Genomic DNA, 56,516 nt, shown 5'->3' with positions numbered 1-56,516 from the left:
CCGCGACCGGCCGCGCCGAGCGGATCGCCCGCGTCCTGCGCGTCCAGGCCGACCGGGCCACGCAGGTGGAGGAGGCGCGCGCCGGTGACATCGTCGCCGTCGTCGGGCCGAAGTCCGCCCGCGCCGGGGCCACCTTGTGCGACCCGGCCGCGCCGATCGTCCTGGAACCGCCGACGACCGCCGCCCCGGTGGTCTCGGTCGCCGTGGAGGCCCGCCGGAGCACGGACACCGGCCGGCTGGCGACGGCCCTCGCCCGGCTCACGGAGGAGGACCCGTCCCTGGTGGTGCGGACCGACCCGGAGACCGGCCAGACCGTCCTGTCGGGCATGGGCGAACTGCACCTGGAGGTCGCGGTGGAGAAGGTCCGCCGGGACCGGGGCGTCGAGGTGGCGGTCGGCCGCCCCCAGGTGGCGTACCGGGAGACGGTGGCGAAGGGCGTCAGCGGGCTGCTGTACCGGCACGTGAAGCAGGACGGCGGGGCGGGCCAGTTCGCCCATGTCGTCATCGGCGTCGAGCCGGCCGGGTCCGACGAGGAGTTCGCCTTCGCGTCGGCGGTCACGGGCGGCCGCGTCCCGCAGGAGTACGTGCGCGCGGTCGAGGCCGGCTGCCGGGACGCCCTCGCCGAGGGCCCGCTCGGCGGCCACCCGGTGACGGGCGTCCGGGTCACGCTCACGGACGGCGCCACGCACCCGAAGGACTCCTCGGAGATGGCGTTCCGCACGGCGGGCCGCTTCGCGCTGCGCGAGGCGCTCCGCGCGAGCGAGATGACGCTCCTGGAGCCGGTGGCCGACGTCACGGTCACCGTCCCGGCGGAGTTCGTCGGCGCGGTCCTCGGTGACCTCGCCGCCCGGCGCGGCCGGGTGACGGACCAGGCGAACCGCGCCGGTACGGCGGTGGTGTCGGCAACCGTCCCGCTCGCCGAACTGTTCGGCTACGCGTCCCGCCTGCGCGGCCGGACCCAGGGCCGGGGCACCTTCACGACCCGCCCGGCGGGATACGCCCCGGCTCCCCGCCCGACGGGCTGAGGTCGAGCTCGGCCCGTACGGTCTTGCCGACCGGTACCCGGTCGAGCACCGACCAGCGTGAGGCCAGCGCCCCGACGAGGAGCAGCCCGCGCCCGCCCTCGTCGAGGGGGCCACGGCCCCCGGGGGCCGGGCGCCGCTCGCCCCGGGTGTCGGAGACGTCGACCCGGAGCAGCAGCCCGGGCGTGTACGCGAGCACCAGCTCGCAGTCGCGCCCGGGCACCCGCCCGTGGGTGACGGCGTTGGCGGCGAGCTCGGCGACGAGCAGCCCGACGGTGTCGGAGGTCTCGGAGCCGTAGGGGATGTCCCAGCGCTGGAGTTGGTGCAGCGCGAGCCGGCGGACGAGTCGGGCTCCGCGCGGGGTGGAGCTGAAGCGCTGCGCGAACACACGTACGGTGACGGGCTGTTCGCGGGTCACGGGGGAGGTCATGGGGCCAATGTGGCGCCGACCGGGGCGAGTTGCCAGCTCAGGAACCCGTACGCTGCACAGCGTACGGGTTCACTCTCTGGACCGTACCGGTGACTATCGGTGAACATGGACGCGTTCGGCGTGATCACACGGGTACGGGAGGTGGCGGGGTGACGGACGAGGTCCCGAAGGGAAGCGAACCGGAGACGTCGGAGAGCCTGAAGGCATTCGGGGAGGTGGTCAAGGCCTTCCGCAGACGGGCGGGCCTGACGCAGGAACAGTTCGCTCCGCGAGTCGGCTACTCGGTCCCGATGACCGCCTCCATCGAGCAGGGCCGACGGCTTCCGTCGAAGGAGTTCGTGATCCGCGCGGAGGAGGTGCTGGACGCGTTCGGGGTGATCAAGGCGGCGGCGAAGCACCTGACGCGGAAGGCGGGACTTGCGAAGTGGTTCGAGGAGTGGGCGGGGCTGGAGCCACTGGCGGTGACGCTGTACACCTTCGAGAACCGGCTCGTGCCGGGCCTGTTCCAGACGCCCGCCTATGCCCGGACGCTCTTCGAGGAGCAGATCCCCGCGATGAGCGACGACAAGATCGAATCAAACCTGATCACGCGTATGGAGCGGGCGCGCATCCTCACGGAGCGCCCGGAGACGATCTTCAGCTTCATCATCGAGGAACACGTCCTGCGCCGCCAGATCGGTGGCCCGGAGGTCATGCGCGAGCAGCTCGACCACATTCTCGACCTCTCCCAGCGGCGCAACATCGACATCCAGGTCATGCCGCAGTCACGCAGGTACCACGCGGGGCTCGGCGGCCCCTTGTGCCTCCTGGAGACCGAGGAGAACGCCTGGTACGCGTACTGCGAGGGCCAGGAGACCGGCCAGCTCATCTCCGACCCCAAAGTGGTCAGCATCCTCCAGCAGCGGTATGCCAGGATGCGGGCACAGGCTCTGTCCCCTGAGGAGTCCGTGAGCCTGCTGCGGGAGATCCGAGGAGCACTATGAGCACCACTGACCTGACCTGGTTCAAGAGCAGCTACAGCAGTGGAAGCGGCGACAACTGCGTCGAAGTCGCCCTCTCCTGGCACAAGTCCAGCTACAGCAGCGGTGACGGCGACAACTGCGTCGAGGTCGCCTCCTGCCCCTCCACCGTCCACGTCCGTGACTCCAAGGTCCCGGAGGGGCCCCACTTCACCGTGGCGCCCGCCGCCTGGACGGAGTTCCTCGCCCGCCTGGCCTGAGTCGCGTCTGCGAGGATGCGTGTACCGGCCCTCCATCCGCACGCGGAGGGGCCGGTGCCGTACGACGCGAGGAGCGCAGACCAGATGAGCAGCAGCACGCCCGCCGGATACCTCTCCGGCCTCTTCTCCCTCGAAGGCCGCACCGCCCTGGTCACCGGCGGGAGTTCCGGCATCGGCAGGGCCATCGCCGGGGCGCTCGCCCGCGCCGGGGCGAGCGTGGTGGTCCTGGCCCGCAAGGAGGCCGAGCTCGTCGCGACCGTCGAGGAGCTGACGGCCGAGGGCTGCCGCGCCGGCTGGGTCAGCGCCGACCTGAGCACCCGCGAGGGCATCAAGGCCGGTGCCGAGGCGGCCGCCGCCGTGTTCGGGGAGCCCGACATCCTCGTCAACTCGGCCGGGATCAACCTCCGTCCGCCCATGGGCGAGCTGGGCGACGAGGTCTGGGACACGACGATGACCGTGAACCTGGAGGCGCCGTTCCTGCTCGGGCAGCGCTTCGGGCCCGGCATGGCCGAGCGGGGCTTCGGCCGGATCATCCACGTCACCTCGCAGCAGGCGCACCGCGCCTTCGTGCAGAGCGGTGCCTACGGCGTGTCCAAGGGCGCCCTGGAGTCCCTGGCGCGTTCCCAGGCCGAGGCCTGGTCCCCGTACGGCGTCACGGCCAACACCCTGGTGCCGGGATTCGTGATGACCGCGCTCAACCGGCGTCTCTCCTCCGACCCGGAGAAGGTGGCGGCCCTCGCGGCGCGCACGATGGTCGGCCGCAACGGGCTGGCGGAGGACTTCGCGGGCGCGGCCGTCTTCCTGGCGAGCGCCTCCTCGGCGTACGTCACGGGCCAGTCGCTCTTCGTCGACGGCGGTTTCTCCGTCCACTGAAAAACCCGCTTGAGCGGCGCGGTTCCCCCCGATACGGTGCGCGGATGGCAACGATCAAGGAATTCCAGGTCACCTTCGACTGCGCGGAGCCCGCGCGCGTCGCTCGCTTCTGGTGCGAGCTGCTGGGGTACGTCATTCCGGCGTCGGCGGAGGGCGAGGAGTCGTGGTCGGCGGCCGTCGACCCCTCGGGCAAGGGCCCGCGGATCTACTTCCAGCGGGTTCCCGAGGGCAAGGTCGTGAAGAACAGGGTGCACCTCGACGTGCGGGCCGGCACCGGCCTCGTGGGCGCCGAGCGCCTCGCGACCCTGGAGGCCGAGTGCGCCCGCCTGACCGAGCTGGGAGCGGTCCACGTGCGCACCCTGTACGCCGACGAGGAGAACGAGTCCTGCATCGTCATGCAGGACGTCGAGGGCAACGAGTTCTGTATCGACTGAGCGACGAGCCGTGTCGGGGAAGTCGGGGCTGTGGCACGTGACGGTGCTTGCGATCAATTGCATCGACACCCGTTCCGAACTGCGGGAGACTCCCCGCGACGACTCAACGAACCGACACGCCTCCCACGTGGGACGAGCGTACCCAGCTGGCCACCTTCCTGGACTACGTCCGTGACACGGCGCGAGCCAAGTGCGAGGGCGTGTCCGCCGAAGACGCCCGCAAGGCCCCACTCCCGGGTTCACCGCTGATCGGCCGCCACGTCGATCTCCGCTGGGTGATCCTCCACCTCATCGAAGAGACGTCCCGCCACAACGGCCACCTAGACGTCGTGCGCGAGCTCGTCGACGGGCGGACCGGCGCCTGAGATCTGTCGTGCGGTCACGAGCGGGCGAGCAGGACGTGACGTGCGGCGGAAAGAGGCCGTCGACGTGTCCCGATCTCCTGCCGCCCGGCTCAGCCGCCCGGTCAGGAACCGCACGGTGATCTACATCTGAACGGCGGGATCAATCGCTCGCACCACGTGACCGCCCGGGGTCCCGCCCGTGCATGTCCAGACCGGGGTCTCATGGACGTGATCGACATGCAGACCGCGATTGTGCTCGCCGCACACGGGCCAGGTCACGCGATGGTGGCTCATGATGAATTCCTGCACTCCTTCTGCCATGGCGCACAGAACGTCTGCCGAGTCGGGTGTGGAGACCTGCGCCGACTTGATGTGGACCTCGCCGACCGGTCCCATTTCCGGGTCGCGCACGTAGGTGAGGTAGGTGAAGCCGTCGCCGGTGGTGGCCTTTCCGATGTCCTGCTCCACCGACTTGCTGACCGTCTCGAAGGCCGATCTCGCCATGGAGAAGGTTCGCGCGGTCCAGGAATCACAGAACTCCGCTTCCGGAATTGCTCCGCGCTCGCCGTACAGCTCGGCCATCCACGTCAGCACCTCCTCGGGGAGTTGCTCCCCGTGCCGCCAAACCGCTCGCAGCATCCGGTCCTGCCAGTCCGAGTAATTCGACATCATGGTTGCCTTCCGACAGCAAGGAAAGCCGGGAGAGAAGCGGCCGCCCACTTCTCTCCCGGCGGTGATCAACCTGAAGGGTCTCAGGTGAAGAGACCGCAGACGTTCGGAACGCTTCCTAGAGCGGTCGGCCGGGCTGTACGAGGCGTGCGACCACCGGCGGCAGACGAAGGCCCTGATCGGCGGGGCCGGTCCCCTCGCCGCCACCTGGTCGGTCGACCCGAACGACCAGGTCGCCGTCGCGGCCGTCACCGCGCACGAGGCGTTCCTGACTGCCGAGAGCGCTGCCGCGGAGTACCGGCACGAGGCCCTGCTGATGCTCGGCCGCAGCGAGGACGCTCAGGCCGAGGCCCGCAAGGCGTACGCGACCGAGCTCGCCTTTTGCTGTTCCCGGAGGTCGCCGGCGGTCCTGGAGGGTGAGCCGCCCCTGGTACCACTGGATCCGGTAGCCGACGCGGGTCTCGCGGCCGGCGCTCCCGGACCCGGGTGCTTCGGTGGGGTCGGTGACGACCTGCGTGTTCACGCCTTGGCGGCGGAGTTTGCGGGAGTAGTCGGCCCGGCCGTCGCCGACCCGGTCGCGATCGGCGAGGGTGCCGTCGAGCAGGACGAAGTCGGGTTCGTGCTCGCGCAGCGTCTTGAGCAGGCCCCGTGCATGTGCGAGCAACGTGTTGAGACGTCAGACATCTCGATCAACAGCCCGGGGTCCTCGCTCGTTGCGCTACACGGACCGTCACCCGACCGGTGGCCACACCGAAGAAGCTCAAGGAACCCGAGCAGCCGAAACGGCCCCGCAAGCGCAACTGGCAGGTCGTCACGAATGGTGATGGTTCGACACCGCAGGTGCGATGATGATCCGTCACCCGAACCGATCGAGAAGACAGGGTTTATGCGCGCAACGCTGAGAGTGCTATTTGCGGCACTTTTCTCAATTGGAATGATCGTCACCTCAGGGGCGAACCCCTCTCAGGCTGACATACCCGACGCAAATAATTGGCCCAAGCCGAGGTTCATCACCTACAACATCTGCGGGCAGGCAGGACACTGCGGCATCTATGGTGATTCGGTAGACGCATGGAAAAACAAGATGATCGGCGCCATAGACGGCTGGGACGCTGATGTCGTGATGCTCCAGGAGGTGTGCTACGAGCAGTGGCGGGTCCTCCGCGACGCGCTGCAGAACCGTTCTAATGGCCCCAAGTACGACTCGATCTGGGGTGCTTCCCTTCCCTCGGGACACCCGAATACGGTGGGGTGCAAGAAGTGGGGTGGAACCGACACTCGTTTCGGACTTGCCACGTTCTCCAAGGGCAGCCCCGGCACCATCAACAATTCCGATCGCTTCTTCAAGCTACTCACCAGCACTGCCGAGCAGCGAATCCTCTTGTGTGGTCGCACCACCGTCACTGGACGTGCTGTGCGCGCCTGCAACACCCACATCGACCCTGGGTCCGACGCGAAAAGGCAGATCGGCGAGGTCGCCGCGAAGGTCGAGGAATACGCCGGCGCGGGAGACCCGGTCGTCCTCGCAGGTGACTTCAACAGGCTTCCGCATCACGAGGACATGACCCCCCTGTACAACCACAGCGGTGGAACCGGAGTCTTCCAGGAGGTCGACGAGAACGACAAGGAGAACTTCCCCGACCCCGAGACATTCCCGTACGGCTGCGCGCAAAGTCTGGACCGCTGCCGTAGTGGGGAATGGACGGCCGAACCCACTTGCTCGCCTAAGGTCGGCGAACCGGGAAAGATTGACTACATCTTCCTGAGTTACTACTGGTTCACTACTCTTCGTGGTGACGCGGCTGCTTGCACAGAGGGCATGTCTGACCATCACCTTCTGCGAGGGGCAGCTGCCTGGGAACACTGACACGCGGCGGACAGTAGTGATCCACCGCATTGTCCGACCACTGGCCTTGTTCATGACTCATTCGCGTGAACAAGGCCAGCGGTTCATTTTCGATGGCAATCGGTCCGACCTCAATTCCCCCAGGACTGCGATCCCGCGCCACTGCTTCAGGCGGTTGAAGCACCGTTCCACGGCGTTGCGGCGCTTGTAGATCTCCTGATCGAAGGCCGGCGGGTGGCCTCCGTGGCTGCCGCGCCGGCCCGGTGCGGGCCTGGTCGGCCCGCTCGGGAATCGTGTGCGCGACGCCCTTGCGGCGGAGCCAGGGGCGGATCGCCTTCGAGCTGTAGTCCTTGTCGCCCAGGACGTGGTCGGGCCGGACCCGGGACCGGCCGAGGGCCAGATCGCGGAGCCCTTTTCTCGAGCCCCCGCCGCATGCTGATGAGCCCGGACGATCGTGGAGTCGACCGACACCAGCCAGTCGATGTCCCCTGCCGCGTCGCCTTCGCCTGGGCGGCCCGCAGCATCCGGGCGAACGTCTCGCCCGCCGCCCACCTGCGCAAACGCGTGCGCAGCGTCGCCCACGGACCATAGCGCCCGGGCACGTCCCGCCGAGCCGACGCGGTCCGGAACTTCCACACGAACCCGTTCAGCACCCGGCGGTCGTCCAGCCGCTTCCGCCCCCGCAACGACTCGGGCAACAGCGGCCGGACGAACTCCCGCTCGGCATCAGACAGTTCATGACGGCGTATCACGCCACCATGATCCACCAACCGTGATCATTTGAAGTCACCGCCTGGGGCTTCCCGGGCCGCCGCCCAGGCGGAGAGGTCCCGCGCGCAGGCGGCCAGGGCCGCCGCCGTGGGCCCGGAGGCCGCCGAGAGGGCGGCCGTCAGGGTGAGGTGGGGGGCGTCGGGTTCGGCGCCCGTCGTCAGCGCGCAGGTGACCGTCGCCGCCGGGCCCTCCGTACCGGGCGGGACGGGGACGGTGAGCGTCAGCGCGCAGGCGCCCGGGCGGGCGCCCGCCGCTTCGACGCGGCGGGTCATCGCCTCGGCGAGCGGCTCCGCGTTGTCCTCCAGGGCGCCCCGGCGCAGCGGGAACTCCTCGTCCACCGCCACGACGCCGATGCCCCGCAGCGTGGTGGCCCGCAGGCGCAGCGCGCGGGCGCTGAAGACGCCCGTGCTGTGCAGGACGTAGACGGCGACGAGCGCGGCGCGCACGGCCGCGCCGAGTTCGGCGGGGAGGCCGGGCAGCGGGACGCTCCACCGGGGCGGGCTGAGCCGTACCGGCGCGCGCCCTTCCGCGAGGGCCGTGAGCCCGTCGCGGACCGTCTCGCCGAGCAGCCAGGGCCCCCCGGGGCCGAGCATCAGGAGCCGGCCGTGCTCGTCGACGGCGAGCGGCGCGTCCGTGTCCGTACGGCCGAGGGGGAAGAGGCGTACGCCGAGGGAGTCGGCGAGCCGGAGCAGCGACGGGACGTCGAAGCGGGCCTCGCGCGGGTCGACGACGGCGCCGATGGCGGCGACCTCCCGGCCGCCGGCCGGGGCGGGGCGCACGGTCAGGCCGTGGAACTCGCGCACGGCCAGTTCGGCGGCGGGGAAGACCTCGCCCGCGCCGTGGGTCGCCGCGACGAGGATCGCGAGCAGGGCGGCGTCCCCCGCGTCCCTGCCGGGCGTCCAGCCCGCCTCCTCCAGCACCGTCCGCCTCATGCCCGGTCGTGGAGGATCGTGATGCCGAGCCGGTCGAGGAGCGCCGTGCAGGAACGGCAGACCTCGGCCTCCGTGCCGTGCTCGGGGTCCCCGTGCGGCCGGATCTTGCGCGCGACGATCGCCGCGCCCGCGAAGTGCGGGGCGGCGTCGTCGAGGTCGGCGGTGCGGCCGTCGCCGCGCATCCGGTCGAAGGCGAACAATTCGTCGGAGACGAGGGCGGACTCGGCGCAGTAGCCGATGAACGGCTCGCGCAGACCTGCCGGGAGCTGGTCGAAGAACTCCCGCACGGCCGGGTGGAGTCGCGGCTCGCCGTCGCCGGTGAGGTTGGTGTGGCTGGTGATCGTGCCGTGGAGGAGCAGCGAGGCCGCCGTACCGGGTACCAGGTCAGACATAGAAATCCTCCGCGTCCTGCATGGGCGTCCGGTACAGGCCGATCATCGCCTCGTGCTTGCCGGTGCCCATGTAGTAGTCGCCCGTGTGGTGCATGCAGAAGAACCGGCCCTGCTCGTCGATGACGTACAGCTCCGCGTCCGTGGAGTCCCAGCCGACCGGGAAGAGCCGCACGCCGAGGTTGCGGCTCAACTCCGCCATGTCCTCGAAGGTGTGCCCCCAGTAGGGCACGGGCGTGAATTCCATGTAGGCGTCCCGCCGGGCGTCGTGCACCACGCGCAGCCCGGCGTGCTCGTCGAGGAAGTCGGTCGCGGCGGCGAACGGCTCCACCGGGAACCCGCGCTTGCGGCTCTCCTCGACGACGGCCGTCACGAACGCCGCGGCCGACTCGCCGGCCTGCCGGCCGGGGAACCAGCCGTTCTCGGCGAACCAGGCGTCGACGTCCGCGGGGACGTGGAGATGGGGCATGGGGGCTCCTAACCTGCGTAGGCGTTGATGCCGGTGATGTCGAGTGCGATCGCGCACGAGGGGCACGGCTCTTTGTAGTCGTTGTGCTGGAGGAGGCCGCGCCGGTCCCGCCCGATCTGCACGCTGTACATCTGGGCGCCCGCCATCGCCTCCCGTACCTTGTCGATCGTGGTGAGGGACGTGCCGGACGGGTCGAGCTGGCGGAGCCGGTCCGACAGGAGCATCGCCTCCGCGCACTTGCCGTGGCCCGCGCCGGGCCTGGTGCCCTGGGAGTCGTGGATGGCCTTCACCTCGTCGTAGACCTGCTGGGCGCCGGGATGCAGGTCGGGCTTGTCCTTGCCCTCGTACTGGGTCGCGCTGGTGTGGCTCGTCACGACGCCGTCGTGGAGCAGCCCGCCGGAACAGCTGTTGTCCTTGAGGAGGTGCTCACCGACCGGGAACCGCGTCTTGGCCAGGTCGATCTGGTGCTTGGGGTCGTCCGGGTTGTCGGGGTCGGCCCTGCGTGCCCGGTCCGCCAGGTCGCGGGCCTCCTGGACCAGCGCCTCGCGCTGCTGCTCGGGGGTCAGGTGGCTGACGTCGAGCGGGTCCGTGCGGTGGTGGCGCATCGTGCCGGCGGAGCTGCCGTGCCAGGGCGGGGCGGGGGTGATGCGCTTGCCGCCGGGGTTGTCGCCGGAGCCGCTGCCGTTGCCGCCTCCGCCGGGAGGGTTGCCGTTCCCGCCGCCGCCTCCGCCGCCCTTGCCGCCGTCGTTGTCGTGGTCGCCCTTGCGCTGCCGAGCGAACCGGTCGCGCAGCGCGTCGTCGGTGTTCTTGTGGTCGACCGAGATCTGCTTGACGGCCTTGGGGAGGGTCTGGCCGAGGTGGTCGCCCATGGTCTTCGCGGCCTTGGTCAGCGCTTCGAGCGCCTTGTCGGCGACCGGGTCGATCGCGTCCGCGATCGAGTCGCGCCCGCGCGTCCGCCCGTGCGCCGTCTTCGCCTTCGTCAGCTTGCCGGCCGTCTTGCCGTGGATGTTCACGCTGACGCCGTTGAGCTGCGTGGAGGCGTGGGTGTGCTCGGCGTGCTCGATGTGCAGGTCCTTCAGGCCGCTGCCCTTGCCACCGCCGCCACCGCCACCGCCGCCTCCGGCGGAGGCGAGGTTCATCGCCTCCTTGCCCGACTGGACGCCCTCCTTGAAGCCGTCCTTGCCGGCGTCCTTCGTCCGGTCCAGGTCCACGCCGTCCTGCAGGCCGATCGCCACCGCGCCGAGCTGGACGACGAGGTCGGCGGCCATGCCCTCCAGGGCGGCCACCGCCGGCTCGGTCATGGCCGCCACGATGTAGCCGACGGCCTCCTCCACGCACTCCTTGATCAGCCGCTTGATGACCTCCTGCGTGGCGCGCATCGCCCCGGCGCCGATCAGCGCGGACAGGCCGCCGGTGACCGGGATGAGCGAGAGCGCGATCCCGGCCTCGGCGGCGAGGTAGCCGAGCTGGACGAGCGCGGCGAGCTTCATGCCCTCGATGGCCCCGGCCGCCGTGTCGAGCGCTCCCGCGATGGTGCGCGCGGCACCGGAGATGTCCTTGATGTGCTTGCTCTTGACCTTGGACCAGTGCTCGTTGAGCGCGTCCAGCGACTCGCCCTGGCCCGAGGAGAGCAGCCGCTCGAAGTGGTTGTTCGCGAGCTGGCCGTCGTCCTCCAGGTCCTCCGCGAACTCCCGGAGGGCGACCGCCATCTCGCGGTAGGCGTCCTCATCCACATTCGGCCAGGCGACACCGATCAGATCGAGAAGGGTGTCCGCCCAGTCCGGAACCGTGACCGCCACGTTCCATTCCCCCGTTACGACTGACTGTTTGCAAAGCTGAACAGTCCTACCACACCCGTGCGCAGGTCGGACCGCCCGGGACACCCCGCGAAGGCCCATCGAGCGGAATCGGCCATCGCCTTCCTCGCCGGGCGGTTTTCGGTCATTGTTCGCCGACCGTCTGGCGCGGTACCCGAGGACCACTTGAATGGCCTCACGTGTGTGCAAGGAACAACCGGGGGAGCACATGGATCCGATCACCGCAGTCGCCGCCGCAGGCGTGGCCCTTGTCGTCAAGGGCGCTCTGGAAGCCACCGGCCAGGAGGCCGGCCGCAGCGGCTGGAGCGGCACAGCGCGGCTCGTCGAACGGATCAGGGCCCGGTTCCGCGGGGACTCCGAGGCGGAAGCGGCTCTGGAGCACGTGGCGGACGCCCCGGACGACGAGTCCGGCCGGCAGGAGCTCGAGCGGATGCTCGCGGCGCACATGCTGAGGGACCGCCAGTTCGAGGACGACCTGCGGCGCATGGTCGACGAGGCGGTCGCCGCGGCCGGCGGGCCCGGTGGGCCGCAGGTCAGCGCCGCCCTGATCAAGAACGCCCAGGTGTTCAACGAGAAGGTCGAGATCAAGGGCGACTGGAACGTCTCGTAAGTCCCCGCGGGACCGTTCCCCGAGCAAGTGAGGGGGCCGCCGTCGGCGCGCCCCCTCTTCGTCCGTCCCTCCCGGAAACCCGTGTGCCATGAGCGAGGAAGACACCGCCGCCCCGTCCGGCGCCGCGAGCGCCGAACCCGCTCCGCCGCCCGCCCCCGCCGACCCGCCCGAGGCCGCGCCGGAGAGCGAGCGGCGGGGCACCGGAGCGGACCAGGACGGCCCCGTCAGCTCGACCGACGCGCTGCGTTCGCTCGCCGGGGGCGGCGCGACCGACGACCCGGAACGGTCGGAGGCCCAGCGGGCCGGGGCCATCGCCGACCTCGTCGCGCAGCGGCTCAGCGCCGACGCCTCCGGCACCCGGATCGGCACGCTGGCCCTCTTCAACGACACCGTCAGCTTCGGCGGCGGCTTCCACACGGACGGCGGCGGGCGGCCCCGCGGGCGGGCCGCCACCGGCGAGGGTTCCGTCCTGCCGCTCGACGCCGCCGAACTGGACGACCACACCGCCCGGTTCGTCCGGCCGCCCGGGTACCGCTCCGCGCTCGGCCTCCTCGGCGAGCGGCGGCTGCTCGTCCTGACCGGGCCCTCCGGCAGTGGGCGCGAGGCCACCGCGGTCAACCTGCTCGCCGAGGCGCTCGCGCTGGCCGGTGCCGACGGCGGCGGGATCTGCCACCGGCTCCTCGACCCGGCCGACCTGCTCGCCCCCGGCTGGGAACCGCCCGTGTCCTCCAGCGGATACGTGGCCCACGTCGGGGACGGACCCGACGGGGCGCGCCACTTCCGCGCGCTCCCCCGGCTGCTGCCCGCCGTCGTGGCGGCCCTGCGCGCCCGGGGCTGCCACCTGGTGCTCACCGGCGGCCAGGACCTCGCGGTCGCCGTGCGCGGGGACGGCGGCGCGGCGGTCGCCGTGCACGACCTCGCCCCCGTCGACCCGATGGCCGTCCTCGAACGGCGGGTCCTCGGGCTCGGCGCCGCCCCGGAGGCGTACGCCGAACTGCGGGCCCGCTGCGCCTCCGGCGGGGTCACCGACACCCTGCGGGAGCTGCCCGCCGCCCGGCACGCGGCCCGGCTCGCCGCCGAGATCGCCGCCGGGCGGGACGTGGCCGCCGCTGCCGCCGCGCTGCGCGACCCCAGTGATCAGGTGCGGGCCTGGTTCGACCGCCACCGGCACCCGGAGGCCGTGGCGTTCGCGCTCGCCGCGGCCGTCCTTCAGGAGTGCGGCTACCTGACGGTCGCCGAGGCGGCGGTGAAGCTGCGGGCCGCGCTCACGGAACCCTCACCGGCCCCGCCGGACGTCCGGTTCAGGGACCGGCTGGGCGACGAGCAGCAGTGGATCAGGCTCGACGGCAGCGCGGGCGGGCCGCCGCGCGTCCGCTTCCGCAACGCCCTCGTCGGCCAGGTCGTCCTCCTCTACGCCTGGACGGGGCTCGACGGCTGGCGCGAGGCCCTGCTCTCCTGGCTGCGGCAGCTCCTCGGCCACCACGACCTGGAGGTACGGGCCCGGGCCGCCGTCGCCGCCGGGGTGCTCGCCCGCGCGGACCACCACTACGCCGTGCACCGCTACCTGACCGCCTGGGCCGCCGGGGAGTCCTGGCCGCTCCGCCAGGCCGCCGCCACGGCACTCGGGGTGGCCGGCGGCGACGCCGACTCGACCGACGCCGTGTGGGCGCTGCTGCACGACTGGGCGCGCGGCGGCAGCTCGGCCCGTGAGCGGCGGCTCGCGGGGACGGCGGCCAACACGGCGGGCGGGCTCCTGGGCCGCACCGCGCCCGACCGGGCGGTGGCCGTCCTGCGGGACGCGCTCGACCGGGGCGACGACTGGGGCACGCTGCCGTCCGTGGCGTGGAGCGGGGTGCACCTCGTCCACCAGGGGCAGGCGGGGCCGCTGCTCGCCGCCTACCTGGACTGGTCCGCGCCGCAGGACCTCTCCCCCATGGTGATGAAGTCGCTGTCCGCCTTCGTCTTCGCGACGACCCGGCCGTACGAGGCGTCCGCGGACGGTCCCGTGGACGGGGTGCCGGGCGTGCCGCTGCTGCTGAGCGAACTGCCCGCGCACCGCGCGGCCCTCGCGGAACTGTGGGCCCGGGCCCTGGCACGCCGCCCGGTGCAGGAGAGCGCCCTGCTCGCCCTGCGCGAGTGGATCGACACGTACGCGGACCGGTGGCGCCCGGGGACGCTCGACGCGCTGGCCGGCCTCCTCACCGACGTGGCCCGCAGGCCGGGCTCGCACCGGGAGCGGCTGCTCTGGTGGCTGAACAAGTGGGCGCACGACCGCGAACGGCCCTCGCGCAACGCGGCCGTGCTGCACGCGCGCCTGAGCCGTACGACCTGATCCGCACCGGCACACCGGCCGGCCGTACGACGGGGCCGTACGACTTTGGCCCGACGACCCGCACCACCCGGACCGCGCCGTCCGGTCCCGCACCGCCGACGAGAGGGAGGAACCCGTGGGAGAGCAGACCTACGACCCGGTGCTGTCCTTCGAGGAGCTGCCGAAGTGGCGGCTGACGAAGCCGGTCCGACCGCCGAGGCCCGGGAGCGCGCTCGTCCTGGTCAGGGAGAGCGGCCCGTCGCTGACGATCCGCAGCGGCGAGGAGATCCCGTCCTCCCGCTTCGGCGCGTACCAGGGCGTGTTCACCGTCGACATGACCGAGCACCGGCTGGTCCTCGACATCGCGCTGCTCAGCCGGGACCCCACGTTCTCCTTCCGCAGCCGGGTCGACCTGGTGTGCCGGGTCGCCGATCCGGCCCAGGTCGTGGCGCGCGGCATCCGGGACATGAGCGGGGCGCTCCACGGTTACTTCCGGAAGATGCTCAGGGAGGTGGCGCGGGACTACGACATCGCCGAATTCCACCAGGCCGAGCGGGCCCTGAACGCGACGCTGGCCGGCTTCACCGGGGACGACGCGGTCCGTCTGCGGAACGTCCAGGTCGAACTGCTCGTCGACGAGGACGAGATCGCCACCAGCGGGCGTGAGTTCCGGGACGTGGTGAGGGAGACGCGGCTGTCGGGGATGCGGCGCGGCCGGCACCTGGACATGATCCGCGAGGAGGGCCTCGACGGCCTGATCGCCGAGATCATGGAGAAGGAGGGCCCCCGGGCGGCGCTCGCCTGGATCGAGAAGAACGAGGCCGAGAAGCGCGAGGTGCGGCGCGAGATCATGCGCCTGGTCCTGGACCGCGGGGACGCGGACCGGGAGCCCTTCGAGCAGGCGGAACTGGAACGCACCGTCCTGGAGGAGGTGCTCCGCGACGGCGAGGGCCTGTTCGACGGGGCCGCCCGGCGCGGCCGGCTGCGCGGCTCCCTCGCCCGCGCGGCGGACCCGGCCCCCGCGCTCGGACCGGGGCACGAGGAGGACGAACCGGCCCGCCGGCCGCTGCGCGGCGAGGTCGTGCGGGACGGGGCGCGCGGCGACGACGGCCGGCCGCGCACCGCGGGCCGCGTCTCGGGCACGTACGGCTCCGGCCGCCCGGACGGGCACGGGCCGGCCCGCCGCACCGCCCGCGACGGCGACCGGGACGAGGAGCGGGCCACGGGGCGGGGCGGGCGCCGGGAGGCCGGGCGTTCCGGGCCGCCCGAGGACGAGCCGCTGCCGCCCGCCGGAACCGGGGGGACGGACCGGCCCGCGCCCCGCGCCGCCGCCCCGGAGCCGCGCCCCGCCGGGGAAGCGGCCGCCGACCGTCCCGCGCCCCGGGTGAGCCGGGTGCGGGGCACCACCAGACGGGACGCCCCGAAGCGGGACACGCCCCGGCCCGGATCCGACAGGGAGCGCTGATGGCAGAGCACGAGCACGGGGCGCGGCACGCCGCGCCCGCGCACCGCCAGGACCGGTGGCCACCGCCCCCGCCCGCGCCCCCGGGGCCCGCCGTTCCCCCGGTACCGTCCGCGCCGCCGCCGTCCCCGCAGGCCGTCGCGCCCGGATCCGTACCGGCCCCCGCGCAGGCCCTCGTCACGGGCGCGGGCGGCCCGCCGGTACCCACGGGCGCGCCGCCCGCCGCACCCGCCACCGCGCCCGAAGGAGCCCCCGGAGGCCGGGCCGGAAGCCCTCCGGCGGACCTGCCGGACCCGCCGGCACGGGCGCTGCCCTCCCAGGCGGTCTGGTCGACGCCGGGGGACGTCGAGGGTCTTCAGGCGCTCACCGTGTGGACCGAGCAGGTGCCCGGCCACGGGGAGGACGCCGAGCCGTTCGTCGCCCACCACTGGGGCACCCATCAGGGCATGGTCGCGGTCTTCGACGGTTCGGGCGGCGCGGGCGCGGGCCCCGTGTGGCAGGCCCCGGACGGGACGTGGCACACCGGTGCCTGGGTCGGCTCACGGGTCGCGCGGCTCGCCACGGACTGCTGGTTCCACGAGGTGGCCCGGGAGACCGAGGAGGCGGGACCGGCCTCCCTGCACCAGTACCTGACCTGGTTCCTGGCGAAGGCTCCGCAGCGGCGCAGCAAGATCGGCGGCACCATGCGCCGGCAGCTGCCCACCACGCTCGCCGGCGTGCACTACCGCGTCCTCGACCACGGGGCCGCCGTCGAGCTGCGCCCGCTGTGGGCGGGCGACTCCCGGGCGTACGTGCTCTCGCCCGACTCGGGCCTGCACGTCCTCACCCGGGACCACACCCGGGAGAGCGACGCCCTGGAGCTGCTGCGCACCGACCCGCCGATGACCAACGTGGTCTGCGCGGACCGCGAGTTCGGCGTCGACACGCAGGTCATCGCCTCCTTCCCGATGCCCTGCGTACTGATCGCCGCCACCGACGGCTGGTTCGGCTACGTGCACACCCCGGCCGACTTCGAGTACCTGCTCCTGAGCACCCTGCGACGGGCCCGCACCGAGTACGAGTGGGCCGACCTGCTGCGCCGCGAGGTGCAGGCGTACACCGGGGACGACGCCTCCCTCGCGCTGCTCGCCCTGGGCTACCGGAACCTGGCGCACGTGCGCGAGGGCAGCGAGCGCCGGTACGCGGAGCTGAGGGAGCGCCACCTCAGGGGGCGGCCCAGGGCGCTCGACCGGTCACCGCGCGCCGGGGCCGAGCAGACACCGGCCGGCCCCGAGGACGAGCGGACGGCGGACGCCCGCATCCGCGCCTGGCAGGAACAGAGCTGGCAGACCTACCGCGCGGGATACGAGACCTATCTGCCGCCCGCGCTCGAGGAGTACCGATGAAGAAGGGCGACACGATCGCGGGCTACCGCATCGTCACCGATCCCACCAACGCCAACGGGGGCAAGTGCATCTGGGCGTTCGCCGAGAAGGACGGGGGCCAGTTCTTCGTCAAACGGTTCCTGGAGCCCAAGCGCCCGCGCGACGACGCGGCCGACTCCCCGAGCGTCCGCATCCGGCGCGAGGTGGCCCAGGAGTTCGAGCAACGGCACCGCAAGGTCATGAAGAAGCTGCGCCCCGACTCCGTGGGCGGCGGCAACATCGTGCTGGCCACCGACTTCTTCCACGAGGGCAGCACCTACTACAAGGTGACCGAGCGGATCGACACCACCAGTCTGGACCGGCCGCAGACGCTGGAGCCGAACCAGAAGGCGGTGCTGCTCAAGACGCTCGGATCGAGCCTGCGCATGCTGCACGACCTGGGCATCGTGCACGGTGACCTCAAGCCGCTGAACGTCCTGATCCAGAAGCGGGAGGGAGCCGCCTTCCACGTCGCCAAGCTGATCGACTTCGACGACTCCTACGAGTCCGGCGACCCGCCGAAGCCGGAGGACATCTCGGGCGACTCCGTGTACGGCGCGCCCGAGTGGCGCCGCTACCTCCGGGACGACGGCTCCACCGGGCCCGCCGACCTCACCTGCGCCGTCGACATCTTCGCGCTGGGCCTGATGACCCATCTGTACGTGACGGGCGACCTGCCCTCGTACGACGCGGCGTTCGGCTCCCCGGCCGACGCGGTGAACGCCGGGGAGGAACTGCGCCTGGACCCGCGACTCTCCGACGAACTCCTGTCGCTGCTGCGCCGGATGACGGCCGCCGACCCGCGGGCCCGCCCCGGGATCGAGACGTTCCTGGAGGCGCTCGCCGACCCCGAGGTCTGCGCGCTGCGGCACCGCAGGCCCGGGACCTCGGCGCCGGAGAAGGCGGACGCGGCGCGGCCCGGAGCCCCGGTGGCCGAGCCGGCCCCCGCTCCCTCGCGGATCAGCCGCGTCCGGTCGAGCTTCGGTCCCCGCAAGGAGCGCCCCGCACCGCCCTCTCCCCCGGCCGCCCCGGCGGCTCCGGCGGCTCCGGCCGTCCCCTCGCCCGCGCCGGCCCCCGAGGAGCCGGCGCCCGCGCCCTCCCCGGCTCCGGGCCGGTCCCGTGTCCGCATCAACCTCGGTGGTCGCGGGGGCGGCCGCCGCACCCCCTGACAAGGAGCAGCACACCATGAACGACGCCCGCGGGCAGTACCAGGGCAACCTCCAGTACGCCGTCGACATCGCGCTCTGCATCGACGCGACCGGCAGCATGTCACCCGTCCTCGACACCGTGAAGTCGAGCGCCCTGCAGTTCCACCAGCGGCTCGACGACGTGATGGCCAAGAAGGGCAAGTCCATCAGCCAGCTGCGGCTCAAGGTCATCGCCTTCCGCGACTTCGGCGACGACCCGTCGGACGCCGTCGAGGAGACCGACTTCCTCCACCTGCCCGCGCAGGCCGGGGAGTTCGAGGAATTCGTCGGCGGGATCGACGCGGGGGGCGGCGGTGACATCCCCGAGTCCGGTCTGGAGGCGCTGGCGCTGGCGATCAACTCGCCGTGGGAGACCGGGCTCGACCGCCGCCGGCACGTCATCGTGATGTTCACGGACGCGCCCGCGCACCCCCTCGGCACGGTCGGCGCCGGCGCGGCCACCTACCCCCGCCACATCCCCCGCACCATGGACGAACTCTTCGAGCAGTGGGGGTACGCCCGCAGCCAGACCTCCGTCATGGAGCAGTCCGCCAAGCGGCTGGTCCTGTTCGCCCCGGAGGAGGCGCCGTGGTCGGAGATCGCCGAGGAGTGGGACCTCACCCTCCACTTCGCCTCCAAGGCGGGCGAGGGCCTGGAGGAGTTCGAGATGGACGAGATCATCGAGACGATCGCGAACAGCCTGTGACCCTGGAGTGGAGCGGCTTCCGCCTCTCCCTCGGCCGGGACGGGCTCATGGAGTTCGCCTGGATCGGCGAGGGCGTCTTCGAGACCCGGGTGAGCCGCTGCGTCTCCGCCGTGCTCCACCCGCCCCGGGACGCGCGGGAGGACCACCGGCTGGTCCTCCGGTTCCGCTTCCCGGACGCGGGCGCGCTCGCCCCGCCGGTGGCCGGGGTGGGCGCCGACGGCGCCGAGTCGCTCGTGGTCCGGGTCGACGTGCCGCGCGGCGCGGTGGAGCGGACGCGGAGTTTCCTGCGCCTGCTGTGGGACGACTTCTCGGTGCCGTACGGGGAGGGGGCCGGCCCCGCGGCGGCCGGTGCCGCCCCGCGGGCGGACCCGGTCCCGGTGCCGGGTGCCGCCCCGGCGGGCGGGGCCGCCGGGGCCGTACGCGAGGACGTACGGGCACGGGCGGTGGACCCGGTCGGGAAGGAGCGGCTCCGCGCCCCGGCCTCCCCGGGAGGGGCGCCGGCGAAGGAGGGCGTCCCGCCGGCCGAACCGGAGCTGGAGCGGGTGCCCGAGGATCCCGCGTGGATCGTCAGCCCGGCGGGACCGGGATCGGAGGAACTGTTCCGGGACGTGATGGCGCGCCCGGCGCCGGGCGACCGGTAGGAGGGGACGACACGGGTGGCGGGCTCGGCCAACTGGAAGTGCGCGGACTGCGACAACAACAACGGACCGAAGGACGCGGCCTGCTCGATCTGCGGGTCGACCCGGCGGGCCCCGATGCCGCGGCCCGCCGCCCCGTCACGCCCGGCGGTGAAACGGCCGTCCCCGGCGCGCCCGGCGGGCGACTGGCAGTGCGGGGTCTGCCGGGCCACCAACAGCGCCCGCAGCCTCAGCTGCGTGGGCTGCGGCAAGAGCTGGAAGGCGGGCGCCGGGCCCGGCCGGAAGCCGGCCTCACCCGGACCCGCCACGCCCCGCAGGACGGCCGCCACGCCGAGGACGACGACGTCCAAGGGCGCCTCGGGCGGTGGGTCCGGCGGCGGTTCCGCCGGGGCGAGGAAGGCCGCGCCGCGCAAGGCGGCCCCGCCCCGGGCGGGTGGGACGGGGCGGTCCGGCGGGTCCGTGGGCCGTCCGACGGGTGTCTTCTACCCGCCGCCGAGCGGTACGGGCTACACGCCGACCCCGCCGCGCCGGACGGCGCCCGCCCCGGCCGCCCCGTCCCGTCCGGTGTACACCCCGCCGTACCGGCCGCCGGCGAAGAAGAAGTCCGGCGGATGCCTGGCCGGCTGCCTCACCGTGGTGGGAGCGCTGGTGGTGCTCGGCATCGCGTCGAGCGTCTTCCGCTCGTTCGAGGGGACGGACCCCGACGACTCCGGGCCGACGTCGAGCCGGAGCGCCACCGCCGCCCCGTGCCCCTCCCGGGTCGCGGAGGCGCTCCCGAAGGGCGAGGGCGCGGAGCTGGTCGAGGCCTTCCACACCGAGGACCACCGGATCACGCTCTGCGCGACGGCGTCGGGTCAGCTCTACTACTTCGGCGAGTTCCGCGACGGGCGCGAGCCGGGCATCGCGATGAAGGCGCGGAGGACGAGCGGGGGGTACGAGGCGACGAACAGCCCGTACCGGTACGTGATCCGTGACGGGACGGTCTCGATCTACAAGTCGGGCAGCCGCATCGGGCGCGAGGAGGTCACCCCGGTGCCCTCGCCGGGCTGAGGCGTGGGACGGGTCCGGCCCGGGACCGTACGGCAGGCGTACGGTCCCGGGCCGGGCGCGGTCGCGGGAAGGGGCCGGCGGCGGTCAGCCCTCCTCGGGCTCCAGGCGCAGCGAGATCGAGTTGATGCAGTAGCGCTGGTCCGTCGGGGTGGGGTAGCCCTCGCCCTCGAAGACGTGGCCCAGGTGCGAGCCGCAGCGGGCGCAGCGGACCTCGGTGCGGACCATGCCGTGGGAGCGGTCCTCCAGGAGCTCGACCGCCGCGCTGTCCTTCGGGTCGTAGAAGGACGGCCAGCCGCAGTGGGACTCGAACTTCTCGTTGGAGGTGAACAGTTCCGCGCCGCAGGCCCGGCAGGAGTAGACGCCCTTCGTCCTCGTGTCGGTGTACTCACCGCGGAAGGCGGGCTCGGTACCGGCCTGCCGGAGCACCTGGTACTCGGCGGGCGTCAGCTCGGCGCGCCATTCCTCGTCCGTCTTCTCGACCTCGTACGCCATCGCTCGCTCCTCGGTTCCCTTCGGTTTCCCCTGCCCCCTGCCGGTCAGTTCTCGGCCAGCCGGTCCAGGATCCTCGGGCCCAGGTCCGTCACGTCGCCCGCGCCCATGGTCAGAACGAGGTCGCCGGGCTTCGCCATTCCCGCGATCACGTCCGGGACCGTGTCCTTGTCGTGGACGGGGGTGACGTCGGCGCCGGCGGCGCGGCCGGCGTCGACGATCAGCTCGCTGGTGACGCCGGGGATCGGGTCCTCGCGGGCCGGGTAGATGTCGAGCACCACGGAGCCGTCGGCGAGGGCCAGGGCCGCGCCCATCTCGGTGCCCAGCTCCTGGGTGCGGGAGAAGAGGTGCGGCTGGAAGACGACGAGGAGGCGGGCGTCGCCGGCGGCGGCGCGCATGGCCTCCAGGTCGGCGGTCATCTCGGTGGGGTGGTGGGCGTACGAGTCGATGACCTGGACGCCCCGGGCCTCGCCCTTGAGCTGGAGGCGGCGGCCGACGCCCGTGTAGGCGGTGAGGGCCTGCGCGAGGCCGGCGGGCTCGACGCCCGCGGCGGCGCCGGCGGCGAGGGCGGCGGCGGCGTTGTGCGCGTAGTGGCGGCCGGGGACGGAGACGGTGAAGGTGTGCGGGGTGCCGTCGAGGACGACGGTCACCTCGCTCGTCATGCCGTTCGGGACGATCGCGGTGATCCGGGCGTCGGAGTCCTCGGACTCGCCGACGGTGATCACGCGCAGGTCCTCGCGTCCGGCGACGCGGCGGGCCAGCTCGCGGGCGCCCGCGTGCTCGCCGACGACGAGGGCGCCACCGGGGCGGATCTTGGCGGCGAAGGCCTCGAAGGACTCGTAGATCTCGTCCATCGACGCGTAGTTGGCGTGGTGGTCGAGCTCGACGTTGAGGACGATCGCGACCTCGGGGTCGTACTTCTGGAAGCTGCGGTCGCTCTCGTCGGCCTCGGCGACGAAGACGCGGCCCTCGCCGTGCCGGGCGTTGGTGCCCGGGCCCGCGAGGTCGCCGCCGATGGCGTACGAGGGGTCCTGGCCGAGCGAGGTGAGGGCGACGGCCAGCATGGAGGTGGTGGTGGTCTTGCCGTGCGTGCCGGCGACGGCGATCGCGCTCAGACCGTCCATGAGGGAGGCGAGGGCGTCGGAGCGGTGCACGACGGGGATGCCGAGCTCGGCCGCGCGGGCCAGCTCGGGGTTGTCGGCGCGGATGGCGCTGGAGACGACCACGGCGGAGGCGTCGTCGGCGAGGTGCTCGGCGGCGTGCCCGATGTGCACGGTGACGCCGTGCGCGCGCAGCGCCTCGGCGGTGGCGGAGTCCTTGGCATCGCTGCCCGCGACCTTGGCCCCCCGCTGGGCGAGGATCTTGGCGATGCCCGACATTCCGGCACCGCCGATGCCGATGAAGTGCGGCCGTTCCATGGCGGCAGGGATGGCGGGTGCCATGCGGATCTCTCCCCGGGGTGTGTGGTTCTGGAGCCCCCCAGCCTAGTGCTTCCCGCTTCCCTCTCCGGGGCGCGCCCCGGCGGCGGGCCCGCCGGGGTGGCGGGGCGGGCACGCCACGGACCTCCGGCCGGGCCCGCACTCGGGCGGGCGCGGCGGGGCCGGTGACGCGCGGCCGGGCCGGGCATCCGCGCCCGGCCCGGCCGGGCGCCGTCAGTCGCTGTGCGCGAACAGCTTCAGGACCGGTACGCCGACCTTGTGGCGCGCGCGGGAGGCCCAGTCACGGTGGAAGAACTCCTCCACGTAGTGCGGGGCCGTGAGGACGATCACCTCGTCGGCGTTCACCTCGTCGACGACCGCCTTCATCTTGTCCAGGGGGTGGTTTTCGACCACTTGTCCGACCGCCTCGCAGCCGGCGTCCCTCAGTGCCTGGAGGGAGTGCTCCAGGGCCCGCTCGGCGGGGAGCCGTGCCTCCCGTCCCTCGGGTTCCTCGCCCTCGCGGGCCGCTTCCTTCAGTTCGCCCAGGGCGACGTCGTCGATGGCGCGCAGCAGTACATCGGCCTGGTCACCGCGCGGCTGCATCAGAACGATGAAGGACACGCCCTCGTCGCCGTGCAGCGTGGTGACGAATTCCACGTCGACGGACGACAGGGGCTTCTCGATCATCAGAACGCTTGTGAACAACTCAGGAGCCCTTCTGCGGAAACCATCCTTCCCCGTGCCCACACGGGGTCTGCGTGAGTAGTGTGCCCCGGCGGACGCTAAGCGGAACGGCAAATTCCGCTCATTGTCGGACGTGGCGGTACCGGGTGAAGAGGAACCCGTCCTCCTCCAGCACCGAGACCACCGAGAAGCGGGCCGGAACGGCCACCGGGGGCCCGCCGGCGATGCGCTGGGCGCCCCCCGCCGTCATGGTCGGGGAGACCGTCAGACACAGCTCGTCCAGGACCCCGGCGGCCACGAACTGGCCGAGCAGCCGGGGCCCGCCCTCGGTCAGCAGCCGCCGGTGGCCCCGCTCCGCGAGCACGGCGAGCGCCCGGGCCGGCTCCACGCCCGCTCCGTCGCCCGCGACCAGCACCTCCGCGCCGGCCTGCCGGGCGGCCCGCACCCGGTCGGCGGGGGCCGCCGCCCCGGTGAGGATCAGGGTGGGCACCAGGGGCTCCGTGAACAGCGGCAGGGAGAAGTCGAGGCCGAGGGAGGCGCTGACGACGGCGATCACCGGAGCGGGGCCCTGGCCCGCGGCGGCGCGGCGGGCGGCGAAGGCCTCCCGCGCCCTGGCGGGGCGGTACCCCTCCAGGCGTACCGTTTCCGCACCGACCACCACCACGTCCGCCAGGCCGCGCAGCGTGCCGAAGATCCGCATGTCGGTGTCGGAGGAGAGCGGCTGGGAGCGGCCGTCGTGCTGACCGGCGCCGTCCAGCGAGGAGACCATGTTGGCGCGCAGCCACACACCGTCCCCCTCCGGGTACGCGTAGGCGTCGGCCAGCGCGTCGAGGGTCCACTCACCCGGCCGCCCGGGAGGCGTCCCGGCCTCCGCTCCGGAGGGTGCCTCGTGGGCTGTCATGTCCGTCACAGGGAAGAGGCGTCGCATCCTCGCAGTCTGACACGGCGCTTACAGTGGGGAACTGTGTCGACCCGTGCTCTCACCGAAGCCGCCTCCCCCGGAGCGGCCCCGCTCTCGCTCTGCTCGCGCGAGCCCCATGTCCCCGCCGACCGGCTGGTCGCCGAGATGGTGCCGCCGCCGCGGTTCGACTCCGTACGCTTCGACACCTACCTCCCGGACCCGAACCAGCCGAGCCAGACCGAGGCCGTCAAGGTGCTGAGCGCCTTCGCGGAGGGCCTGGGCGGGGCGCACGCCTCCGGCGCCGGCAAGCGCCGCTGGTTCAGCAGGAAGCCGGCCGCGCCGAGCGGCCCGCGCGGGGTCTACCTGGACGGCGGCTACGGCGTCGGCAAGACCCACCTGCTCGCCTCGCTCTGGCACGCCACCCCGGCCGAGCCCGCGCTGAAGGCCTTCGGCACCTTCGTGGAGCTGACCAACCTGGTGGGCGCGCTCGGCTTCCAGCAGACGGTGAAGACCCTGAGCGGGCACCGCCTCCTGTGCATCGACGAGTTCGAGCTCGACGACCCGGGCGACACCGTCCTCGTCTCCAGCCTGCTCGCCCGGCTGGTCGAGTCGGGCGTCGCGCTCGCCGCGACTTCCAACACTCTGCCGGGCAAATTGGGCGAGGGCCGGTTCGCCGCGGCCGACTTCCTCCGCGAGATCCAGGGCCTCTCCGCGCACTTCCGCCCGCTGCGGATCGACGGCGAGGACTACCGCCACCGGGGCCTGCCCGAGGCTCCCGCCCCCTACTCCGACCAGGTCGTCACCGAGACCGCGTACGCGACGCCCGGCGCCTCCCTGGACGACTTCCCGCACCTCCTGGAACACCTGGCCAGGGTGCATCCGAGCCGGTACGGGGCCCTCACCGACGACCTCACCGCGGTCTGCCTCACCGACGTCCGGCCGGTCCCCGACCAGTCGACGGCGCTGCGGCTCGTGGTGCTGGCCGACCGGCTCTACGACCGGGAGACACCGGTTCTCGCCTCCGGGCTCCCCTTCGACCGGCTGTTCAGCGACGAGATGCTGAACGGCGGGTACCGCAAGAAGTACTTCCGGGCGATCTCCCGGCTCACCGCCCTCGCACGCGACGCGAAGGGCCTTGTGGGGCAGTAGGTTGGGAGCCATACCCAACTGAAAGGGATTCACCATGGCCACCGTGCGTCACGCCCACACCGTCTGGCAGGGCGACCTCCTCAAGGGCTCCGGCGTCGTCACCCTCGACTCCTCCGGTCTCGGTTCGTACGACGTGTCCTGGCCGGCCCGCTCCGAGGAGCCGAACGGCAAGACCAGCCCCGAGGAGCTCATCGCCGCCGCGCACTCCTCCTGCTTCTCGATGGCCTTCTCCAACGGTCTGGCCAAGGCCGGCAACGCGCCGACCCGCCTGGAGACCAAGGCCGACGTCACCTTCCAGCCCGGTGAGGGCATCACGGGCATCCACCTGACCGTGCGCGGCGAGGTTCCCGGCCTGGACGCCGACCAGTTCGCCTCGCTCGCCGAGGAGGCGAAGAAGAACTGCCCGGTCAGCCAGGCGCTCACCGGTACGACCATCACGCTCACCGCCGAGCTGGTCTGACCCTCCGTCCGTTCGCGGACGCGTCCTGAGGCGACGTCGACCCGCATGGTTCACGTGTCACCACGGCACGTGATACACCATGCGGGTCACACGTCACGTGTGCAGCACGTCACACACCTGTCCCTCCCCCTGCCCTTCGGCGCGGGGCGGGTACCGCCACAGGAAGTGAGTTGCCTCATGTCCGCGACACGACGTCAGATCCTCACCCGCACCGGCGCGTCCGCCGCCGGGATCGCCTTCTCCGGGGCCGTCTCGGAGCTGTTCGCCGGGACCGCCGCCGCCGCACCGGGCGGCCACACGGGCCGGGCGGGCTACGGTCCGCTGGTGCGCGACCCGCACGGACTGCTCGACCTTCCCGAGGGCTTCTCCTACAAGGTCCTCTCCCGCCAGGGCGAACGGCTCCGCTCGGGTGAGGGCGCCGTGCCCGGCAACCACGACGGCATGGGGGCCTTCGCCGGCCGCCGCGGCCGGGTCCACCTCGTACGGAACCACGAGAACCGCGCCACCGGCCGCATCGGCGTCCCGACCGTGCCCGGCCTGACGTACGACCCCGCCGCCAAGGGCGGCTGCACCGTCCTGGAGCTCGACGGACGCAACAACGTGCTGGGCGAGCGGGTCGGCGTGGCCGGCACCGCGGTCAACTGCGCGGGCGGGCCCACCCCGTGGAACACCTGGCTGACCTGCGAGGAGACCGAGGACAAGGCCGGCACCAACGGCTACGCCAAGGACCACGGCTTCATCTTCGAGGTCGATCCCGCCGACCCCCACCGCACCGGCGCCGTCCCGCTCACCGCGATGGGCCGTTTCCAGCACGAGGCCGTCGCCGTCGACCCGGCGAGCGGCATCGTGTACGAGACGGAGGACGCCTTCGAGCGGCCCTTCGGCCTCTTCTACCGCTTCCTCCCGCACAAGCCGCTCGGCGGCACCGGGTCGCTCCGCGCGGGCGGCGCCCTGGAGGCCATGCGGGTGCCCGGGGTGCCGGACCTGTCCGTGATCCAGGAGACCGGCGCCCGGTTCGAGGGCGTCGAGTGGGTCCCCGTACCGGACCCGCAGGCGGTGGAGACGCCCATCCGGCTCCAGGACTTCGGGCCGAAGGGCATCACCCACGCGCAGAAGCTGGAGGGCTGCTACTGGGGCGGGCGGGCCGTCTACTTCGTCTCCTCCTTCGCCCGCGTCAGGGACGGTTCCGGGGCCACCCACTTCGGCCAGGTGTGGAAGTACGAGCCGCACCGGCGCCGGCTCACCCTGGTCGTCGTCTTCGGCCCGAGCACCGACATCCAGCTGCCGGGCGAGACCCCGGACAACATCTGCCTCACGCCGACCGGCGGCCTGATGGTCTGCGAGGACGGCGACGGGGCGCAGCACGTGTACGGGCTGAGCCGGAAGGGCGAGGTGTACGCGGTGGCCCGGGGGGCCCAGAACATCGGCACCCCGCAGGAGCCGGAGTGGGGCGAGTTCGCCGGCGTCACCTTCTCCCCCGACGGCACCACCATGTACGTCAACTGCTACTCACCGGGGACGACCTTCGCGGTGACGGGCCCCTGGCGCTGACCGCCGCCTTCCGCACGGGCCTCCCCCGCTGTCCCCGTCCGCCCCGCCGGCAGCCGCCGGCGGGGCGGACGCGTGACGGCGGTGGGAAGGACGAGGGCGTTGGGGTGGGAGTGCGGGGCGGCGCCGTGCCGCTGGCGGAGGACGATCATCTGATCAGTTAGCTTCCGCATGTGACCATTTCCGTACGAAAAGTGACGGTATTGACGCTGCTGGGCTCGCTGGTGGGTTCCGCTCTGGTCGGCTGCGGAGCCGACGGCGGGGGGATGGCCGACGCCACCGCGCCCCGGGCGGCCGTCGGCGGGGGCGGCGGACCGAGCGCGCCGGCCCGGGCCGGCGGCGCGGCGCCCGCGGCGGAGCGGAAGGCCCCCGCCGCTCCCCCGACGCTCGCGCCCCGGCCCGGCGGCCTCACCCCCGTCTACACGCACCGGGCGAAGAGTGCGGAGAAGGTCGTCGCGCTCACCTTCGACGCCGACATGACCGCCGACCAGGGCCCCCGGGCCGCCCGGGGCGAGCGCTTCGACCATCCGGAACTCATCGCCACCCTCCGCCGCCTCCGGGTCGGCGCGACGGTCTTCATGACGGGCCGGTGGGCGGAGGAGTACCCGGACCAGGCCCGTGCGATCGGCCGCGACCCCCTCTTCGAGATCGCCAACCACTCCTACAGCCACTACGCCTTCGCCTCGCCCTGCTACGGGCTGCCGGAGGTCGCCGCGCCGGACATGGCGGCGGACGTCCGGCGGGCCTTCGACTCCTTCCGGGACGCCGGCGCCGTCCATGTCGTGCCGTACTTCCGCTTCCCCGGGGGCTGCTACGACGACACGGCGCTGCGGGCCCTGGCGCCCACCGGGGTCACGGCGGTCCAGTGGGACGTGGTCGGCGGCGACGCCTTCGCCGAGGACGCGGACGCCGTCGCGGAGCAGGTGCTCGCCGGGGTGAAACCCGGTTCGGTCGTCGTCCTGCACTGCACGCGGAGCGCCGCCCCGGTCACCGAGCGGGCCGTCCGCCGGATCGTGCCGGAGCTGCGGGCGCGCGGCTACCGCTTCGTGAAGGTCTCGGAGCTCATGCGGGGCTGAGAAGGCCGGCGGCCCGGCCCGTACCGCCGGTTCAGCCGGAGCAGGCCGTGCGCTCGGCCTCGCGCCATTCGCAGACCGGGCAGAGGGTGATGCCCTTGGTGGACTCGGGGTACTCGGTCGGTTCCTGGCACAGGACGCAGGCGGCGTACGGACCCTCGCTCGCCGGTGCGGGCTTCGGTTCGCTCGCGGGGGCGCAGGTGAAGCCGGATTCCGTGGTCATGCCCTCGAGCGTACTGCGGTCCCGCGCCTCACTCCAGGCGCGCGGTGGCCCGGCGGGAGAGGGCCGCGACGGCCGACGCGAGGACCAGGGCCCCGGCAGCGGAGGGCAGCAGCCCGGTCAGGACGCCGGGGCCGGAACCGGTCGTCAGGACGGTCACCGCGTGCCGGGCGGGCGAACCGGGCGCCATCAGGGCGAGCAGCGCGCCCACGACGAGGGCCGCCAGCGACCAGCCGGTGGCCTTGAGGAACGGGCGGCTCGCGAGGGCGCCGACGGCGGCCCCCACCAGGACGCAGGCCGTGGCGCCGAGCAGCCCGGCCGTGACCGCCGCCGCCGGGCCGACGCCCCGTGTGTCGGTGACCGCGACGACCGTGCCCACGGCGACCGCGCCGGCCAGAGCCGCCCCGCCGGCCCCCGTGAGCAGCGCCGCCAGATGCCCCCGGCCCCGGCCGGCGGCGGCCGCCACGACGGCACGGGCGGCGGGCGGTTCCTGGGTGAGGCAGATCCGTACCGCCCAGGCCGTCACCGGCAGCAGGGCCGCGGCGGTGAGGGCGAGCGCGCCGAGCACCGGCTCGCCCGCGTGGACGCCGATGCCGAGGACGGCGGCGTACAGGACGAGAGGGGCGAGCCAGCGCTGGGAGCGGAGCAGCAGCCCCGCGTGGTAGCGCACCAGCGCGGTCATACCCGTACGTCCCCCTCGTCGTTCCGGTCGGCCTCGGCGGGTGCGAGCCGGTGAATGTGCCAGGAGGCGGCGAGCAGCGCCGCGAGGAGGGCGTCGGAGCGGTCGGCGGGCACGGTGAGGACGGTGGCATCCCCCTGCCCCGGGGCGACGGCCGTCCCGCCCGGCAGGTCCGGGGGCAGCGCCCGCCCACCGGAGGCGACGATCCGCACCCGCCGGCCGGTGGCGGGGCACGGCCGCGCGGGGACGGCCGCGGGCCGTACGCGCCCCTGGGCCACCGCGTACTCCGCGTCGGCCTCGCCCTCCAGCCGGCGCGGGTCGTGGTCGACGAAGACGACCGTGGCGCCCTGCGCGACCCGCTCGCACACCGCGTGGTCGAGAACGGTGCGGGAGACCGTGTCGAGGCCGGTCCAGGCCTCGTCGAGGACGAGGAGGCCGGGGTCGGCCAGCAGCGCCTGGGCGACGGCGACCTTCTGGGCGGTCCCCTTCGACAGCTCGGCGAGCGGGGTACGGGCGTGCCGCGCGGCCCCGAGCCGTTCCAGCCACTCCCCCGCCCGGTCCCGGGCCGCCGCGCCCCGCAGCCCCTGCACCCGCCCGAGGTGGATCAGGTAGTCGAGGGCGGTGAACGGCAGCGCGGCCGGGAAGCGTTCGGGTACGTACGCGGTGCGGGCCGGGCGGCCGGTGACGCGGCCCTCGGCGGGCGCGTCGACGCCCGCGACCAGCCGGAGCAGCGTGGACTTGCCGGAGCCGTTGCCGCCGGTGACGCGGACGAGGCGGGAGGCGGGCAGGTCGAGGTCGACCCCGCGCAGGGCCCACGGCCCGCGCGGGCCGTACCGGCGCCCGACCCCCGTCAGCCTCACCCGGAGGAGTTCTTCTGCGGGGTGAGCTCGCTCGGACGGACGACGACGAAGCCCTCGCCCTCCAGCTTCAGCTGGACGGCCTCCCCCGAGCCGCCGCGGATCATCGAACCGACGGACTGCGAGCGGTGCAGCGAGGTCTGCAGCCGCTCGCTCCAGCCGACGACGGCGTCGGTGTCGACGAAGACCGGGACCTGCGGCGAGACGGGGATGACGATCGGGGTGCCCTCGCAGACCAGGGCGATCTTGCCGTGGCCGGAGAAGACGGAGTTGAAGAGGCCGCCGCCGGTCATGCCGGCGCCCTTCACGGTCCTGATCTCGTACTGGAGGGTGGCGTCGAAGCAGAGCACGTTGCGGCCGTTGACGGTGAGGGCGTCGCCCGGCTCGATCTCCACGAGGAAGCAGTTCTGCGCCTCGTGCGCGAACCACGCCTCCCCCCGGCCGCGCACGGCCATCAGCGGCAGTCCCTCCCCGGTCACGGCCCGCTTGAGCATGCCGCCGATGCCCTGGCCCTTGCGCTCGAACCGGAGATCGCCCCGGAAGGCGATCATGGAGCCCTGACGGGCGTGCATCTCGCCGTCGACCGTGTACTTGACCGCCTTGGCGTTCTGCAGCGTCATGCCCGGGGCACCGGCCGCTCCTGCCAGGTGCTCACCGGCGAAGAGATCGCTTTTCATGACGGGCATCCTGACCCGGAACGTCCTGTTCCCACAAGATCGCCCCGAAGCGGGGGTGGCAGACTTGCCGGGTGAGCAGCAACGACACCCCGCACGCCGACGCCCGCGACGAGAAGCCGCAGTTCGTCCTGCCCCTGGTGGTCCGGATCGAGCGGGACGCGCCGCCGTCCCGCACCGACGCCCTGGAGACCGCCGCCCGCGCCGTCCTGGAGCTGCTCGGCGACGACCGCTCGACCGGCGACGGCGCGTGGGCCCGGGCCGTCGCCGACTGGGAGGACGCCCGCATCCGCAAGGTGGTGCGCCGCGCCCGCGGCGCGGAGTGGCGCCGCGCGGCGGCCCTGCCGGGCCTCACGGTGACCGGCGCGGAGGCGGAGGTACGGGTCTTCCCGCCGGTGCCGCTGGACGGCTGGCCCAAGGAGCTGGCCCGCCTCCAGGTCTCCGGCACGGACCTCGACGACCCGGCCGCCCCCGGGCCGGTCCCCGACGGCGCGGTGACCCTGTGGGTGAACCCGGACCTCACCATGACGGCGGGCAAGGCGATGGCCCAGACGGGTCACGGCGCGCAACTGCTGTGGTGGGCCATGGACGACTCCGACCGCAAGGCCTGGCGCGAGGCCGGCTTCCCCCTCGCCGTCCGCACCGCCTCCCCCGGCCACTGGGCCGCCCTGACGGCGAGCCACCTCCCGGTGGTCCGCGACGCCGGCTTCACCGAGATCGCCCCGGGCCCCACCGTCGTCTCCGAGGGCACCCCCCGCTTCGCCCCTCACCTGCGCCTCGACCGCCCCTGACGCCCCTCCTCCGGCGCCCGGCCCGGATTCCTGAGGCATGGAAGAACGCCACAGGGTCCGGGCCGGGGTTCCGAACGCCCCGGGCCCGCACCCGCGTCTTACCCTTCGCGGCGCTCCTGCCGGTCAAGGAGCGAAACAAGCTCCTGCGCGGTGACCGGCCCGCCGTCGCGAACGGGCTGCCCGATGTCGGACGGCCAGCCGGGCCTGACACGGGCGGCGAAGTCCGCGAAGTCCTTCCGCAGGTACTGCGGGGCGGACGGCTTCAGACGGATCTGCCGGCGGCTGTCCGCCCACCAGACCTCGAAATCGGTGACGGTGCCCTCGGCGGGCCATTGTTCTGCCTCTTCCGGCAGCAGCAGGACGTCGACGAAGCCCCCGACGCCCAGGCCGACATCCACGAAGATCCCTGTCGCCCCCGGGCTCGGCACCTTCACGACGGTGCCCCGCAGCACCTGCCCGAAGCGCAGATTCCCTCGAAGCCGCTTCCATTCCGCATCCGTGATCACACGGCTCATCCTCCCAGCGCCTCCGCACCGAGTCAGCGGCGTCGGCTTCTCGCCGGGCGGGGCGTCCGGCGAGAAGGCGGTACCCCCCCCCGGGGCTCCGACCGCGGCTCCGCCGGCAGGACCCCGGGCCCGCGAACCTCAAATGAAGCTCTGAACGTCCCCCTCCCAGGGTTCGGGCGTTTCCCGGGGGGCCATCACCTCAGGGACCGGGGTCCGACGGAGGGGGACGGGACATGCGGGAACTGGGGATCGGGATCGGCTGGCGGCCGGAGATCGCGGAGGCGGTCGAGGCGCTGCCCGGGGTGGACTGGGTGGAGGTCGTCGCGGAGAACATCTGCGCCGGTCACCTGCCGGACTCCCTGGTCCGGCTGCGGGAGCGCGGGGTGACCGTCGTGCCGCACGGGGTGTCGCTCGGCCTCGGCGGCGCCGACCGCCCCGACCCGGCCCGCCTGGCCGCGCTCGGGGAGAAGGCGACGGCGCTGGGGGCGCCGCTGGTAACGGAGCACATCGCGTTCGTGCGGGCCGGGGGGCCGCTCACCGCGACACCGCTGCTGGAGGCCGGCCATCTGCTGCCGGTGCCCCGCACCCGCGACGCCCTGGACGTGCTGTGCGAGAACGTGCGGATCGCGCAGGACGCCCTGCCGGTGCCGCTCGCCCTGGAGAACATCGCCGCCCTCTTCTCCTGGCCGGACCAGGAGATGACGGAGGGCCGGTTCCTCGCCGAGCTGGTGGAACGCACCGGGGTACGGCTCCTGATCGACGTCGCCAACCTGCACACCAACCACCTCAACCGGGGCGAGGACCCCGCGCGGGCCCTGGCCGAGCTTCCCGTGGAGGCCATCGCTTACGTCCACGTCGCGGGCGGCGTCGAACGCGACGGTGTCTGGCACGACACCCACGCCCACCCCGTACCCGAACCCGTTCTCGGTATTCTCGCGGACCTCTCCTCCCGGGTCAGCCCGCCCGGGGTCCTCCTTGAACGGGACGACCGTTTCCCGCCGACGGAGGAGCTGGCCTCGGAGCTCGCGACGATCCGCGCCACCGTGTCGGCGGCGCGCCCGGTGGACCGGCGCGGGGCGTCCGTGGCCCGCACGGCAGCCGCGGCACGCACCCCGCTGCTCATCGGCGCGGGCGCGCGCGTCTCGGGCGGTCCGATGCTGGCCGCCGCCGCCGCGCCGTCGCCGCCCGCCGTGGAGGTGCCCTCCGTGCGGACCGACGAGGCGCGGCAGCGGGTCGGTGTGGCACAGGCGGCGCTGCTGTCGGCGCTGGTGGCGGGGACGCCGGTGCCGGAGGGGTTCGACCAGCGGCGGCTCGGAGTGCAGGCACGGGCGCTCGCGGCCAAGCGGGCGGGGGTGGTCGCAAAGGTCGCGCCGGAGCTGCCGGAGATCCTGGGCGAGGCGTACCGGTCGGCGTTCCTGGCGTACGCGAGGTCCCGGCCGATGACCGGCGGTTACCGCCGGGACGCGCTGGCCTTCGTCGAGAACCTGCTGGTCGCGGGCCGCCCCGAGGATCCGGTGGTGCGGCGCCGTCTGACGCGCTGGTGGCAGGAGCGGGCCGGGAGCCGGCCGCCCGGCCGGGCCGCCCGGCTGGTCCGGGCCGCCCGCGAGGTCCTGGCGGGGGGTGGTCGCCGGTGAACATCCTCGTCGTCCTCGTGTACGTGGCCGCGGTCGCCGCCGTCACGCTGCTGGTGGTGCGGGTCGTCCGGCCGCCGGGCAGCCCCCGGGCGGCGGGCGGGCCGGTCCACGACCGGTACGAGGCCGCGTTCCTGAACGGCGGCCCGGCCCGGGTCGTGGACACCGCGCTCGCCTCGCTCCACGCCGACGGGCGGCTGGCCGTCGGCGGGCCCGGGATCGTGACCGCGCCGCCGGCCGCCGCCCCGCGTGACCCGGTGGAGCAGGCCGTGCTGGAGGAGATCGCGGCGGCTCCGTACGGGGCCCTGCATCATCTGCGGCTCGCGGTGATGCGGCGCCCGTCCGTCCAGCGGATCGGGCACGGGCTGGCGGCCCGCGGCCTGGTCACGGAGCCTTCCGCACGGAACACGACCCGGGTGCTCTGCCTCGTCCTGGGCATCCTGGCGTTCCTGCTCCTCCCGGTGTCGATCGTGCTGTCCGTGATGGAGGCCGCCGCGAAGGAGGAGCCGGTGGCCCCGTTCGTCCTCAAGGTGCTGCCGGCGCTGATCGGCGTGATCGTCGCGGCCATCGCCTGCTGGGCGGCGTCGGCGGGTGCGGTGACGTCGGCGGGGTGGCGGGCCCTGGGCGCGTACGGCGCGGCTCACGGCCATCTCCGGGACGCCGGGCATCTGGTGGCGCTGCACGGTCTGGGGGCGCTGCCGGATCCGGTGCTGCGGGACCAGCTCGTCGCCGCGGCGCGGATGTACGGGCGGGGCCGGCCGGTTCCTTCCTCGTCCGGCGGTGGTACGTCGGCGGACGAGGGCGCCGTGTGGTGCGCGGGCGGCGGTTACGACGGCGGGGGCGGCTCGGGCGGCGGGGGCGCCTGTTCGGGCGGGAGCTCGTGCGGGGGCGGCTCGGGTGGCAGCTCCTGCGGCGGCGGTTCGGGCGGCGGGAGTTCGTGCGGGGGCGGTGGCGGCTCCAGCAGCTGAGGCCGCGCCCGGGATGTCCGGCGGCTCGGGCCGGGGGGAAGACGCCGGTGCGGCGCGCGTGGGACGCGCGCCGCACCCGGTGCCGGACCCGGTGTCGCTGGAGCGGCGGGCAACGGTCACGCCCGCCGTCTGATCTTCCGGGTCGAGGGGTGGGGGTCCGGCCGGGGGCCGGGCCGCCACCAGGTTCGTACGGCCGTCAGGCCAGGCCCGCCACCAGGTCGCCGACGCTCTTGCGGCGGCCGGTGTAGAACGGGACCTCCTCGCGGACGTGCATGCGGGCCTCGGAGCCGCGCAGGTGACGCATGAGGTCGACGATGCGGTGCAGTTCGTCGGCCTCGAAGGCGAGGAGCCACTCGTAGTCGCCGAGGGAGAAGGAGGCGACGGTGTTGGCGCGGACGTCGGGGAAGCCGCGGGCCATCTTGCCGTGGTCGGCCAGCATGCGGCGGCGGTCCTCGTCCGGCAGCAGGTACCAGTCGTAGGAGCGGACGAAGGGGTAGACCGAGACGTAGTCGCGCGGGGTCTCGTCGGCGAGGAAGGCCGGGATGTGCGACTTGTTGAACTCGGCGGGGCGGTGCAGCGCCATGTTGGACCAGACCGGCTCCAGGGCGCGGCCGAGCTTGGTGCGGCGGAAGAGGTTGTACGCCTCCTGGAGCTCGTCGCTCGTCTCGGCGTGCCACCAGATCATGACGTCGGCGTCGGCGCGGAGACCGGAGAGGTCGTACGTGCCGCGGACGGTGATGTCCTTGGCGGCGAGCTGGTCGAACAGCTCCTGGACCTCGTCGGCGTATCCGGCGCGGTCGGCGGGCAGGACGTCGCGCAGCTTGAACACGGACCACAGGGTGTAGCGGATGACCTCGTTGAGGTCCTTCGCCTTCTTACCGGCGTTCGGGATCTTTTCGGGCGCACTCATACGCCTATTCTCGCCCGTCACGAGGAGTGCCCCGCACCGGGGTGGGGGGTTCGCCGCGTGGCGATGATCTCGTCGGCGGCGCGGTGGGCGGAGGCGATGCAGGCGGGGATGCCGACGCCGTCGTACGCGGCGCCCGCGAGCCGCAGTCCGGGGAGGGCGGCGACGGCCTCGCGGACGCGGGCGACGCGGGCGAGGTGGCCGACGGGGTACTGGGGCAGGCCGCCGGTCCAGCGGGTGACGGTGGTGGCGACGGGGCGGGCGGTGAGGCCGGTGGCGGCGGCGAGGTCCTTGAGGGAGGCGGCGACGAGGTCGGCGTCGTCCCGGTGGAGCTGTTCCTCCTCGCCGTGGCGGCCGACGGAGGTGCGGAGCAGGAAGAGGTCGGGGGCGTGTTCGGAGACCCAGCGCCATTTCCGGCTGGAGAAGGTGGAGGCCTTGATGGTGTGCCCGTCGACGGGCGGCACGAGGAAGCCGGAGCCGGTGAGGGCGGGCATGTCGGCGCGGCGGAAGGCGAGGGTGACGAGGGCCATGGAGGCGTACTCGACGGCGGCGAGGTCGGCGGCGGCGGCCGGGGCGTGGTCGGCGAGGAGGCCGGCGGCGGGTCCGGCGGGGGTGGCGAGGAGGACGGCGTCGGCGTCGAGGACGCGGCCGGGGGTGACGACCTGCCAGCCGGTGGCGCCGGGGCGGCGCAGGGCGGTGACGGGCGTGCCGGTGCGGATCTCGCCGCCGGCGGCGCGGACGGCGGCGGCGACGGCGGCGGGCAGGGTGCCGATGCCGCCGTCGAGGCCGGCGAAGACGGAGCCGCCGAGGCCGGTGGCGGCGCCGGCCGCGTCGGCGGGGACGGCGGCGCCGGCCCGCTGGACGGCGCGGACGGCTTCGGTGAGGGCGGGGTGGCGGCGGGCGGCGTCGAAGAGGGCGGGGACGGCGGCCTTCATGGAGATGCGGTAGGCGTCGCCGGCGTAGACGCCGCCGAGGAGGGGTTCGACGAGCCGGTCGACGACCTCGTGGCCCATGCGGGCGGCGACGTACGCGCCGATGGCGGTGTCGTCGCCGATCTCGGTGGGGGGCAGGTCGCCGTCCTGTCCGATCCGGCGCACGCCTTCCTCGGACAGGAGGTCTTCGACGGCGCGGGCGTCGCCGGGGACGCCCATGACGTGCCCCTTGGGCATGGGCACGAGCCGGCCCCGGGACCAGACGGAGGCGGTGGTGGTGGCGGGGCCCTGGAGCCGTTCGCCGAGCCCGACGTCGCGGGCGAGGGCGACGGCCTCGGGGCGGCGGGCGAGCAGCGACTCGGCGCCGAGGTCCACGGGGGCGCCGGCGATCTCTCCGGAGAGCAGTTTCCCGCCGAGCCGGTCGTCGCCTTCGAGGAGGGTGACGCGCGCGCCCCCGGCGAGCAGCCGGCGCGCGGCGGCGAGCCCGGCGATGCCGCCGCCCGCGACGACGACGTGGGGTCCCGTGGTGTCCGCGTTCATGCCCCCACTCTCTCAAACCGCCTCGGCACCCCACCGCAGGCGGCCCGGCACGCCCGGGGCCGTGAGCCCGGCTCGGGCGCCCGGAGGCGAACCGAGCCCATGAGAATGGCCCCATGACGGAACGACTGGTGGTCATCGGTGGGGACGCGGCGGGGATGTCGGCCGCTTCGCAGGCGCGCAGGCTCAAGGGCGCGGGCGAGTTGGAGATCGTGGCGTTCGAGCGGGGGCGCTTCTCCTCGTATTCGGCGTGCGGGATTCCGTACTGGGTGAGTGGGGACGTGCCGGGGCGGGAGGAGTTGATCGCGCGGGCACCTGAGGAGCATCGGGCGCGGGACATCGATCTGCGGATGCGGACGGAGGTGACGGAGCTCGATGTGCCGGGGCAGCGGGTGCGGTGGCGGGACGTGGAGTCGGGTGCGGAGGGCTGGACGGGGTTCGACCGGCTGGTGATCGCGACGGGGGCGCGGCCGTTGCGTCCGCCGGTGCCGGGGGTGGACGCGCGGGGGGTGTTCGGGGTCCAGACGCTGGAGGACGGGCAGGCGTTGCTGGACGGGCTGTCGGGGGCGCGGGGGCGCCGGGCGGTCGTGGTGGGGGCCGGGTACATCGGGGTGGAGATGGCGGAGGCGCTGTTGAAGCGGGGCTTCGAGGTGACGGTGGTGAACCGGAGCGAGCAGCCGATGTCGACGCTGGATCCGGAGATGGGGCGGCTGGTGCACCGGGCGATGGACGGGCTGGGGATCCGGACGGTGGGGTCCGCCGAGGTGACGGGGTTCGTGGTGGACGGGGACGGCCGGGTGCGGGCGGTGGCGACGGACGCGGCGGAGTATCCGGCGGATGTGGTGGTGCTGGGGGTGGGGGTGGTGCCGGAGACTTCGCTGGCACAGGCCGCGGGGCTGCCGCTGGGGTCGTACGGGGGGTTGCTGACGGATCTGGCGATGCGGGTGCGGGGCCAGGAGAACGTCTGGGCGGGTGGTGACTGTGTGGAGGTGCTGGATCTGGTGTCGGGCCGGGAGCAGTACGTGCCGCTGGGGACGCACGCGAACAAGCAGGGCCAGGTGATCGGCTCGAACGTGGGCGGGGACTACGCGACGTTCCCGGGGGTGGTGGGGACGGCGGTGTCGAAGGTGTGCGATCTGGAGATCGCGCGGACGGGCCTGCGGGAGAGGGACGCCCGGGAGGTGGGGCTGCGGTTCGTGTCGGTGACGGTGGAGTCGACGAGCCGGGCGGGCTACTGCCCGGGGGCGGCGCCGATGACGGTGAAGATGCTGGCGGAGCGGCGGACGGGCCGGCTGCTGGGGGTGCAGATCGTGGGCCGGGAGGGTGCGGCGAAGCGGGTGGACGTGGCGGCGGTGGCGCTGTCGGCGCGGATGTCGGTGGAGGAGGTGGCGGCGCTGGATCTGGGGTACGCGCCGCCGTTCTCGCCGGTGTGGGATCCGGTGCTCGTGGCGGCCCGGAAGGCGGTGGCGGCGGTGCGGGCGGCCGGCTGACGAGCCGGGGGGCCGGTCCTCTCCTTCGGGTCGGCCCGTGACGACGGCGGCGGGGCCGGTCCCGTACCTTCCGTACGGTCCCGGCCCCGCCGTCGTGCTCGGCGCGGGCGGCGTCAGACGGCCGTCCGGGTGTGCACGTACTCGACGAGCCGGGTCAGCGCGTCGGGGTCGGTGGTGGGCAGCACGCCGTGGCCGAGGTTGAAGACGTGTCCTTCGAGGTCCCGGGCGGCGGCGAGGACCTCGTCGGTCTTGGCTTCGACGGCCTCGCGGGAGGAGAAGAGGACGGCGGGGTCGAGGTTGCCCTGGAGGGCCTTGCCGGGGCCGACGCGGCGGGCGGCCTCGTCGAGGGGGACGCGCCAGTCGACGCCGACGACGTCGGCGCCGGCCTCGCCCATGAGGCCGAGCAGTTCGCCGGTGCCGACGCCGAAGTGGATGCGGGGGACGCCGTGGCCGGCGACGGCGTCGAAGACCTTGGTGGAGGCGGGCATCACGGAGCGGCGGTAGTCGGCGGGGGCGAGCGCGCCGACCCAGGAGTCGAACAGCTGGACGGCGGAGACGCCGGCCTCGATCTGGACGGTGAGGAAGGCGGCGGTGATGTCGGCGAGGCGGTCGAGGAGGTCGGCCCAGAGCTGCGGGTCGCCGTACATGAGCGCCTTGGTGTGCTCGTGGTTGCGGGACGGGCCGCCCTCGACGAGGTAGCTCGCGAGGGTGAAGGGCGCGCCGGCGAAGCCGATGAGCGGGGTCTCGCCCAGTTCGGCGGTGAGCATGCCGATGGCCTCGGTGACGTAGTGGACGTCCTCGGGGGTGAGGTCGCGCAGGCGGTCGAGGTCGGCGCGGGTGCGGATGGGCTCGGCGACGACGGGGCCGACGCCGGGCTTGATGTCGAGGTCGATGCCGATGGCCTTGAGGGGGACGACGATGTCGCTGAAGAAGATGGCGGCGTCGACCTTGTGGCGGCGTACGGGCTGGAGGGTGATCTCGGTGACCAGCTCGGGCCGCATGCACGACTCGAGCATGGGGATGCCCTCGCGGACCTTGAGGTACTCGGGGAGGGAGCGCCCGGCCTGTCGCATGAACCAGACGGGGGTGTGGGGTACGGGCTCGCGCCGGCACGCCTTGAGGAACGCGGAGTCGTACGTCCGCGACTGCTGCTTCGTCTGCTGGCCCGTCGGGCTGTCCATGGCACTCACGCCCAAATCTTCGCATGTGGCGGTAAGCCGCTCGTGCGGGGCGGGTGTCCCTCCCTGCGCGGCGGCCCCGTTCCGCCTACTCTTCCCCGCATGGCTGCGGCTCAGGGACATTTTTCCGATCATTCCGAGGGCAATCGAGGGGCGGGCGACACGGCGGGGGGTACGGAGGGGGACGCGGCGCCGCCGGCGTTCCGGCGGGCGGTCGAGGGCTTGCGTGCGGCGCGGCTGCGGCCGGAGATGGAGGTCGATCCGACGCGGCCGCCGCAGCGTCTCGCCCCGTACGCCTACGCGGTGGAGGCGGCGGTGGTGGACGGCGAGGATGATCTGGCGGACGGGCGGCTGGTCCTGTTGCACGATCCGGACGGCCACGAGGCCTGGAAGGGAACGTTCCGGCTGGTGACGCTGGTGCGGGCGGAGCTGGAGCCGGAGATGGCGGCCGATCCTCTGCTGCCGGAGGTGTGCTGGTCGTGGCTGACGGGCGCGCTGGAGGCGCGGGGGCTGGCGTACGGCGAGGCGAGCGGGACCGTGACGATGGCGGGCTCGCACTATTTCGGGGGCCTGGCGGACCGCAGGCCGGCGACGCAGATCGAGATCAGGGCGTCGTGGACGCCGCGCGAGGGGCTGGGCGGGGCGCCGGACACGGGGGCGCACCTGGCGGCGTGGTGCGATCTGCTGTGCCAGATCGCGGGGCTGCCGCCGGTGGCTCCTGAGCCGGGTTCGACGACGGCCGGGGCGGGGGTTGTGTCGCTGCCCCAGCGGCGGGGGCCGCAGGGCGCTTGACGGGGTCCCCCGTGGGGGTGAGCGGCGGGGACGTTCCGGCCGACGCTCGCTCACGCGTCCGAATTGCCCGAATTGTTACTCACTAAATCGTGATCTTTCCCTAAAGGCGGGCGGCCCTGCTGCCGAAGGATTCAGTGACCCCTTCACAGCACGGGTTCGCCCCCGGCTTCTTCCCCGAGCCGGCTCCGTCCCGCACCTTCCCCCCAGGAGGCCTGGTGTCCGTTCTCCTCGAGCAGCCCGCAAGCCTGGTCGCCTACCGCCCGAACAAGCCGACGGCCATGGTCGTCGTGGCCGACCCGCGCGTCCGCTCCACCGTCACCCGCCACCTGTGGGCCCTCGGAGTACGTGACGTGATCGAGGCGTCGTCCATCGCGGAGGCCCGTCCCCGCGTCGGCAACCCGCGCGACATCTGCGTGGCCGACGTCCACCTGCCCGACGGCAGCGGTCTGACCCTGCTGTCCGAGACCCGCGCCGCGGGCTGGCCCAACGGCCTGGCCCTCTCGGCCGCCGACGACATCGGCGCCGTGCGCAACGCCCTCGCCGGCGGCGTCAAGGGCTATGTCGTCACCGGCACCCGTACCAACATCGGGCACCCGACACGCCCGGGTGCCGCGCCGATCGGCGCCGCCGCCGCCCGCCTCGGCCACCGCCGCCCCCCGGGTGCCCCGAGCCACCCGGGCGGCTACCGCGAGCTCTCCGGCCGTGAGGTCGAGGTGCTGCGGCTGGTGGCCGAGGGACAGTCCAACAAGGCGATCGGCGTCTCCATGGGCCTCTCGGCCCTGACCGTCAAGAGCCACCTCGCCCGCATCGCCCGCAAGCTGGGCACCGGCGACCGCGCCGGGATGGTCGCGGTGGCCCTGCGCACCGGAATCATCCACTGAGGCACCACCGGCGCGCCGCGGTCACCTGTCGACGGAACGTTCCGCCCGTTCCTCGGGGGGTGACCGCCGGTGGACGGATACCCTTGACGGGTGACCGACGCCCAAGAGACCGCAGCAGACACAGCACTGCGCACCACCGGGGGCGGCCCCCCGGACGACGATGTCCCTGCGAATGGGCTTCCGATCCCGTTGCTGGAGCCCCGTGAGGGGGTTCCGCCCGTCGTCGCGAGCGAGGAAGCCCTCGCCGAGGTGATCGCCGCCTTCGCGGCCGGCAGCGGCCCCGTCGCCGTGGACGCCGAGCGCGCCTCCGGCTACCGCTACGGCCAGCGCGCCTATCTCGTCCAGCTCCGCCGCGAGGGGGCCGGGACCGCCCTGATCGACCCGGTCGGCTGCCCGGACCTCTCCGGCCTCGGCGAGGCACTCGCCGGGACCGAGTGGATCCTGCACGCCGCCACCCAGGACCTGCCGTGCCTGCGCGACATAGGCATGCTCCCCACCTCCCTCTTCGACACCGAGCTCGCCGGGCGGCTCGCGGGCTTCCCGCGGGTCGGCCTCGGCGCGATGGTCGAGTCCGTCCTCGGGTACGCCCTGGAGAAGGGCCACTCCGCCGTGGACTGGTCCACCCGGCCGCTGCCCGAGCCGTGGCTGCGGTACGCCGCGCTGGACGTGGAGCTCCTGGTCGACCTGCGCGACGCCCTGGAGAAGGAGCTGGACCGGCAGGGCAAGCTGGAGTGGGCCCGCCAGGAGTTCGACGCCATCGCCTCGGCCCCGCCCGCCCCGCCCCGCAAGGACCCCTGGCGCCGCACCTCCGGCATGCACAAGGTCCGCCGGCGCCGCCAGATGGCGGTGGTACGGGAGCTGTGGACGGCCCGGGACCGGATCGCCCAGCGGCGCGACGTCTCCCCCGGCAAGGTGCTGAGCGACGCGGCGATCGTGGAGGCGGCCCTGGCCCTCCCCGCGAACGCGGCCGCGCTCTCCGCGCTGCCGGGCTTCGGCCACCGGATGGGCCGGCGCCAGCTGGAGCAGTGGCAGGCCGCGGTGGACCGGGCCCGGGCGCTCCCCGAGAACGAGCTGCCCCAGCCGGGCCAGCAGGTCACCGGGCCGCCCCCGCCGCGCGCGTGGGCGGACAAGGACCCGGTGGCGGCCGCGCGGCTGTCGGCGGCGCGTACCGCGGTGTCGGCGCTGGCGGAGGAGCTGAACCTCCCGCAGGAGAACCTGATCACCCCCGACACCGTGCGGCGGGTCTGCTGGGAGCCCCCGGCGCCCGCCACGGAGGAGACGGTCGCCGCCGCCCTGACAGCCCACGGCGCGCGCCCCTGGCAGGTCGGCCTGGTCACCCCGCTCCTGGTGACGGCGCTGGCCGCCACCGCCTGAGACGACCGGTCCACGAAGGTCCCCGGCCCGCCCGGGGACCTTCGCGCGTCCCGGGGCTCGGCTCGGGACTCGGAAGAGCCGTACGGGCCGGCCAGTTCCTCACCTCGTCGTCGGACATGTCCTCCCCCTCCGTCGCGCTCCGCGCGGGGACACTCATCACGAGGGCCGCGTTCCGCGCGCCGTCCCCGAGCCGAAGGTGGCCGGAAAGGCGGCCACGGTCGGCGTGATCCGCGGATGTGACCTTCACCGCTTGCCCCTCAGGGGGTGGGCAGCTTGGTTACCCACAAGTAGCATGGGGGAAGCAAGCGCACGCTTAGCCGTGCGCCGCAGCAGTGCCATCCCGCACCCTGGAGGAGAGCCATCGTGCCTCGTACCGTCAGGGACGTCGTCTTCGTCGACGGCGTCCGCACCCCGTTCGGCAAGGCGGGCCCGAAGGGCATCTACCACGAGACCCGCGCCGACGATCTCGTCGTGAAGGCCATCCGGGAGCTGCTGCGCCGCAACCCGGGCCTGGACCCCGCGAAGATCGACGAGGTCGCGATCGCGGCCACCACGCAGATCGGCGACCAGGGTCTGACCCTCGGGCGTACGGCGGGCATCCTGGCCGGGCTGCCGCAGTCGGTGCCGGGTTACTCCATCGACCGTATGTGCGCCGGCGCGCTGACCGCCGTCACCTCGGTGGCCGGTTCGATCGCCTTCGGCGCGTACGACGCCGTCATCGCCGGCGGTGTCGAGCACATGGGCCGCCACCCGATGGGCGAGGGTGTCGACCCGAACCCGCGCTTCGTGTCGGAGAAGCTCGTCGACGAGTCGGCCCTCTTCATGGGCATGACCGCCGAGAACCTGCACGACCGCTACCCGCACATCACCAAGCGCCGTGCCGACGAGTACGCCGTGCGCTCGCAGGAGAAGGCCGCCAAGGCGTACGCCGACGGCAAGATCCAGCAGGACCTGGTGCCGATCTCGGTCCGCCGCACCTCCCCCGAGGCCGGCGAGACCGGCTGGGGCCTGGTCACCGCCGACGAGCCGATGCGCCCGGGCACCACCCTGGAGTCGCTGGCCGGTCTGAAGACGCCGTTCCGCGTCCACGGCAACGTGACCGCGGGCAACGCGGCCGGCCTGAACGACGGCGCCACCGCCTCGATCATCGCCTCCGAGGACTTCGCCCGGGAGAACGGTCTCCCGGTCAAGATGCGCCTGGTCTCCTACGCCTTCGCCGGCGTGGAGCCCGAGGTCATGGGCTACGGCCCGATCCCGGCGACCGAGAAGGCCCTCGCCAAGGCGGGCCTGACGATCGACGACATCAACCTGTTCGAGATCAACGAGGCGTTCGCCGTCCAGGTCCTCGCCTTCCTCGACCACTACGGCATCGCCGACGACGACGCGCGCGTCAACCAGTACGGCGGCGCCATCGCCTTCGGTCACCCGCTCGCCTCCTCCGGCGTCCGTCTGATGACGCAGCTGGCCCGCCAGTTCGAGGAGCAGCCGCAGGTCCGTTACGGCCTCACCACCATGTGCGTCGGCTTCGGCATGGGCGCGACGGTCATCTGGGAGAACCCCCACTGGGAGGGCAAGTGAGCAACACCGCCGAGCTTCTGAAGGGTGCGGCCGAGCTGTTCCCGGACGAGGTCGTCACCAGCGCCCACGTACGTCACTTCGAGCTGCCCGCGGGTGCGGGCCGGTTCGCGCTGATCACGCTGGACAACGGCTTCGACCACACCAAGCCGACCACCTTCGGCCCACAGTCCCTCGCCAACCTGAACACGGCGATCGACCAGGTCGAGGCGGAGGCCGCGAACGGCGAGATCGTCGGCGTCGGCATCACCGGCAAGCCGTTCATCTTCGCCGTCGGCGCCGACCTCAAGGGTGTCGAGCTGCTGAAGCGGCACGAGGACGCGCTCGCCATCGGCAAGGGCGGCCACGACGTCTTCAAGCGGCTGTCCGCGCTCGCCGTGCCGACCTTCGCGTACTACAACGGCGCGGCCATGGGCGGCGGTGTCGAGGTCGGTCTGCACTGCACCTACCGCACCGTGTCGAAGGCCCTGCCGGCCTTCTCGCTGCCCGAGGTCTTCCTCGGCCTCGTGCCCGGCTGGGGCGGCTGCACGATCCTGCCGAACCTGATCGGCGCGGAGAAGGCCGTCCAGGTCATCATCGAGAACTCGCTCAACCAGAACCGCCAGCTCAAGGGCAAGCAGGTCTTCGAGCTCGGCATCGCCGACGCGATCTTCGAGGGCGCCGACTTCCTGGAGCAGTCGCTGATCTGGACCGCGTCCGTCCTCAAGGGCGACGTCACGGTCGAGCGTCCGGAGATCGACCGCGGCGAGGGCTGGGACCAGGCCGTCGCCAAGGGCCGCTTCGTCGCCGACTCCAAGGTGCACGGGGCCGCTCCGGCCGCGTACCGCGCCCTGGACATCATCGAGGCGTCCAAGGACGGCGACCTGCAGAAGGGCTTCGACGCCGAGGACCAGGCCCTCGCCGACCTGATCATGGGCGGCGAGCTGCGTTCCGGCATCTACGCCTTCAACCTCGTGCAGAAGCGCGCCAAGCGCCCGGCCGGCGCGCCGGACAAGTCGCTGGCCCGCCCGGTCACCAAGGTCGGTGTCGTCGGCGCCGGTCTGATGGCCTCGCAGCTGGCCCTGCTGTTCCTGCGCCGCCTGGAGGTGCCGGTCGTCCTGACCGACATCGACCAGGAGCGCGTCGACAAGGGCGTGGGCTACGTCCACGCCGAGATCGACAAGCTGCTCGGCAAGGGCCGGATCAACCAGGACAAGGCCAACCGTCTCAAGGGTCTGGTCTCCGGTGTCCTGGACAAGGCCGAGGGCTTCGCGGACGCGGACTTCATCATCGAGGCCGTGTTCGAGGAGATGAGCGTCAAGCAGAAGGTGTTCGCGGAGGTCGAGGCGGTCGCCCCGGCGCACGCGATCCTCGCCACCAACACCTCCTCGCTGTCGGTCTCCGCGATGGCCTCGAAGCTCCAGCACCCGGAGCGCGTGGTCGGCTTCCACTTCTTCAACCCGGTCGCGATCCTTCCGCTCCTGGAGATCGTCCGCGGCGAGAAGACCGACGACGCCTCGCTGGCCACGGCCTTCGCCGTCGCCAAGAAGCTGAAGAAGACGGGTGTGCTGACGAAGGACGCCCCGGCGTTCGTCGTGAACCGCATCCTGACCCGCTTCATGGGCGAGATCCAGAACATCATCGACGAGGGCACCCCGGTGGCCACGGCGGAGAAGGCGGTCGAGCCGCTGGGCCTGCCGATGTCCCCGCTGGTCCTCCTGGAGCTCGTCGGCCCGGCGATCGGCCTGCACGTCTCCGAGACCCTGAACCGCGCCTTCCCGGAGCGCTTCACGGTCTCCCCCAACCTGAAGGCGGTCGTCGAGGCCGGCAAGCGGGGCTTCTACGTGTACGACTCCGGGAAGCCGGAGCTGGACCCCGAGGTCGCCGCCCTCCTGAAGCAGGGCGACACCGTCCTGACCGAGGAGCAGGCCCGGAGGCGCGTCCTGGACGCGGTGGCGCAGGAGATCGGCCTGATGCTGGAGGAGGGTGTCGTCGCCGAGGCGCAGGACATCGACCTCTGCCTGATCACCGGCGCGGGCTGGCCCTTCCACCTGGGCGGCATCACGCCGTACCTGGACCGTGAGGGCGTCTCCGAGCGCGTCAACGGCAAGCGGTTCCTGGCGCAGGGCGTGGCGAGCGTCCCGGCGTAACGGCAGGACGGCACGTACGGGAACGGCCCCGGCACCTGGGAAGGTGCCGGGGCCGTTCCCCGTGCCGGGGCCCCGTGCGGGGCCGGCGGGTCAGCCGAGGGGGTGCCAGGCTTCCAGGGCCGTCACGTCCGCGCCGGGGCGGCCGCGGGCGGTGAGCAGCGAGCCGTCGGCCAGGGCCAGCGCGGCCAGGCGGCCGTCGGGCCCGGCGCGCAGGGCGGTGGACAGCTCCCCGTACGGCGTGCCGGTGTACGTCCAGGCGGTGCCCGCGTCCTCCTGCTCGCTGGGGTGGGCGCACAGGGCGAGGCGGCCGTCCTCGGCCCGCTGGGCGAGGACGGTGCGGTCGGCGCCGTCGACGACGCAGCGGGTGGCGGTGAGGGGGCCCGGCCCGGCGGCCTCGACGAGGCGGGTGGGGGCGAGGGAGCGGTCCGGGGACCAGGCGCACACGTGGCCCTCCTGGTCGACGTAGAAGGCCGTGGTGTGCCCGGAGGGGCCGGTGACGGCGGTGAGGGTGCCCATGGTCACGGAGGCGGGCAGGAGCTCCTCGCGGACCGGCTTGCCGCCGGACTCGCGCTGCTGGTAGCGGCAGAGGCCCTTGGCGTGGGAGCTGTACAGCTCGACGAAGCCGGAGCCGTTGGTGACCGCGGCGGGCGAGGGGTCGGTCTTGGAGCCGAGGAGGTCCCACCAGGGGTGCCAGCCGCCGGCGTCCTTCTGCGCGCGGACGCTGACGCCGCCGCCCCCGTTGCGGGAGAAGACGTAGGTGCGGCCGATGCCGTCCACGGTGACGGCCGGGGTCCCGGTCCAGGTGTAGGAGGGCCCGTTGGGGTGGGCGAGGGAGCGCCACTCCAGGGCGGGGCGGCCCGTCTGGTACTGGGTGGTGTGCACCAGTTCGACGTGGTCCGGCTCGCCGCCGGCGACCGGTCGCAGCGCGACGAGGTGGACGTAGCCGTCGGCGCCCTGGCCCACCGAGAGGCCGGGGAGGAGCACCCCGCCGCCGCCGAGCGAGACGGGGCCGGTCCAGCGGCCGTCGGCCCCCTCGGTCCAGCGGACCACCTCGCCGTTCCTGGGCAGGTAGGCGCTGAATCTCCCCTCCTTGCCACGGGCCAGCCAGGCGCCGTGGAGTCTGGGGGCGGCGGGGGAACCGGTGGGGCGGGCTGTGGGGGCCTCGGATCGATTCGCCATGGGGGCTGCAGCACTCCGGTCAACGTTGAGGTCGGGTACGAGCCGACCCTATCGGCCCGGGTGAACCCGTCCCTCCGCCGCCCGGAAACCCGTACGCGGCCGCCGCGGGCGCCCCCGTGGACGCCCGCGGCGGGGGCTCAGTAGGTGGCGTCCCGGCCCTCCCGGCCGAGCCGGCTGTGGCCGCGTCCGTACAGGAAGTACACGACGATGCCGATCGCCATCCAGACCGCGAACCGGAACCAGGTCTCGCCGGGCAGGTTCAGCATCAGCCACAGGGAGGCCGCGATGGAGAGGATGGGCAGGGCCGGGACCCACGGGGTGCGGAAGGCGCGGGGCAGGTCGGGGCGGCTGCGGCGCATGACGATGACGCCGGCGGCGACGACGACGAAGGCGAAGAGGGTGCCGATGTTCACCAGCGTCGCCAGCTCGTTGATGCTGGTGAAGCCCGCGACGATCGCGATGAGCACGCCGAGGAGGATCGTCGGCCGGTAGGGGGTCCGGTACTTGGGGTGGGTCACCGAGAAGAACCGGGGCAGCAGGCCGTCGCGGCTCATGGCGAAGAAGACCCGGGTCTGGCCGAGCAGCAGGATCAGACAGACCGTGGTGAGGCCGACGGCGGCGCCGAAGCTGATCACGCCCGCGTAGAAGGGGTGTCCGGCGGCCTTGAAGGCATCGGCGAGGGGGGCGCTGACGGAGAGCTCGGTGTAGTGCTGCATGCCGGTGACGACGAGGGCGACGGCCACGTAGAGCACGGTGCAGATGAAGAGGGAGCCGAGGATGCCGCGGGGCATGTCGCGCTGCGGCAGCTTGGTCTCCTCGGCGGCGGTGGCCACGACGTCGAAGCCGATGAAGGCGAAGAAGACGACGGAGGCGGCGGTGAAGATGCCCATGACGCCGAAGTTGGTCGGCTCGTACCCGAACAGCAGCTGAACCAGCGGCGAGTCCCAGTTGGAGCCGCCGCCCTCGGGGGTGACGGCGGGCGGGATGAAGGGCTTGTAGTTGTCACCGACGACGAAGAACAGGCCCGCGACGATCACGATCATCACCACGGTCACCTTGATGGCGACGACGAGGGCGGTGATGCGCGCGGAGAGCTTCATCCCGAGGACGAGGATGACGGTGAGGACCAGGACGAGGAGGAAGGCCAGGATGTCGAAGGTGCCGCCGGGCGCGTCGGGGCCTTCCAGGGCGGCCGGCAGATGCCAGCCGATGTTGTCCATCAGCGAGCGGACGTACCCCGACCAGCCGACGGCGACCACCGCCGTACCGAGGGCGAACTCCAGGACGAGGTCCCAGCCGATGATCCAGGCGGGCAGCTCGCCGATCGAGGCGTACGCGAAGGTGTACGCCGATCCCGCCACCGGCACCGTCGAGGCGAACTCGGCGTAGCAGAGGGCGGCGAGGGCGCAGACGATGCCGGCGGCGACGAAGGCGAGGGCCGTCGCCGGGCCGGCGTTCTCCTTGGCGACCTTGCCGGTCAGGACGAAGATGCCGGTGCCGATGATGACGCCGACGCCGAAGACCGTGAGGTCCCAGGCCGAGAGGGATTTCCGGAGCGCGTGCTCCGGTTCCTCCGTGTCGCGGATCGACTGCTCGACCGTCTTGGTCCGGAACATGCCGGAGTTGGCGCGTGGCCGTTGGTCCGTACTCACCGTCGTACCTCCCTGCCATGGGGCTGCCCGCTCTCAGGTCAGGATGCACGCGGAAGGGCCGGTCGGCACCTGTAAGGGTGATCCGACCGGCCCAATGGTGACGCCGGGTGACGGGGTGCGTCAGTCGCGGGCGGGCTCCACCGCCTGGCTGCTCTCTTCGAACCGGCCGTCGAGACGGGACACCAGGCCGGTGACCTGGCGCGCGATGTCCGGGGCGGTCAGCCCGATCTCGGCCAGGACCTCGCCCCGGGAGGCGTGGTCGAGGAAGCGCGGCGGGATGCCGAAGTCACGCAGCGGTACGTCCACGCCGGCGTCGCGCAGCGCCTGGGCGACGGCCGAGCCGACGCCGCCGACGCGGCTGTTGTCCTCGACGGTGACGACGACGCGGTGGCGCTCGGCCAGCGGGGCGAGGGCCTCGTCGACCGGCTTGACCCAGCGGGGGTCGACCACGGTGGTGGAGATGCCGTGCCGGTCGAGCAGGCCGGCGATCTCCAGGCACATCGGCGCGAGGGCGCCGACGGAGACCAGCAGCACGTCGGGGCGGTCGGTACCGGGCTCGCGGAGCACGTCCATGCCGCCGACGCGTCCCACGGCGGGGACGGCGGGGCCGACCGCGCCCTTGGAGAAGCGGACCACGGTGGGGGCGTCGGTGACCTCGACGGCCTCGCGGAGCTGGGCGCGGACCTGGTCGGCGTCGCGCGGGGCGGCGAGCCGCAGGCCGGGCACGACCTGGAGGATCGACATGTCCCACATGCCGTTGTGGGAGGCACCGTCGGTGCCGGTGACACCGGCCCGGTCCAGGACGAAGGTGACACCGCACTTGTGCAGGGCCACGTCCATGAGGACCTGGTCGAAGGCCCGGTTGAGGAAGGTGGCGTAGACGGCGAAGACGGGGTGCAGTCCGCCGGTGGCCAGGCCGGCGGCGGAGACCGCGGCGTGCTGTTCGGCGATGCCGACGTCGAAGACGCGGTCGGGGAAGACCTTGGCGAACTTGTCGAGGCCGACGGGCTGGAGCATGGCCGCCGTGATGGCGACGATGTCCTCGCGCTCCTTGCCGAGCGCGACCATCTCGTCGGCGAAGACGCCGGTCCAGTCGGCCCCGGACGTGGAGATCGGCAGGCCGGTGTCGGGGTGGATCTTGCCGACGGCGTGGAAGCGGTCGGCCTCGTCGGCGAGCGCGGGCTCGTAGCCGCGGCCCTTCTGCGTGATGCAGTGGACGATGACGGGGCCGCCGAAGCGCTTGGCGCGGGTGAGGGCCGACTCCAGGGCCTCGAGGTCGTGGCCGTCGATGGGGCCGACGTACTTCAGGCCCAGGTCCTCGAACATGCCCTGCGGGGCGATGAAGTCCTTCAGGCCCTTCTTGGCGCCGTGGAGGGTCTCGTAGAGCGGCTTCCCGACGACGGGGGTGCGCTCCAGGATGTCCTTGCCGCGGGCGAGGAACCGCTCGTACCCGTCGGTGGTGCGCAGGGTGGCCAGGTGGTTGGCGAGGCCGCCGATGGTGGGGGCGTACGAGCGCTCGTTGTCGTTGACGACGATGACGAGCGGGCGGTCCTTGGCGGCGGCGATGTTGTTGAGCGCCTCCCAGGCCATGCCGCCGGTGAGGGCTCCGTCACCGATGACCGCGACGACGTGGTCGTCCTTGCGCAGGATCTCGTTGGCCTTGGCGAGGCCGTCGGCCCAGCCCAGGACCGTGGAGGCGTGCGAGTTCTCGATGACGTCGTGCTCGGACTCGGCCTGCGAGGGGTAGCCGGACAGGCCGCCCTTCATCTTCAGCCGGGAGAAGTCCTGGCGGCCGGTGAGCAGCTTGTGGACGTAGCTCTGGTGGCCGGTGTCCCAGAGGACCTTGTCCTTGGGGGACTCGAAGACGCGGTGCAGGGCGATGGTCAGTTCGACCACGCCGAGGTTGGGGCCGAGGTGTCCGCCGGTCTTGGAGACGGCGTCGACGAGGAAGGTCCGGATCTCCGCGGCCAGCTGCTCCAGCTGTTCCGGGGAGAGCCGGTCCAGGTCGCGCGGTCCCCTGATACGGGTCAGCAGGGCCACCCGTGCCTCCTTGCGTGTGCTGGTCGAGCTTGCCGATTCGGTCGAGTCTAATGTTCCGTCCTGGATCCCGGGCATCGGGCCGGGGGTGAGGCATCACCCGTACGGCCCATGGACCGCTGATCTGTACGGCTCCGTACGCGTGATCCGCACGGAGCCGTCCTCCTGATCCGTCACGGCTCCGCACGCGCGCCCGCACTGCTCCGGACGCACCGGTGCCCGGCGCCGGTTTCGCGGCGCCGGGCGGTGTGGCGAGCGTTACCCGGGCGTCAGGCGCGCCCGGCGGTCTTCTGCGTGCGGCGGGAGACCGAGTCGATCACGACGGCGGCGAGGAGCACCGCGCCGGTGATCATGTTCTGGATGGCGTTGGACATGCCGATCATGTTCAGGCCCTGCTGGATGGACTGGATCACGATCATGCCCAGGAGTGCCGACCAGACCTTGCCCCGGCCGCCGAAGAGGCTGGTGCCGCCGATGACGGCAGCGGCGATGACCAGCATCAGCGTGTTGCCGCCGCCGAGCGACTTGGTGGCGCCGCCGGAGAGGCTGGCGATGAAGAGTCCGCCGAACGCGGCGAGGGTGCCGGCGATGGCGAAGACGCTGATGCGGACCAGGTCGACGTTGATGCCGGCGCGCCGGGCGGCCTCGGCGTTGCCGCCGACGGCGAAGACCTTGCGGCCGAAGACGGTGCGGCGGGCGACGAAGTCGGCGATCACCAGGACGGCCAGGAAGAGGACGAGGGCGAGCGGCAGGCCGCGGGCGCCCTCGGGCTCGTTCATGACGTAGGCGACGGCGAGGACGAGGACCGCGACGACGGCGGTGCGCAGCGCGATCTCGGTGACCGGGCGGGCCGGGAGCTGGGCGGCCTTGCGGCGGCTGCTGTCGCGGAGCAGGGAGACCAGGTAGACGGCGATCGCGAGGACGGCGAGGCCGTAGGCGGCGATCTTGTCGGCGAAGAAGTAGTTGGTGAGGTTTTCCACCACGCTGCCGGAGGGCGTGTTGATGGAGCCCTCGCCGCCCATGAGCCACTCCTGGAGGCCCATCCAGCCGAGGAAGCCGGCGAGGGTCACCACGAAGGCGGGGACGCCGATCTTGGCGAAGAAGAAGCCGTGGAGGGCGCCGATGACGGTGCCGGTGAGGACGGCGAGGACGATGGCGAGCCATTCGTTGGTGCCGTTGCTCACCTGGAGTCCGGCCCAGACGGCGGCGCCGACGCCGGCGACGGAGCCCATCGACAGGTCGATCTCGCCCAGGATGAGGACGAAGACGATGCCGACGGCCATGATGCCGAGGCCGGAGGAGTACACCGCGATGTTGGCGACCGAGCTCGCGGACAGGAAGTTGCTGTTCTGGAGCTGGAAGACGACCGCGATGACGATCAGGCCGAGGACGACCGGCAGGGAGCCGAGCTCGCCGCCGCGGATCTTGCGGGTGAACTCGGTCCAGTAGCCCTTGAGGCCCTCCTCGCGGACGAGGAGGCGCGGGTCGACGGCCGGGACGGGGGCGGCGGAGCCCTCGGCGGCGGCCGGGGCCTGGGTCGTGGTGTCGGTACCGGCGTCCGCCGGGGACTTCGGGGTCTTGGCGAGGTCGCTCACTTGGCGTCCTCCTTCGCGGCCGTACGGGCCTGCCGACGGGTCACGGCGTTGTCCGTGGCACCGGTGATGGCGGCGATGATCGTCTCGTGGGTGGTGTCCGCGACGTCGAAGACGCCGTTGTTGCGGCCGAGCCGGAGCACGGCGACCTTGTCGGCGACGGCGCGCACGTCGGCCATGTTGTGGCTGATGAGGATGACGCCGTGGCCGCGCTCGCGCAGCCGCTCCACGAGGTCGAGCACCTGTGCGGTCTGCTCGACGCCGAGGGCGGCGGTGGGCTCGTCGAGGATGACGATCTTCGGGTCGCCGATCAGCGCGCGGGCGATGGCCACGACCTGGCGCTGTCCGCCGGAGAGGGCGGCGACGGGGATACGGACGCTGGGTATCCGGATGGACAGGGTGTCCAGGAGTTCCCGGGCCCGCTTCTCCATCGCGATCTCGTCGAGGACGGAGGCGGAGGCCAGCTCGCTGCCGAGGAAGAGGTTGGCGACGACGTCGAGGTTGTCGCAGAGCGCGAGGTCCTGGTAGACGGTCGCGACGCCGAGGTTCTGTGCGTCGTGGGGCTTGGTGAGCTGGACCGGGCGGCCCTCCCACTCGATGACGCCCTCGTCGATCGGGTGGACACCCGAGATGGTCTTGACGAGGGTCGACTTGCCGGCGCCGTTGTCGCCCACGAGGGCGACGACCTCTCCGGCATGGATCTCCAGATCGACGTCGGTGAGCACCTGGACGGCGCCGAACCGCTTGGAGACCCCGCGCAACGCCAGCACGGGCGTAGCGGACACGTGAATCATCTCCTTGCCGCCTGACCGGCGGGGATGAGGTGCGGGAGCACAAGGGGGTGCGAAAGCACGAGGGGGGTGGTGAGTCCGGCGTCCCCGCCCCCGCTTGCGGGGCGTCGGACGGGGCGGGGCGCGCCGGACCGGTTCCGGGACGGGCCGGGGGCGTTACTTGACGCCGGCCGCGTCGCAGGCCGCCTTGTACTCGGCGGTGCAGATGTCGGCGGCCTTGTAGACGCCGTCGGCGACGATCGTGGAGGCGATGTTCTCCTTGGTCACGATCTGCGCGTCGTACAGCTTCGCCGGGATGTCCTTGAACTCACCGGTCAGGCTGGTGACCTTGGTGGGGACCAGGTCGTCGATCTTCTCGCCCTTGAGGAGGCGCACCGCGATCTCGGCGGTGGTCTCGGCCTCCGGCTTGATCTGCTTGTAGATGGTGAAGGCCTGGTCGCCCTTGAGGATGCGCTGCAGACCGGCGAGCTCGGCGTCCTGGCCGCCGACCGGGACCTTGACGCCCTGCTTGTTCAGAGCGGTGATGATGCCGCCGGCCATGCCGTCGTTGGCCGAGTAGACGCCCTGGAAGCCGTTCTTGCCCAGGGAGTCGATCGCGGCGCCCATCTTCTTGTTGGCCTCGTCCGGGGACCAGTCCGGGATGTCCTGCTCGTAGACGACCTTCTTCACGCCGGTGTCGAGGACGCTGTGGGCGCCCTTCTTGAACAGCGGGGCGTTGGGGTCGGTCGGCGAGCCGTTGATCATGACAACGTTGGCGTCCGTGGCCTTGGCGCCGAGCGCCTTCACCAGCGCCTCGCCCTGGAGGCGGCCGATCTTCTCGTTGTCGTAGGAGACGTAGGCGGAGATCGGGCCCTCGGCCAGGCGGTCGTACGCGACCACCTTGACGCCCTTCTTCTCGGCCTGCTGCACCCAGGACTTGGTGGCCTTGTAGTCGACCGAGTCCAGGATGATCACCTTCACGCCCTGGGTGACGAGCGCGTCGAACTGCTTCTTCTGGGTCTCGGTGTCCTGCGCGGCGTTGTTGTACTTGACCTCGCAGTCGGAGCACAGGGCCTTGATCTTCGCCTCGATGATCGGGCGGTCGAAGGTCTCGTAACGCGTGGTCTTGTTCTCCGGCAGGAGCAGACCGATGGTCTTGCCGTCACCGCCGCCGTCCGAGCCGCCGTCACCGGCCTTGCCGCAGGCGGCGAGCGAGAGAGCCATCGAGACCGCGGCCGTGCCTATGACGACGCGACGCGTCATTGCGTTCATGTGGGGTTGCCTCCCTGACGAGGCCGCGACGTTGCGGCCGAGGTGGCACGAAGTCAACTCGGCCGCACGATCGACGTCAAGAAGTAAATCCTTAACGAGATGACAACGGTGCCGTTCGTAATCTAAGTGAAGGCAGGCGTGCCCACGGGCGCGGCGGCGGGCAGCGCGCTCCCCGCACTGTGCAGCAGCGTCGAGTCCCCCATCTCGTTGAGCACCAGGGCCAGCGCCCCCAGCACCTCGGCGCGCCCCCCGAGGGCGCCCTGCGCGAGCGAGAGCTGCCGGGCGGCGCTGGGGATCGCGTACCGCGAGACGGAGTCCCTGATGGGCGCGAGGACCAGCTCGCCGGCCTCGGCCAGGTCCCCGCCGAGCACCACCCGGCTGGGGTTGAGCAGGTTGCACAGGTTGGCGATGCCGCTGCCGATGTGCCGGCCCACGTCGGCGACGACCCGGCGGCAGCCCGGGTCGCCCTCGCGGGCCAGCTGGACCACCCGCTCCATGGTGAGGTCCGGGCCGTGGCTGGGCCGGAGCAGCGGCAGGACGTAGCGGGCCGCGGTGAAGGTCTCCAGGCAGCCCCGGTTGCCGCAGCGGCAGACGGGACCGGACTCGTCCAGGGTGATGTGCCCGATCTCGCCGGCGGTGCCGCCGGGGCCCCGGTAGACCCGGCCGTCGATCACCAGACCGGCGCCGACGCCGCTGGCCACCTTGATGTACGCGAGGTCCTTCACGCCCCGGCCGCTGCCCCAGACGAGTTCGCCGAGGGCGCCGAGGTTGGCGTCGTTGTCGACGTGCACGGGGACGCCGAGACGGGCCGAGAGCTCCTCGGCCGGGTTGATGCCGCTCCAGCCCGGCAGGATCGAGGTCGAGCCCAGCGTCCCGGAGGAGACGTCGATGGGGCCCGGCACACCGAGCCCCACGCCGATGACCTTGTCCCGGCCGATGCCGGTGGCCTCGATCAGCCGCGTGACCAGCTGTTCCGCCCGGTCGAAGCCCTCGGCGGCGGAGGCGTCGACGTCGAGCGGCTCGGCCTCCTCGGCGAGGACCTGGTGGGCGAGGTTGCCGACCGCGACCCGGAGGTGGGTGTGGCCGAAGTCGACGCCGATGACGATGCCCGCGTCCCCGGAGAGCGAGACGCTGCGCGCCCGGCGGCCCCCGGCGGAGGTGGGCGTGACCTCGACGGTCCCGCCGTCCTTGAGCTCGCGCACGATGTTGGAGACCGTGGCGGCGGACAGGCCCGTCGCCCGGGCGATCTCCGCCTGGGTGAGCGACCCGGCCATCCGTACCGCCCGGACGACCCGTTCGAGATTGGCCCTGTGCAGAGACGTCTGCGACCCGGGAGTCTCCATCGACTCACTCACTCCTGCCGTTTTCTCCAACATGTGAACTCTAAGGGGACGCTTTCGGCTTGGTCCCCGTCAAGACCTTGAAGAGGCGGGGCGGTGGGTGTCACAGCACGGACGGGGCCCCCCGCGCGCCCGGCGCGCCGGGGGGCCCCGGCCGGGGGGGGCGGGGCCCCCCCCCCCCCCCACCCCCCCCCCGGGGGGGGCCCCCCCCCCCACACCCCGGCCGATTTAGGAACCCCCCCGCCCCCC

At 73.0% G+C, this 56,516-nt stretch carries 52 protein-coding genes and 3 pseudogenes (1 of these 55 cut by a window edge); 28 read left to right on the top strand and 27 right to left on the bottom strand.

The features are described 5' to 3' along the window. Positions 1-1,025, top strand: the 3' portion of a protein-coding gene (gene fusA, locus ACFY60_RS21420; protein WP_388612467.1) for an elongation factor G. It extends 991 nt beyond the left edge of the window; the window shows 1,025 of its 2,016 coding nt (coding positions 992-2,016); the start codon falls outside the window, past its left edge; its stop codon occupies positions 1,023-1,025. On the opposite strand, the gene ACFY60_RS21415 is transcribed toward fusA, so the two are convergent. Continuing rightward, positions 976-1,452: an ATP-binding protein gene (locus ACFY60_RS21415; protein WP_388612465.1), complete on the bottom strand. Its 477-nt coding sequence runs from the start codon at positions 1,450-1,452 to the stop codon at positions 976-978. The two genes, fusA and ACFY60_RS21415, sit on opposite strands and share 50 nt — an antisense overlap. A gap of 149 nt (positions 1,453-1,601) precedes the next feature. Between ACFY60_RS21415 and ACFY60_RS21410 the strand changes: the two genes are divergently transcribed. The 5 genes from ACFY60_RS21410 (at position 1,602) to ACFY60_RS21390 (ending at position 4,343) form a co-directional block, all read left to right on the top strand. After that, complete coding sequence (locus ACFY60_RS21410; protein ID WP_388612464.1) at positions 1,602-2,435, top strand: helix-turn-helix domain-containing protein; 834 nt, start codon at positions 1,602-1,604, stop codon at positions 2,433-2,435. Further along, entirely contained in the window at positions 2,432-2,671 is a 240-nt protein-coding gene (locus tag ACFY60_RS21405; protein WP_388612462.1) for a DUF397 domain-containing protein, read from the top strand. Before ACFY60_RS21410 ends, ACFY60_RS21405 begins: the two co-directional genes overlap by 4 nt. An 84-nt stretch (positions 2,672-2,755) precedes the next feature. Further along, on the top strand, positions 2,756-3,544 hold the full coding sequence (locus ACFY60_RS21400; protein ID WP_388612460.1) for an SDR family NAD(P)-dependent oxidoreductase: 789 nt from the start codon (positions 2,756-2,758) through the stop codon (positions 3,542-3,544). A gap of 44 nt (positions 3,545-3,588) precedes the next feature. Beyond that, positions 3,589-3,978 carry a VOC family protein gene (locus ACFY60_RS21395; protein WP_388612458.1) on the top strand — a complete coding sequence of 130 codons (390 nt, stop codon included), beginning with the start codon at positions 3,589-3,591 and terminating at the stop codon, positions 3,976-3,978. A 56-nt stretch (positions 3,979-4,034) separates the two neighbouring features. Continuing rightward, on the top strand, positions 4,035-4,343 hold the full coding sequence (locus ACFY60_RS21390) for a DUF664 domain-containing protein (RefSeq protein ID WP_388612595.1): 309 nt from the start codon (positions 4,035-4,037) through the stop codon (positions 4,341-4,343). 120 nt (positions 4,344-4,463) lie between these two features. Here the strand turns inward: ACFY60_RS21390 and ACFY60_RS21385 are convergent, their stop codons facing one another. After that, a complete protein-coding gene (locus ACFY60_RS21385) occupies positions 4,464-4,994 on the bottom strand; it encodes a hypothetical protein (protein ID WP_388612456.1) in 531 nt (176 codons plus the stop codon). 493 nt (positions 4,995-5,487) lie between these two features. After that, a pseudogene (locus tag ACFY60_RS21380) lies at positions 5,488-5,646 on the bottom strand (IS5/IS1182 family transposase); the annotation flags it as partial. 231 nt (positions 5,647-5,877) lie between these two features. On the opposite strand from ACFY60_RS21380, the gene ACFY60_RS21375 reads away from it, so the two are divergent. Then, positions 5,878-6,858 (top strand): endonuclease/exonuclease/phosphatase family protein, encoded by a 981-nt coding sequence (locus ACFY60_RS21375; protein ID WP_388612454.1) that lies wholly within the window; start codon positions 5,878-5,880, stop codon positions 6,856-6,858. A 57-nt stretch (positions 6,859-6,915) separates the two neighbouring features. Here ACFY60_RS21375 and ACFY60_RS21370 read toward each other — a convergent pair. The 5 genes and pseudogenes from ACFY60_RS21370 to ACFY60_RS21350 all read right to left on the bottom strand — a co-directional run. Then, positions 6,916-7,607 (bottom strand): annotated as a pseudogene (locus ACFY60_RS21370) (transposase). Between the two features lie 6 nt (positions 7,608-7,613). Beyond that, a complete protein-coding gene (locus tag ACFY60_RS21365; RefSeq protein ID WP_388612453.1) occupies positions 7,614-8,540 on the bottom strand; it encodes an SUKH-3 domain-containing protein in 927 nt (308 codons plus the stop codon). Further along, positions 8,537-8,932, bottom strand: a complete 396-nt coding sequence (locus ACFY60_RS21360) for a YwqJ-related putative deaminase (protein ID WP_388612451.1) — start codon at positions 8,930-8,932, stop codon at positions 8,537-8,539. The genes ACFY60_RS21365 and ACFY60_RS21360 overlap by 4 nt, the downstream gene beginning before the upstream one ends. Then, positions 8,925-9,398, bottom strand: coding sequence for an SUKH-3 domain-containing protein (locus ACFY60_RS21355; protein WP_388612449.1), 474 nt, complete (start codon positions 9,396-9,398; stop codon positions 8,925-8,927). Before ACFY60_RS21355 ends, ACFY60_RS21360 begins: the two co-directional genes overlap by 8 nt. Positions 9,399-9,448: 50 nt before the next feature. After that, positions 9,449-11,197: pseudogene (locus tag ACFY60_RS21350) on the bottom strand (YwqJ-related putative deaminase); the annotation flags it as partial. Positions 11,198-11,423: 226 nt separating this feature from the next. Between ACFY60_RS21350 and ACFY60_RS21345 the strand changes: the two are divergent. From ACFY60_RS21345 to ACFY60_RS21310, 8 genes are all read left to right on the top strand, one after another. Continuing rightward, positions 11,424-11,825, top strand: coding sequence for a hypothetical protein (locus tag ACFY60_RS21345; protein WP_388612448.1), 402 nt, complete (start codon positions 11,424-11,426; stop codon positions 11,823-11,825). Between the two features lie 88 nt (positions 11,826-11,913). Further along, positions 11,914-14,157: a hypothetical protein gene (locus ACFY60_RS21340; RefSeq protein ID WP_388612446.1), complete on the top strand. Its 2,244-nt coding sequence runs from the start codon at positions 11,914-11,916 to the stop codon at positions 14,155-14,157. A gap of 115 nt (positions 14,158-14,272) precedes the next feature. After that, a complete protein-coding gene (locus tag ACFY60_RS21335) occupies positions 14,273-15,601 on the top strand; it encodes a hypothetical protein (protein ID WP_388612444.1) in 1,329 nt (442 codons plus the stop codon). Then, on the top strand, positions 15,601-16,983 hold the full coding sequence (locus tag ACFY60_RS21330) for a serine/threonine protein phosphatase (RefSeq protein WP_388612442.1): 1,383 nt from the start codon (positions 15,601-15,603) through the stop codon (positions 16,981-16,983). The genes ACFY60_RS21335 and ACFY60_RS21330 overlap by 1 nt, the downstream gene beginning before the upstream one ends. Continuing rightward, entirely contained in the window at positions 16,980-18,170 is a 1,191-nt protein-coding gene (locus ACFY60_RS21325; protein ID WP_388612441.1) for a protein kinase, read from the top strand. The genes ACFY60_RS21330 and ACFY60_RS21325 overlap by 4 nt, the downstream gene beginning before the upstream one ends. Before the next feature lie 16 nt (positions 18,171-18,186). Further along, positions 18,187-18,894, top strand: coding sequence for a vWA domain-containing protein (locus tag ACFY60_RS21320; protein WP_309055865.1), 708 nt, complete (start codon positions 18,187-18,189; stop codon positions 18,892-18,894). Then, positions 18,891-19,535: a hypothetical protein gene (locus tag ACFY60_RS21315; protein ID WP_388612439.1), complete on the top strand. Its 645-nt coding sequence runs from the start codon at positions 18,891-18,893 to the stop codon at positions 19,533-19,535. Before ACFY60_RS21320 ends, ACFY60_RS21315 begins: the two co-directional genes overlap by 4 nt. Before the next feature lie 15 nt (positions 19,536-19,550). Next, complete coding sequence (locus tag ACFY60_RS21310) at positions 19,551-20,582, top strand: zinc finger protein (protein WP_388612438.1); 1,032 nt, start codon at positions 19,551-19,553, stop codon at positions 20,580-20,582. A gap of 84 nt (positions 20,583-20,666) precedes the next feature. Here ACFY60_RS21310 and msrB read toward each other — a convergent pair whose 3' ends face one another. The 4 genes from msrB to ACFY60_RS21290 form a co-directional block, all read right to left on the bottom strand. Next, a complete protein-coding gene (msrB, locus tag ACFY60_RS21305; RefSeq protein ID WP_309050923.1) occupies positions 20,667-21,074 on the bottom strand; it encodes a peptide-methionine (R)-S-oxide reductase MsrB in 408 nt (135 codons plus the stop codon). Positions 21,075-21,118: 44 nt separating this feature from the next. Beyond that, positions 21,119-22,513: a UDP-N-acetylmuramate--L-alanine ligase gene (gene murC / locus ACFY60_RS21300; RefSeq protein WP_388612435.1), complete on the bottom strand. Its 1,395-nt coding sequence runs from the start codon at positions 22,511-22,513 to the stop codon at positions 21,119-21,121. A 210-nt stretch (positions 22,514-22,723) separates the two neighbouring features. Then, positions 22,724-23,194 carry an indole-3-glycerol phosphate synthase gene (locus ACFY60_RS21295; RefSeq protein ID WP_309050925.1) on the bottom strand — a complete coding sequence of 157 codons (471 nt, stop codon included), beginning with the start codon at positions 23,192-23,194 and terminating at the stop codon, positions 22,724-22,726. Positions 23,195-23,294: 100 nt separating this feature from the next. Next, entirely contained in the window at positions 23,295-24,101 is an 807-nt protein-coding gene (locus ACFY60_RS21290) for a pyrimidine reductase family protein (protein WP_388612433.1), read from the bottom strand. Positions 24,102-24,137: 36 nt separating this feature from the next. Between ACFY60_RS21290 and zapE the strand changes: the two genes are divergently transcribed. The 4 genes from zapE (at position 24,138) to ACFY60_RS21270 (ending at position 28,307) form a co-directional block, all read left to right on the top strand. After that, positions 24,138-25,223: a cell division protein ZapE gene (zapE, locus tag ACFY60_RS21285; protein ID WP_388612431.1), complete on the top strand. Its 1,086-nt coding sequence runs from the start codon at positions 24,138-24,140 to the stop codon at positions 25,221-25,223. Between the two features lie 34 nt (positions 25,224-25,257). Further along, positions 25,258-25,683: an OsmC family protein gene (locus ACFY60_RS21280; RefSeq protein ID WP_309050928.1), complete on the top strand. Its 426-nt coding sequence runs from the start codon at positions 25,258-25,260 to the stop codon at positions 25,681-25,683. A gap of 177 nt (positions 25,684-25,860) precedes the next feature. Next, positions 25,861-27,234, top strand: a complete 1,374-nt coding sequence (locus tag ACFY60_RS21275; RefSeq protein WP_388612429.1) for an alkaline phosphatase PhoX — start codon at positions 25,861-25,863, stop codon at positions 27,232-27,234. A gap of 191 nt (positions 27,235-27,425) precedes the next feature. Beyond that, the gene (locus ACFY60_RS21270) at positions 27,426-28,307 is read left to right on the top strand and encodes a polysaccharide deacetylase family protein (protein WP_388612427.1); all 882 of its coding nucleotides are present in this window, start codon (positions 27,426-27,428) and stop codon (positions 28,305-28,307) included. Between the two features lie 31 nt (positions 28,308-28,338). Here the strand turns inward: ACFY60_RS21270 and ACFY60_RS21265 are convergent, their stop codons facing one another. The 4 genes from ACFY60_RS21265 to ACFY60_RS21250 are packed head-to-tail and all read right to left on the bottom strand — an operon-like array spanning position 28,339 to position 30,737. Beyond that, positions 28,339-28,527: a hypothetical protein gene (locus ACFY60_RS21265; protein WP_309050931.1), complete on the bottom strand. Its 189-nt coding sequence runs from the start codon at positions 28,525-28,527 to the stop codon at positions 28,339-28,341. A 28-nt stretch (positions 28,528-28,555) separates the two neighbouring features. After that, the gene (locus ACFY60_RS21260; protein WP_388612424.1) at positions 28,556-29,206 is read right to left on the bottom strand and encodes an ABC transporter; all 651 of its coding nucleotides are present in this window, start codon (positions 29,204-29,206) and stop codon (positions 28,556-28,558) included. Next, positions 29,203-30,063, bottom strand: a complete 861-nt coding sequence (locus tag ACFY60_RS21255; protein WP_388612422.1) for an ATP-binding cassette domain-containing protein — start codon at positions 30,061-30,063, stop codon at positions 29,203-29,205. The genes ACFY60_RS21260 and ACFY60_RS21255 overlap by 4 nt, the downstream gene beginning before the upstream one ends. After that, positions 30,060-30,737, bottom strand: a complete 678-nt coding sequence (locus ACFY60_RS21250) for an AIM24 family protein (RefSeq protein WP_388612420.1) — start codon at positions 30,735-30,737, stop codon at positions 30,060-30,062. The genes ACFY60_RS21255 and ACFY60_RS21250 overlap by 4 nt, the downstream gene beginning before the upstream one ends. Before the next feature lie 71 nt (positions 30,738-30,808). On the opposite strand from ACFY60_RS21250, the gene ACFY60_RS21245 reads away from it, so the two are divergent. Beyond that, positions 30,809-31,525 (top strand): peptidyl-tRNA hydrolase, encoded by a 717-nt coding sequence (locus tag ACFY60_RS21245; RefSeq protein ID WP_388612419.1) that lies wholly within the window; start codon positions 30,809-30,811, stop codon positions 31,523-31,525. A 98-nt stretch (positions 31,526-31,623) separates the two neighbouring features. On the opposite strand, the gene ACFY60_RS21240 is transcribed toward ACFY60_RS21245, so the two are convergent. Beyond that, positions 31,624-32,040: a hypothetical protein gene (locus ACFY60_RS21240; RefSeq protein ID WP_388612417.1), complete on the bottom strand. Its 417-nt coding sequence runs from the start codon at positions 32,038-32,040 to the stop codon at positions 31,624-31,626. Between the two features lie 224 nt (positions 32,041-32,264). Here ACFY60_RS21240 and ACFY60_RS21235 point away from each other — a divergent pair, with 224 nt between their 5' ends. Together ACFY60_RS21235 and ACFY60_RS21230 are read left to right on the top strand one after the other, a co-directional pair. Next, positions 32,265-33,665, top strand: coding sequence for a DUF692 family multinuclear iron-containing protein (locus ACFY60_RS21235; RefSeq protein ID WP_388612415.1), 1,401 nt, complete (start codon positions 32,265-32,267; stop codon positions 33,663-33,665). Further along, positions 33,662-34,630 (top strand): TIGR04222 domain-containing membrane protein, encoded by a 969-nt coding sequence (locus tag ACFY60_RS21230; protein ID WP_388612413.1) that lies wholly within the window; start codon positions 33,662-33,664, stop codon positions 34,628-34,630. The genes ACFY60_RS21235 and ACFY60_RS21230 overlap by 4 nt, the downstream gene beginning before the upstream one ends. A 196-nt stretch (positions 34,631-34,826) precedes the next feature. Here ACFY60_RS21230 and hemQ read toward each other — a convergent pair whose 3' ends face one another. Both hemQ and hemG read right to left on the bottom strand, forming a co-directional pair. After that, complete coding sequence (gene hemQ / locus ACFY60_RS21225) at positions 34,827-35,540, bottom strand: hydrogen peroxide-dependent heme synthase (protein ID WP_309051659.1); 714 nt, start codon at positions 35,538-35,540, stop codon at positions 34,827-34,829. Between the two features lie 17 nt (positions 35,541-35,557). Then, positions 35,558-37,009, bottom strand: coding sequence for a protoporphyrinogen oxidase (hemG, locus tag ACFY60_RS21220; RefSeq protein ID WP_388612410.1), 1,452 nt, complete (start codon positions 37,007-37,009; stop codon positions 35,558-35,560). Positions 37,010-37,122: 113 nt separating this feature from the next. Between hemG and ACFY60_RS21215 the strand changes: the two genes are divergently transcribed. Continuing rightward, entirely contained in the window at positions 37,123-38,496 is a 1,374-nt protein-coding gene (locus tag ACFY60_RS21215) for an FAD-dependent oxidoreductase (RefSeq protein WP_388612408.1), read from the top strand. Between the two features lie 113 nt (positions 38,497-38,609). On the opposite strand, the gene hemE is transcribed toward ACFY60_RS21215, so the two are convergent. After that, positions 38,610-39,686, bottom strand: coding sequence for a uroporphyrinogen decarboxylase (gene hemE / locus ACFY60_RS21210; protein WP_388612406.1), 1,077 nt, complete (start codon positions 39,684-39,686; stop codon positions 38,610-38,612). A gap of 90 nt (positions 39,687-39,776) precedes the next feature. Between hemE and ACFY60_RS21205 the strand changes: the two genes are divergently transcribed. From ACFY60_RS21205 to ACFY60_RS21185, 5 genes are all read left to right on the top strand, one after another. Continuing rightward, positions 39,777-40,466, top strand: coding sequence for a DUF3000 domain-containing protein (locus ACFY60_RS21205; protein WP_388612404.1), 690 nt, complete (start codon positions 39,777-39,779; stop codon positions 40,464-40,466). Positions 40,467-40,681: 215 nt separating this feature from the next. After that, the gene (locus ACFY60_RS21200; protein ID WP_015037008.1) at positions 40,682-41,347 is read left to right on the top strand and encodes a response regulator transcription factor; all 666 of its coding nucleotides are present in this window, start codon (positions 40,682-40,684) and stop codon (positions 41,345-41,347) included. A 90-nt stretch (positions 41,348-41,437) separates the two neighbouring features. Next, a complete protein-coding gene (locus tag ACFY60_RS21195) occupies positions 41,438-42,721 on the top strand; it encodes an HRDC domain-containing protein (protein ID WP_388612402.1) in 1,284 nt (427 codons plus the stop codon). A 363-nt stretch (positions 42,722-43,084) separates the two neighbouring features. Next, entirely contained in the window at positions 43,085-44,299 is a 1,215-nt protein-coding gene (locus tag ACFY60_RS21190) for a thiolase family protein (RefSeq protein WP_386331348.1), read from the top strand. After that, the gene (locus ACFY60_RS21185; protein WP_388612400.1) at positions 44,296-46,425 is read left to right on the top strand and encodes a 3-hydroxyacyl-CoA dehydrogenase NAD-binding domain-containing protein; all 2,130 of its coding nucleotides are present in this window, start codon (positions 44,296-44,298) and stop codon (positions 46,423-46,425) included. The genes ACFY60_RS21190 and ACFY60_RS21185 overlap by 4 nt, the downstream gene beginning before the upstream one ends. A 90-nt stretch (positions 46,426-46,515) precedes the next feature. On the opposite strand, the gene ACFY60_RS21180 is transcribed toward ACFY60_RS21185, so the two are convergent. The 7 genes from ACFY60_RS21180 to ACFY60_RS21150 form a co-directional block, all read right to left on the bottom strand. Next, entirely contained in the window at positions 46,516-47,604 is a 1,089-nt protein-coding gene (locus ACFY60_RS21180; protein WP_388612398.1) for a hypothetical protein, read from the bottom strand. 137 nt (positions 47,605-47,741) lie between these two features. Next, positions 47,742-49,220: an amino acid permease gene (locus tag ACFY60_RS21175; protein WP_388612593.1), complete on the bottom strand. Its 1,479-nt coding sequence runs from the start codon at positions 49,218-49,220 to the stop codon at positions 47,742-47,744. A 156-nt stretch (positions 49,221-49,376) separates the two neighbouring features. Continuing rightward, positions 49,377-51,296, bottom strand: a complete 1,920-nt coding sequence (dxs, locus tag ACFY60_RS21170; protein ID WP_388612396.1) for a 1-deoxy-D-xylulose-5-phosphate synthase — start codon at positions 51,294-51,296, stop codon at positions 49,377-49,379. A 266-nt stretch (positions 51,297-51,562) separates the two neighbouring features. After that, positions 51,563-52,888: a sugar ABC transporter permease gene (locus tag ACFY60_RS21165; RefSeq protein WP_388612394.1), complete on the bottom strand. Its 1,326-nt coding sequence runs from the start codon at positions 52,886-52,888 to the stop codon at positions 51,563-51,565. Further along, the gene (locus ACFY60_RS21160) at positions 52,885-53,679 is read right to left on the bottom strand and encodes an ATP-binding cassette domain-containing protein (RefSeq protein ID WP_309050577.1); all 795 of its coding nucleotides are present in this window, start codon (positions 53,677-53,679) and stop codon (positions 52,885-52,887) included. The genes ACFY60_RS21165 and ACFY60_RS21160 overlap by 4 nt, the downstream gene beginning before the upstream one ends. Positions 53,680-53,832: 153 nt before the next feature. Next, a complete protein-coding gene (locus ACFY60_RS21155) occupies positions 53,833-54,927 on the bottom strand; it encodes a sugar ABC transporter substrate-binding protein (protein ID WP_388612392.1) in 1,095 nt (364 codons plus the stop codon). Between the two features lie 122 nt (positions 54,928-55,049). Continuing rightward, positions 55,050-56,270 (bottom strand): ROK family protein, encoded by a 1,221-nt coding sequence (locus ACFY60_RS21150; RefSeq protein WP_388612390.1) that lies wholly within the window; start codon positions 56,268-56,270, stop codon positions 55,050-55,052. Positions 56,271-56,516 lie beyond the last annotated feature (246 nt).

It is taken from the genome of Streptomyces sp. NPDC012827, assembly GCF_042900905.1.
GTDB classification, from domain to species: Bacteria; Actinomycetota; Actinomycetes; order Streptomycetales; family Streptomycetaceae; genus Streptomyces; species Streptomyces gulbargensis.
Note: the sequence above shows the minus strand (reverse complement) of the source record. Positions and strands in the feature narration are given on the sequence as shown.

Bases quoted from the DNA above. Each gene is read 5' to 3' on its own strand.
- ACFY60_RS21415 (WP_388612465.1), bottom strand. From the start codon at position 1,452: ATGACCTCCCCCGTGACCCGCGAACAGCCCGTCACCGTACGTGTGTTC.
- ACFY60_RS21405 (WP_388612462.1), top strand. From the start codon at position 2,432: ATGAGCACCACTGACCTGACCTGGTTCAAGAGCAGCTACAGCAGTGGA.
- ACFY60_RS21400 (WP_388612460.1), top strand. From the start codon at position 2,756: ATGAGCAGCAGCACGCCCGCCGGATACCTCTCCGGCCTCTTCTCCCTC.
- ACFY60_RS21395 (WP_388612458.1), top strand. From the start codon at position 3,589: ATGGCAACGATCAAGGAATTCCAGGTCACCTTCGACTGCGCGGAGCCC.
- ACFY60_RS21385 (WP_388612456.1), bottom strand. From the start codon at position 4,994: ATGATGTCGAATTACTCGGACTGGCAGGACCGGATGCTGCGAGCGGTT.
- ACFY60_RS21375 (WP_388612454.1), top strand. From the start codon at position 5,878: ATGCGCGCAACGCTGAGAGTGCTATTTGCGGCACTTTTCTCAATTGGA.
- ACFY60_RS21365 (WP_388612453.1), bottom strand. From the start codon at position 8,540: ATGAGGCGGACGGTGCTGGAGGAGGCGGGCTGGACGCCCGGCAGGGAC.
- ACFY60_RS21360 (WP_388612451.1), bottom strand. From the start codon at position 8,932: ATGTCTGACCTGGTACCCGGTACGGCGGCCTCGCTGCTCCTCCACGGC.
- ACFY60_RS21355 (WP_388612449.1), bottom strand. From the start codon at position 9,398: ATGCCCCATCTCCACGTCCCCGCGGACGTCGACGCCTGGTTCGCCGAG.
- ACFY60_RS21345 (WP_388612448.1), top strand. From the start codon at position 11,424: ATGGATCCGATCACCGCAGTCGCCGCCGCAGGCGTGGCCCTTGTCGTC.
- ACFY60_RS21340 (WP_388612446.1), top strand. From the start codon at position 11,914: ATGAGCGAGGAAGACACCGCCGCCCCGTCCGGCGCCGCGAGCGCCGAA.
- ACFY60_RS21330 (WP_388612442.1), top strand. From the start codon at position 15,601: ATGGCAGAGCACGAGCACGGGGCGCGGCACGCCGCGCCCGCGCACCGC.
- ACFY60_RS21325 (WP_388612441.1), top strand. From the start codon at position 16,980: ATGAAGAAGGGCGACACGATCGCGGGCTACCGCATCGTCACCGATCCC.
- ACFY60_RS21320 (WP_309055865.1), top strand. From the start codon at position 18,187: ATGAACGACGCCCGCGGGCAGTACCAGGGCAACCTCCAGTACGCCGTC.
- msrB (WP_309050923.1), bottom strand. From the start codon at position 21,074: ATGGCGTACGAGGTCGAGAAGACGGACGAGGAATGGCGCGCCGAGCTG.
- murC (WP_388612435.1), bottom strand. From the start codon at position 22,513: ATGGCACCCGCCATCCCTGCCGCCATGGAACGGCCGCACTTCATCGGC.
- ACFY60_RS21290 (WP_388612433.1), bottom strand. From the start codon at position 24,101: ATGCGACGCCTCTTCCCTGTGACGGACATGACAGCCCACGAGGCACCC.
- ACFY60_RS21280 (WP_309050928.1), top strand. From the start codon at position 25,258: ATGGCCACCGTGCGTCACGCCCACACCGTCTGGCAGGGCGACCTCCTC.
- ACFY60_RS21275 (WP_388612429.1), top strand. From the start codon at position 25,861: ATGTCCGCGACACGACGTCAGATCCTCACCCGCACCGGCGCGTCCGCC.
- ACFY60_RS21265 (WP_309050931.1), bottom strand. From the start codon at position 28,527: ATGACCACGGAATCCGGCTTCACCTGCGCCCCCGCGAGCGAACCGAAG.
- ACFY60_RS21260 (WP_388612424.1), bottom strand. From the start codon at position 29,206: ATGACCGCGCTGGTGCGCTACCACGCGGGGCTGCTGCTCCGCTCCCAG.
- ACFY60_RS21250 (WP_388612420.1), bottom strand. From the start codon at position 30,737: ATGAAAAGCGATCTCTTCGCCGGTGAGCACCTGGCAGGAGCGGCCGGT.
- ACFY60_RS21240 (WP_388612417.1), bottom strand. From the start codon at position 32,040: ATGAGCCGTGTGATCACGGATGCGGAATGGAAGCGGCTTCGAGGGAAT.
- ACFY60_RS21235 (WP_388612415.1), top strand. From the start codon at position 32,265: ATGCGGGAACTGGGGATCGGGATCGGCTGGCGGCCGGAGATCGCGGAG.
- hemQ (WP_309051659.1), bottom strand. From the start codon at position 35,540: ATGAGTGCGCCCGAAAAGATCCCGAACGCCGGTAAGAAGGCGAAGGAC.
- hemG (WP_388612410.1), bottom strand. From the start codon at position 37,009: ATGAACGCGGACACCACGGGACCCCACGTCGTCGTCGCGGGCGGCGGC.
- ACFY60_RS21215 (WP_388612408.1), top strand. From the start codon at position 37,123: ATGACGGAACGACTGGTGGTCATCGGTGGGGACGCGGCGGGGATGTCG.
- ACFY60_RS21205 (WP_388612404.1), top strand. From the start codon at position 39,777: ATGGCTGCGGCTCAGGGACATTTTTCCGATCATTCCGAGGGCAATCGA.
- ACFY60_RS21180 (WP_388612398.1), bottom strand. From the start codon at position 47,604: ATGGCGAATCGATCCGAGGCCCCCACAGCCCGCCCCACCGGTTCCCCC.
- ACFY60_RS21175 (WP_388612593.1), bottom strand. From the start codon at position 49,220: ATGTTCCGGACCAAGACGGTCGAGCAGTCGATCCGCGACACGGAGGAA.
- ACFY60_RS21160 (WP_309050577.1), bottom strand. From the start codon at position 53,679: ATGATTCACGTGTCCGCTACGCCCGTGCTGGCGTTGCGCGGGGTCTCC.
- ACFY60_RS21155 (WP_388612392.1), bottom strand. From the start codon at position 54,927: ATGAACGCAATGACGCGTCGCGTCGTCATAGGCACGGCCGCGGTCTCG.
- ACFY60_RS21150 (WP_388612390.1), bottom strand. From the start codon at position 56,270: ATGGAGACTCCCGGGTCGCAGACGTCTCTGCACAGGGCCAATCTCGAA.